General features: G+C 33.9%; 48 protein-coding genes and 3 tRNA genes (2 of these 51 only partly in view). 23 read left to right on the top strand and 28 right to left on the bottom strand.

Annotation, left to right across the window (positions count from 1 at the left end; all coding sequences use genetic code 11):
- Positions 1-57: the beginning of a hypothetical protein gene (locus PC_RS01900; protein WP_011174938.1), read on the bottom strand. It extends 426 nt beyond the left edge of the window; only the first 57 of its 483 coding nucleotides appear in the window; it begins with the start codon at positions 55-57; its stop codon lies off the left edge, out of view.
- 1219 nt (positions 58-1276) lie between these two features.
- The gene (gene pgtP / locus PC_RS01895; protein ID WP_011174937.1) at positions 1277-2659 is read right to left on the bottom strand and encodes an MFS transporter; all 1383 of its coding nucleotides are present in this window, start codon (positions 2657-2659) and stop codon (positions 1277-1279) included.
- 855 nt (positions 2660-3514) lie between these two features.
- Here pgtP and PC_RS01890 point away from each other — a divergent pair.
- The 5 genes from PC_RS01890 (at position 3515) to PC_RS01870 (ending at position 10931) form a co-directional block, all read left to right on the top strand.
- Positions 3515-5986, top strand: coding sequence for an FHA domain-containing protein (locus tag PC_RS01890; protein WP_011174936.1), 2472 nt, complete (start codon positions 3515-3517; stop codon positions 5984-5986).
- Positions 5987-6244: 258 nt separating this feature from the next.
- The gene (gene hisS, locus PC_RS01885) at positions 6245-7519 is read left to right on the top strand and encodes a histidine--tRNA ligase (protein ID WP_011174935.1); all 1275 of its coding nucleotides are present in this window, start codon (positions 6245-6247) and stop codon (positions 7517-7519) included.
- Positions 7520-7684: 165 nt separating this feature from the next.
- Positions 7685-9484, top strand: coding sequence for an aspartate--tRNA ligase (gene aspS / locus PC_RS01880; RefSeq protein WP_011174934.1), 1800 nt, complete (start codon positions 7685-7687; stop codon positions 9482-9484).
- Positions 9485-9531: 47 nt separating this feature from the next.
- On the top strand, positions 9532-10404 hold the full coding sequence (locus PC_RS01875) for an FKBP-type peptidyl-prolyl cis-trans isomerase (RefSeq protein ID WP_011174933.1): 873 nt from the start codon (positions 9532-9534) through the stop codon (positions 10402-10404).
- Positions 10405-10484: 80 nt separating this feature from the next.
- Complete coding sequence (locus tag PC_RS01870) at positions 10485-10931, top strand: tRNA (cytidine(34)-2'-O)-methyltransferase (RefSeq protein ID WP_011174932.1); 447 nt, start codon at positions 10485-10487, stop codon at positions 10929-10931.
- Between the two features lie 30 nt (positions 10932-10961).
- Here the strand turns inward: PC_RS01870 and PC_RS10850 are convergent, their stop codons facing one another.
- Together PC_RS10850 and trxA are read right to left on the bottom strand one after the other, a co-directional pair.
- Positions 10962-12629 (bottom strand): cation:proton antiporter, encoded by a 1668-nt coding sequence (locus tag PC_RS10850; protein ID WP_044044743.1) that lies wholly within the window; start codon positions 12627-12629, stop codon positions 10962-10964.
- Positions 12630-13101: 472 nt separating this feature from the next.
- Positions 13102-13422, bottom strand: a complete 321-nt coding sequence (gene trxA, locus PC_RS01860) for a thioredoxin (RefSeq protein ID WP_011174929.1) — start codon at positions 13420-13422, stop codon at positions 13102-13104.
- Positions 13423-13747: 325 nt separating this feature from the next.
- Here trxA and trhO point away from each other — a divergent pair, with 325 nt between their 5' ends.
- Entirely contained in the window at positions 13748-14710 is a 963-nt protein-coding gene (trhO, locus tag PC_RS01855; RefSeq protein ID WP_011174928.1) for an oxygen-dependent tRNA uridine(34) hydroxylase TrhO, read from the top strand.
- A 431-nt stretch (positions 14711-15141) separates the two neighbouring features.
- Here the strand turns inward: trhO and PC_RS01850 are convergent, their stop codons facing one another.
- A complete protein-coding gene (locus PC_RS01850; RefSeq protein WP_011174926.1) occupies positions 15142-15960 on the bottom strand; it encodes a hypothetical protein in 819 nt (272 codons plus the stop codon).
- Positions 15961-16061: 101 nt separating this feature from the next.
- On the opposite strand from PC_RS01850, the gene PC_RS01845 reads away from it, so the two are divergent.
- Entirely contained in the window at positions 16062-18797 is a 2736-nt protein-coding gene (locus tag PC_RS01845) for a DEAD/DEAH box helicase (protein WP_181679017.1), read from the top strand.
- Positions 18798-18825: 28 nt separating this feature from the next.
- Here the strand turns inward: PC_RS01845 and PC_RS01840 are convergent, their stop codons facing one another.
- Together PC_RS01840 and PC_RS01835 are read right to left on the bottom strand one after the other, a co-directional pair.
- A complete protein-coding gene (locus tag PC_RS01840; protein ID WP_039356673.1) occupies positions 18826-19017 on the bottom strand; it encodes a hypothetical protein in 192 nt (63 codons plus the stop codon).
- Between the two features lie 608 nt (positions 19018-19625).
- On the bottom strand, positions 19626-19820 hold the full coding sequence (locus PC_RS01835; protein WP_042281110.1) for a hypothetical protein: 195 nt from the start codon (positions 19818-19820) through the stop codon (positions 19626-19628).
- A 273-nt stretch (positions 19821-20093) separates the two neighbouring features.
- Here PC_RS01835 and PC_RS01830 point away from each other — a divergent pair, with 273 nt between their 5' ends.
- Together PC_RS01830 and PC_RS01825 are read left to right on the top strand one after the other, a co-directional pair.
- On the top strand, positions 20094-20633 hold the full coding sequence (locus PC_RS01830) for a hypothetical protein (RefSeq protein ID WP_044044740.1): 540 nt from the start codon (positions 20094-20096) through the stop codon (positions 20631-20633).
- 12 nt (positions 20634-20645) lie between these two features.
- Complete coding sequence (locus PC_RS01825) at positions 20646-20921, top strand: 2Fe-2S iron-sulfur cluster-binding protein (protein WP_011174921.1); 276 nt, start codon at positions 20646-20648, stop codon at positions 20919-20921.
- A 20-nt stretch (positions 20922-20941) separates the two neighbouring features.
- Here the strand turns inward: PC_RS01825 and PC_RS01820 are convergent, their stop codons facing one another.
- Together PC_RS01820 and pheT are read right to left on the bottom strand one after the other, a co-directional pair.
- Positions 20942-21895: a toxin-antitoxin system YwqK family antitoxin gene (locus tag PC_RS01820; RefSeq protein ID WP_052278628.1), complete on the bottom strand. Its 954-nt coding sequence runs from the start codon at positions 21893-21895 to the stop codon at positions 20942-20944.
- 33 nt (positions 21896-21928) lie between these two features.
- Positions 21929-24328, bottom strand: a complete 2400-nt coding sequence (gene pheT / locus PC_RS01815; protein ID WP_044044738.1) for a phenylalanine--tRNA ligase subunit beta — start codon at positions 24326-24328, stop codon at positions 21929-21931.
- A 757-nt stretch (positions 24329-25085) separates the two neighbouring features.
- Here pheT and ndk (PC_RS01810) point away from each other — a divergent pair.
- The 3 genes from ndk (PC_RS01810) to ndk (PC_RS01800) all read left to right on the top strand — a co-directional run bounded on the left by ndk (PC_RS01810) (position 25086) and on the right by ndk (PC_RS01800) (position 26866).
- Complete coding sequence (gene ndk, locus PC_RS01810; RefSeq protein WP_011174918.1) at positions 25086-25517, top strand: nucleoside-diphosphate kinase; 432 nt, start codon at positions 25086-25088, stop codon at positions 25515-25517.
- A gap of 12 nt (positions 25518-25529) precedes the next feature.
- Positions 25530-26108 (top strand): anthranilate synthase component II, encoded by a 579-nt coding sequence (locus tag PC_RS01805; RefSeq protein ID WP_011174917.1) that lies wholly within the window; start codon positions 25530-25532, stop codon positions 26106-26108.
- A gap of 287 nt (positions 26109-26395) precedes the next feature.
- On the top strand, positions 26396-26866 hold the full coding sequence (ndk, locus tag PC_RS01800; protein WP_042281164.1) for a nucleoside-diphosphate kinase: 471 nt from the start codon (positions 26396-26398) through the stop codon (positions 26864-26866).
- A gap of 71 nt (positions 26867-26937) precedes the next feature.
- Here ndk (PC_RS01800) and lptB read toward each other — a convergent pair whose 3' ends face one another.
- Genes lptB through folK form a run of 5 tightly spaced genes read right to left on the bottom strand, consistent with a single transcriptional unit; the run spans position 26938 to position 31209 of the window.
- Complete coding sequence (lptB, locus tag PC_RS01795) at positions 26938-27678, bottom strand: LPS export ABC transporter ATP-binding protein (RefSeq protein WP_011174915.1); 741 nt, start codon at positions 27676-27678, stop codon at positions 26938-26940.
- Positions 27678-29201, bottom strand: coding sequence for a hypothetical protein (locus PC_RS01790; RefSeq protein WP_011174914.1), 1524 nt, complete (start codon positions 29199-29201; stop codon positions 27678-27680). The genes lptB and PC_RS01790 overlap by 1 nt, the downstream gene beginning before the upstream one ends.
- Positions 29198-29830: a hypothetical protein gene (locus PC_RS01785; protein WP_011174913.1), complete on the bottom strand. Its 633-nt coding sequence runs from the start codon at positions 29828-29830 to the stop codon at positions 29198-29200. The genes PC_RS01790 and PC_RS01785 overlap by 4 nt, the downstream gene beginning before the upstream one ends.
- A gap of 9 nt (positions 29831-29839) precedes the next feature.
- On the bottom strand, positions 29840-30667 hold the full coding sequence (gene kdsA, locus PC_RS01780; protein ID WP_011174912.1) for a 3-deoxy-8-phosphooctulonate synthase: 828 nt from the start codon (positions 30665-30667) through the stop codon (positions 29840-29842).
- Positions 30668-30696: 29 nt separating this feature from the next.
- Positions 30697-31209: a 2-amino-4-hydroxy-6-hydroxymethyldihydropteridine diphosphokinase gene (folK, locus tag PC_RS01775; protein ID WP_052278627.1), complete on the bottom strand. Its 513-nt coding sequence runs from the start codon at positions 31207-31209 to the stop codon at positions 30697-30699.
- A 451-nt stretch (positions 31210-31660) separates the two neighbouring features.
- Here folK and PC_RS01770 point away from each other — a divergent pair, with 451 nt between their 5' ends.
- The 3 genes from PC_RS01770 (at position 31661) to PC_RS10245 (ending at position 34953) form a co-directional block, all read left to right on the top strand.
- Entirely contained in the window at positions 31661-32065 is a 405-nt protein-coding gene (locus PC_RS01770; protein WP_011174909.1) for a hypothetical protein, read from the top strand.
- Between the two features lie 134 nt (positions 32066-32199).
- A tRNA-Arg gene (locus PC_RS01765) sits at positions 32200-32272 on the top strand.
- A 23-nt stretch (positions 32273-32295) separates the two neighbouring features.
- Entirely contained in the window at positions 32296-34953 is a 2658-nt protein-coding gene (locus PC_RS10245; protein WP_011174908.1) for a hypothetical protein, read from the top strand.
- Positions 34954-35245: 292 nt separating this feature from the next.
- Here PC_RS10245 and PC_RS01755 read toward each other — a convergent pair whose 3' ends face one another.
- From PC_RS01755 to PC_RS01720, 8 genes are all read right to left on the bottom strand, one after another.
- Complete coding sequence (locus PC_RS01755) at positions 35246-35494, bottom strand: KH domain-containing protein (RefSeq protein WP_011174907.1); 249 nt, start codon at positions 35492-35494, stop codon at positions 35246-35248.
- Positions 35495-35717: 223 nt separating this feature from the next.
- On the bottom strand, positions 35718-36173 hold the full coding sequence (dtd, locus tag PC_RS01750) for a D-aminoacyl-tRNA deacylase (protein ID WP_011174906.1): 456 nt from the start codon (positions 36171-36173) through the stop codon (positions 35718-35720).
- A gap of 16 nt (positions 36174-36189) precedes the next feature.
- Positions 36190-37146 (bottom strand): RluA family pseudouridine synthase, encoded by a 957-nt coding sequence (locus PC_RS01745; RefSeq protein WP_011174905.1) that lies wholly within the window; start codon positions 37144-37146, stop codon positions 36190-36192.
- Between the two features lie 15 nt (positions 37147-37161).
- Positions 37162-37467: a hypothetical protein gene (locus PC_RS01740; protein WP_011174904.1), complete on the bottom strand. Its 306-nt coding sequence runs from the start codon at positions 37465-37467 to the stop codon at positions 37162-37164.
- Positions 37468-37724: 257 nt separating this feature from the next.
- On the bottom strand, positions 37725-37991 hold the full coding sequence (locus PC_RS01735; protein WP_011174903.1) for a hypothetical protein: 267 nt from the start codon (positions 37989-37991) through the stop codon (positions 37725-37727).
- 107 nt (positions 37992-38098) lie between these two features.
- The gene (locus PC_RS01730) at positions 38099-38722 is read right to left on the bottom strand and encodes a regulatory protein RecX (protein WP_011174902.1); all 624 of its coding nucleotides are present in this window, start codon (positions 38720-38722) and stop codon (positions 38099-38101) included.
- A 113-nt stretch (positions 38723-38835) separates the two neighbouring features.
- Positions 38836-40737: a DNA topoisomerase IV subunit A gene (locus PC_RS01725; protein ID WP_011174901.1), complete on the bottom strand. Its 1902-nt coding sequence runs from the start codon at positions 40735-40737 to the stop codon at positions 38836-38838.
- 80 nt (positions 40738-40817) lie between these two features.
- Positions 40818-42638 (bottom strand): DNA topoisomerase IV subunit B, encoded by a 1821-nt coding sequence (locus PC_RS01720; protein WP_011174900.1) that lies wholly within the window; start codon positions 42636-42638, stop codon positions 40818-40820.
- Between the two features lie 222 nt (positions 42639-42860).
- On the opposite strand from PC_RS01720, the gene pseB reads away from it, so the two are divergent.
- Positions 42861-43889, top strand: a complete 1029-nt coding sequence (gene pseB, locus PC_RS01715) for a UDP-N-acetylglucosamine 4,6-dehydratase (inverting) (RefSeq protein WP_011174899.1) — start codon at positions 42861-42863, stop codon at positions 43887-43889.
- 91 nt (positions 43890-43980) lie between these two features.
- Here the strand turns inward: pseB and PC_RS01710 are convergent, their stop codons facing one another.
- On the bottom strand, positions 43981-45486 hold the full coding sequence (locus PC_RS01710) for a hypothetical protein (RefSeq protein WP_181679016.1): 1506 nt from the start codon (positions 45484-45486) through the stop codon (positions 43981-43983).
- A gap of 768 nt (positions 45487-46254) precedes the next feature.
- On the opposite strand from PC_RS01710, the gene PC_RS01705 reads away from it, so the two are divergent.
- Entirely contained in the window at positions 46255-47277 is a 1023-nt protein-coding gene (locus PC_RS01705; protein ID WP_011174897.1) for a glutamyl-tRNA reductase, read from the top strand.
- Between the two features lie 113 nt (positions 47278-47390).
- Here PC_RS01705 and asnS read toward each other — a convergent pair whose 3' ends face one another.
- Together asnS and PC_RS01695 are read right to left on the bottom strand one after the other, a co-directional pair.
- A complete protein-coding gene (gene asnS / locus PC_RS01700) occupies positions 47391-48794 on the bottom strand; it encodes an asparagine--tRNA ligase (protein ID WP_011174896.1) in 1404 nt (467 codons plus the stop codon).
- A gap of 134 nt (positions 48795-48928) precedes the next feature.
- Complete coding sequence (locus PC_RS01695; RefSeq protein WP_011174895.1) at positions 48929-49777, bottom strand: deoxyribonuclease IV; 849 nt, start codon at positions 49775-49777, stop codon at positions 48929-48931.
- A 289-nt stretch (positions 49778-50066) separates the two neighbouring features.
- Here PC_RS01695 and murJ point away from each other — a divergent pair, with 289 nt between their 5' ends.
- Together murJ and PC_RS01685 are read left to right on the top strand one after the other, a co-directional pair.
- Positions 50067-51674, top strand: a complete 1608-nt coding sequence (gene murJ / locus PC_RS01690; RefSeq protein ID WP_011174894.1) for a murein biosynthesis integral membrane protein MurJ — start codon at positions 50067-50069, stop codon at positions 51672-51674.
- Positions 51675-51812: 138 nt separating this feature from the next.
- Positions 51813-52790 (top strand): hypothetical protein, encoded by a 978-nt coding sequence (locus PC_RS01685; protein ID WP_011174893.1) that lies wholly within the window; start codon positions 51813-51815, stop codon positions 52788-52790.
- An 840-nt stretch (positions 52791-53630) separates the two neighbouring features.
- Here PC_RS01685 and PC_RS01680 read toward each other — a convergent pair.
- From PC_RS01680 to recO, 3 genes are all read right to left on the bottom strand, one after another.
- Positions 53631-54431 carry an RMD1 family protein gene (locus PC_RS01680; RefSeq protein ID WP_011174891.1) on the bottom strand — a complete coding sequence of 267 codons (801 nt, stop codon included), beginning with the start codon at positions 54429-54431 and terminating at the stop codon, positions 53631-53633.
- A 126-nt stretch (positions 54432-54557) separates the two neighbouring features.
- Positions 54558-54641, bottom strand: a tRNA-Leu gene (locus PC_RS01675).
- Positions 54642-54692: 51 nt separating this feature from the next.
- Positions 54693-55388 (bottom strand): DNA repair protein RecO, encoded by a 696-nt coding sequence (gene recO / locus PC_RS01670; protein WP_011174890.1) that lies wholly within the window; start codon positions 55386-55388, stop codon positions 54693-54695.
- Between the two features lie 80 nt (positions 55389-55468).
- On the opposite strand from recO, the gene PC_RS01665 reads away from it, so the two are divergent.
- The 4 genes from PC_RS01665 to PC_RS01650 form a co-directional block, all read left to right on the top strand.
- Positions 55469-55541, top strand: a tRNA-Arg gene (locus PC_RS01665).
- Positions 55542-55555: 14 nt separating this feature from the next.
- On the top strand, positions 55556-56632 hold the full coding sequence (gene rlmN / locus PC_RS01660; RefSeq protein ID WP_011174889.1) for a dual-specificity RNA methyltransferase RlmN: 1077 nt from the start codon (positions 55556-55558) through the stop codon (positions 56630-56632).
- A gap of 238 nt (positions 56633-56870) precedes the next feature.
- Positions 56871-57506 (top strand): ribosome hibernation-promoting factor, HPF/YfiA family, encoded by a 636-nt coding sequence (hpf, locus tag PC_RS01655; RefSeq protein WP_011174888.1) that lies wholly within the window; start codon positions 56871-56873, stop codon positions 57504-57506.
- Positions 57507-57514: 8 nt separating this feature from the next.
- Positions 57515-57671: the start of a type I restriction enzyme HsdR N-terminal domain-containing protein gene (locus PC_RS01650; RefSeq protein WP_052278626.1), read on the top strand. Its footprint extends 359 nt past the window's final position; 157 of the gene's 516 nt are visible here — the first part of the coding sequence; the start codon lies at positions 57515-57517; its stop codon lies off the right edge, out of view.

Below are 57671 nucleotides of genomic sequence, written 5' to 3'. Positions count from 1 at the left end.
CACATTTGTTCGACAGTCCATTGCCGTCAAAGTCGCCATTGCTTGATTAATAAACATTATAAACCTCTAATTAATTTTTTGTTATTTCTTATTCAAATAGATTTAAGGTTATAAATAATTCAATTTCTTATGAATTAATTTAAATCTAATTCTTTAAATTAGCATACAATAGAAACAAATAGAACGCTATGATTAAATTTTACCTATGATTGATTAAAATTCTAACCAGTTGTCAGAATATTTACTCATACAACGGGGCTGCATCCATACTAAATAAAGCTCATCTTATTGTAATCCAAATTATTTGATATAGAATTAGATCCTGTTGAGCACAATTAAGTAAAGCGAAAATTATAAGGGCAACGCCTATTGTACAAGAGTTACCAAATCCAAGCCTTCCTATGTTTCTATAAGTAATTTCTGCTATTTTGCCCCTTGTTTGAGCTTCACAAGCAAAAAGAATAACCGCTTTTGAAATTAAAGGCTGGCTGTTATTCTATAGTCGTTGCTAATGCTAGTTGATGCTACTACGACTTTAAAGAGTTTGGAACTTAATTTGCTACATTAAAAATGCTTGATGATATAAGCAAATCACAATTATCGAATTATGTAACTCGACAACATGCTGATGTCATAGTAATCGCCATTACTTGGCTGATCAACATCATAAAATTTTATACAATAAATATTTCTATTAATTTCTGTAAGAGGATCTAAAATTAAGATGCTTAAACTCGTTAATAAGAGAGAATCTTAAATCGAAAAATTCTCATTAATTTAATGTGTGAGAATCCAAAACAAGCGTTCTTGTCACAAAAAACAATATATCCAAAGATAGTGTATCTACATTTTTCTTCGTTTTGATAAATAGCTTTTAATTTTCAATTCTATTCGACTGGCAGCCACTATTCGAATTAATCATTATCAAATAAGCAATATCTTACAAAATTACAAAAAATGTTCTCAATCTCATTTCCATCTTTACCATATTGAATAGCTAAAGTTAAAATTTTTGGATAAAATTAGTCGTTTTAGGCGTTTAATTTAAATACAATGATTAAAATGAGATAAGAAAATTATATATATAAATAAAACATTTACAATTCAAAAATAAATTAAACTTATTACATTTAATTTGAATTATAAACTAAAGAGAAAGAATGACATATAATGAAAAAGTAGATTTTATTGTCAAAAAAAAATAAACTGCAAAATGGAATCAACTATTAAAGAAGTTCCAAATTGCAAATTTATTTTACTGTAGTTTTTTATCTTCTTATTTAGAAGCTAACGCAGGCGAACTAACAGGAGAACTCGATTTATTTTTAGGCTTTAAAGTGGTGGCAGAAACTGACCAAAGTGGAATAAGTAGAAATAGTGCAATAATACAACATCCCATTAAAGCCCAATAAAAACCTTGCCATCCCCATTGCTGAGTGATATATCCCAAGGGATAGCCTGCAAAAGCAGCTCCGATATAAGCAAAAAAACCAACAAATCCAGTTGAAGTTGCCACCGCTTTTTTATGAGACAGTTCTGCAGCCGCTAAACCAATCATCATTTGTGGGCCAAAAATAGAAAAACCTATACAAAACATGAGGACAGAATCAAATAACAAATAGCCAGAGGGTATCATCCAAAAAATGGCAATAAAAGCAAACATTCCTAGTGTAAATAGAACATTAATAGGTCCTCTTTTTGCGCCGAAAAGTTTATCTGATGACCAACCAGCAGCTAGACTTCCAAAAAATCCGCCAACTTCAAATAAAGAAACACATCCATTTGCTCCAATGCTACTATATCCTTTGGATTCAACTAAAAATAAAGCTGTCCAATCATTGATTCCTGTTCGCACGGCATAAACAAAAAAATAGGCGAGCGCTAATATCCAAATATAGGAATTTTTAAGAACAAAATTGACTAATAGTTGTTTTGTTGTTAATTGTTCAGCCTCTTTGTCTGCCTCAGCTTTATCCACATAATCATTACGGTATTTTTCAATAGGAGGTAATCCAAGAGACTGCGGAGTATCTCTTAAACGATTGATTAAGAAAAAACTGATGAGGATGCATAAAATTCCAGGAATATACATGGCATAACGCCAGCCAAAATATTGAAGAGTAATTCCTGCTATCCAGGGGATTAAAAAACCGCCTACATTATGTGAAACATTCCATGTGGACCACCACGAACCTCTCTCTGAATGTGAATACCATTGAGTTAAAAAGCGCGCACAAGGAGGCCAACCAAATCCCTGAAACCATCCATTAAGACCCCAAAATAGGGCAAAAAAGAAAATAGAAGAAGAAAGCCCAAAACAAATATTACAAATGCCCGTTAACATTAACCCAATGGCCATCATATAACGAGAGTTAGTACGATCTCCAATGATCCCACTTGCAAATTTACTCACTCCATACGTAATTGAAAGAATACTTCCTAAAATTCCTAACTGGCTTTTATCAAAGCCCAAATCTTGAATAAGACCAGGCATCGCAAAAGTAAAACTTTTTCGAGTAAAATAATAGAAAGCATATCCTATGAACATCGAATAAAGAATGCGAATACGCCAATATTTATATTGATCTTTGACAAGCTCTTGGTCTTTTAATTCAGGAATATGGGGAGCTGGTTGCAGCAAATTGAGCAATTTATTCACAAGGTCTCCTTAAAGTTCATCCTAAGGCTATAGCAAACCGAATTTAATTAACGTTTGAACAGGCTGCAATTGCCGCATTCAGCTTAGGTTCAGGTTGGTTTTCAATATTCTGATATCTATAAATCTATTATTGCTTTACTACATCCGACTCAATATTCGAAAGCTTTTTTTATTCATTCAAGGCTATTTTTAATATTTTCCCTGCAAAATCACTTCAAGCATCCAAATTTACACAAATTTTTTCTTAAAAAAATCAACATCGATTAAGTAAGAACTTTAACTTTAAAGATAGATCTGTGTCTAAAAAACGTTAAATTTTTCAATACCATCTATTTTTGCCATGAGCTTTCTAAAAGTCAAGAAATAAGACTATTTATGAATATAAATTGAAAAATTCATATTATATAAAGCTCATAAAATTATTAAATAGTAAATAAATATTTAAATTAATTAAGAATTTAATTCTGAATTTATTTTTCATTAAAACAAATAAATTAAAAATAGGAGGAGAATTCCTGAAGAGGTTAAGACTTGCTCAGGAAAATTTCATTCAATTTTTTTAATTAATTTAGTAATAAAAACTTCTTTAGCTAAAAAATGTTTAGAATGTAAATAGATAGACCAAATCATTAGAAGATAGACTCTAATTAACAATTGCTATAGAATGATTGCCTCTATCACGTACTTTACTTTACCCAGAATATATCAAAAAAAGAATAATCGACTTTAATCGCCGTCTGAAAATAGGATAGAGAATAAAAAACCTATTTTTTAACAGCTAAATTTACATTGACGCTTCTTTTTAAATATGTTAAAAATTTTTAAAAATGTAATTAGCAAGGTATTTAGCTTCTTATGATTCGGCTTACAATAAACGCCTCATCGGATTCAGAAATACATCTATTTGATCAATCCACAATTCTGATAGGGGCAGATGCGAAACAAGCAGACCTTGTTTTGCCAGGAAATTCCATCCAACCCATTCACCTAAAAATTATTGATCAAAATGGTTTTTTAATTCTGATTAATCAAGCTAAAGACCCTTTTGTTTCTATTAATGGACATCCTTTTGGAAAAAAATTATTAAATTCGGGAGATGTCATTACTGTTCATCAAAATCAACTCTTATTTGAAAATCTCGCTCATACAAGCCTTGAAAACTCGAGTGATACACCTTTATTTTCTAATCATGCTCTTGATCAAAAAACGTCCGGAGAAGACCCGAATCAATCAGGCAAAATTGCATCTTCATACTCACTAAACATATCTCTGCCTTTTGAAAACGAAGTCGAAGCGTTAAGCGATAATGAATGGAATCAAACAAATTTAGATCAATACTTAAACCTCTCCAATGATAGTACACATTCAATTAGTCCAATTTCTTCGAACAATTCTAAAAATAAAGAGCCAGGTGAAAAGAAGAGTCAAAGCCTCAAAGATGATTATCTACGAGATTTAGATGATGAAAATCAAACTAAAAAAGATACCGTATTTAATTACACACTTACTGAATCTGGACATTTGATAAGAGCTTGGAAATGGCTTATTTTGTTCATCTTATTAATTTTGACTATCACTGGATTTGTAGGAACCATTATTTACTTTAGATTCAGCGATAAGGCCGAAATTCAAGAAACAATTGCTTCTCAAGGAGTCGCAGATGTGGCAATGGCATTAACATACGCGAAACTATACAGACTTAAACCCCATAATCAAAATTGGGCAGATCTCGATTTCTTAAAAAACAATTTTCAAGCTATTCTAGCTGATACGCCCTCATATGGCAATCAGATCGATGCTCAAGGTCAGTTTATTTGCTGTCCTTACACATTAAGAATTTATACAAATAGCGATTTATCTCATTTCCTGTTAATTGCTCAGCCTGCACCAAGTATTTATTATTGGTTAATTCCAAAATCAACCATCGTTGTTGATTCCAATGCAATGGAATTGCGCACATTAAAAGACCTACGCACTTTAAATCGACTGCTCGCTAATCCAGAACCTTTAGAAGGGACCAATGGTAAAGATATTTCCGCTTTGATTAAACAAGGAACTCTCACTCGACTAGCTACTCTTTCAACCGATCCTAATCAACAAGATTTTTCTCCACCAAAAAATTTAGGATGGATCAAACCTGGAGCAGAAAATTTTATCTATAATTCCCCCCGGTATTTTCGTTTAGGCCATCCTTTAATACAAAAAGCAATCAATCTTGCAACCGCAAAAGGAACTAGCCAAGAAGTTTCTGCATTAAAACAAGATGTGGAAAATTTTTCTAAACTTCCTCATGCAGTGCTTTACTCAGAGCAAGGAAAAAAAACAGCTTTACAAACAAAACAAGGAATTGCCACCTTCGCTCCATCCAATAAAATTCTTTTGGGATATCTTTTATTTAATAAACAGGGAAAAATTCAACAAGCTCATTTACTTAAAGATGAAGAAGAGATCAAAGATCATATTTTTTTGAAAGAAAAAGAACAGATTGCATTGATTGGATCAGAAATAAATGAGAAAAATATTAAAGAAGAAAACGAACCACTTCATATGGACCATACCACCCACGTCGATTTTAACCATCCTATCTATATCCAACTACAAGCTTTAACGCTGGCGAGAGAAAATGAACTTACTCCTCTTTCTACCGCTTTAAACCATTTAATCAATCGAGAATTACACCATCCTAGTGGACATTTTCAAACCGATTTTCAAACCCTTTCTCACTCTTATTTGATGACTGACGCCAAGCATCGACAATTACTTAAAGAAGCAATTGAAATGCTTTATCAGCAATATGAAGATATGCCGATTAATCAATTTATTGTTTTTGTTAAACAGCTTCATTTAGAGCATTTAATTATACAAAATGATAAATCCATCGGCTTTGTTGATGAAAATTGTATTCAAAATTTAGAAACAATGTTAACGCAAATAGAAAAAGCTAAATCATTAATAGAATTGGATAATCTAATTCATATTTGCAATTCATGGTTAAATTTTGATTACATCAAAGATTCTGAAGAATTGATCAAATATCAAAACCTGGTCAGAAATAGCGTGTTAAGTCAATTAGAGAAACATCTTTTATCTCAAACAAAACATGTTAGTGTTAAAGAGCAAGATAAAGAAATTTTAAAAAAGATTTTAAGTCACAAGCGTCTGATTAAATCAGAAGAAAAAGACTTTTTTTTAGAAGAATTTGAAGCATTGTTAACAAATAAATCTACTTTTCAAGAAGAAAATGCGGAGGCTTCAGTTTCTACTTCTACAGAAGAAAAAATAGAAATACAGCCAGACCGAACTGTTTCTGGCAATATCGAACTTTAATTTTTAATTAAATGCCAAAGTTTATGACAACATGCAAAATTGATCAATAAAAATCCAAAGTTTGGACATTGCTGTAAAGTTAACTTGTCTATTATTTTATCTCATTTAAATTTTAATACCGTCGTTATACAAGCTAGTTTCAAACGCGAGCTCTTGTTAATCCTAGCGTTACGTTAGTTATTTTTCACCATTGCACTTTTTATATTTTTCCAAGTATCCTATTTTTTTCTTATTTTACGTTTGACTAAAAGGGCATTCATGAAATTTTCAATTCCCCCAGGAGTTTTTGATATCATTCCAACAAATACCCAAGAAATTTGGAAGAGTTCTTATTTATGGGATTTTGTTGAACGAACCATTAGAAAAACAGTACGAGATTATGGTTATCAAGAAATTCGAACTCCTTTATTTGAACGAACAGAGCTTTTTCAAAGAAGTGTGGGAGAAACATCTGATATTATTTCTAAAGAAATGTATACGTTTGAAGATAAAGGTGGGCGTTCTATGTCGCTTCGCCCAGAAGGAACAGCGCCTGTCATGCGTTCTTTCATTGAAAATCAATTGCATACAATCGCTCCGTTACAAAAACTTTTTTATATTGCTCCTATGTTTCGCTACGAAAGAGCTCAAGCCGGACGATATCGACAACATCATCAATTTGGAGCCGAGGCTATTGGTAATAGTTCGCCCGAACAAGATGCTGAATTGATTGATTTACTTTATACGCTTTATAAACGCCTAGGACTTCAAAACTTGAGTTTGAATATTAACTCTATTGGAACTATTTCTTGCAGACATACATTTAGACAAGCTTTAAAAGATTATTTAAAGCCTCATTTAAATAATCTTTCCTCTGATAGTCAAAATCGCTTTGAAACTAATCCCTTGAGAATTTTAGATTCAAAAAATGCTCAAGACAAACAAATTGTTGCTGACGCTCCCTCAATTCTAGATTTTCTCGACGAAGATTCTCAAATTCATTTCGAACAGCTTAAAAAACTTCTTAAACAATTAAAAATTCCTTATCAAGTTAATCCCCTTCTCGTCCGAGGATTAGATTACTATAATAAAACTGTTTTTGAAGTAGTTGTGGGGGAACTGGGAGCTCAAAATAGTATTGGTGGAGGTGGAAGATATGATGGTCTTCTTCGAGAATTAGGTGGTCCTGACCTTCCGTCCATTGGCTTTGGAACCGGGATTGAACGTATCATTCAAACGATGATTAATCAAGGCATTCCCCTCCCTTCTCCTTGTCACCCCAGTTTATTTTTAATTCCAATGGGTGATGAAGCTAAACAACTTTGCTTTACTCTAACACATGAACTTAGACAACAAGGTATCCCGACTCAAATGGATTTCAGCGGAAAAAAGTTAGGAAAAGTTCTACAATATGCTGATCAAATTGAATCTACCTATGTCGTTGTGATTGGAGAAAATGAACTCCAAACCCAAGAGATTGAACTTAAAGAATTGGCAAGTGGAAAAAAATACAAATTAACCATTGATGAATTAGCTCCTACATTAAAAAATTGATCTTCATGGACAATTTTATTTGAAGTTGTGGAAAGAATTATCTATTCCTTTTAAACGGAAAAATAAACGCAATTTTTCGTTGAAAAGCTACATAAGTCTCTCTACGAAGCACAAAATTTAAAAAACGAGCCATGAATAATGCCGAAAAAATGAAAAACCTAGTGGATGAATCTTATGATGTTTGATTACCGTAGATCCCATACGTGTGGACAATTACGTAAAGAAAAAGTGAATTCTCAAGTGACCTTATCTGGATGGGTTAATCGCCGACGAGATCACGGAGGTCTTATTTTTATTGATTTAAGGGATCGTTTTGGCTTAACCCAGCTTGTTTTCGATCCAATTAAAAGTCCAACTGCCCATTTAGCGGCTGAGAAATTACGCTCTGAATGGGTTATTTCCGTTAAAGGAACAGTGATTCCTAGACAAGAAGGAATGACAAATCCGAAGCTTCCCACTGGAGAAATCGAGATTATGGTCCATGAAATGGACATTCTCTCAAAATCGAAAACACCCCCATTTTCGGTTTCTGATGACCTTATTGAGGTTAACGAAGAGCTAAGATTAAAATATCGTTATCTAGATATTCGGCGAGGAGATGTAGCAAAGAAATTAATCACTCGCCATCAAGCTATGCTTGCAGTTAGAAATTATTTAAATAACCAAGGATTCTTAGAAATTTCTACTCCAATTTTAGGTAAATCTACACCTGAAGGAGCACGCGATTATCTTGTTCCTTCCCGTGTCTATCCAGGAAATTTTTACGCACTACCGCAATCTCCACAGATTTTTAAACAATTGTTGATGATTTCTGGAATGGATCGTTATTTCCAAATAGCGCAATGTTTTAGAGATGAAGATTTGCGAGCTGATAGACAACCAGAATTCACGCAAATCGATATGGAAATGAGTTTTGGTACGCCTGAAGATCTAATGAATATTGTAGAAGATTTGATAAAAACAGTTTTTAAAACCTGTTCTAACATCGATGTACCAACACCATTTAAACGCTTGTCACATGCAATTTGTATGGAAGAATATGGATGTGATCGTCCCGATCTTCGCTTTGGTATGAAACTGCACAATTTAAATCATCTTGCTGCCCAAACAACATTTTCGGTCTTTTTAGATCAAATCAGAGAAAATGGTCTTGTGAAAGGATTTTGTATCAAAGGTGGGGCCGATTTTTCACGAAAAACAATCGATGAATATACTGAGTTTGTAGGACGCCTAGGGGTAAAAGGATTGGCTTGGATTAAAAGACAAGAAAATGGTCTTAATTCAAGTATTGTCAAATTCTTTCCTGAGTCTATTCATCAACAGTTAATTGAAGAAATGGAAATGGAAGTAGGAGATATCATCTTTATGATTGCTAATACTCCTTCTAAAACAAATCAAGCACTTGATCATTTAAGGCGTAAAATCGCAAGAGATCGCAATCTTGTCGATCCGCATCATTATGAATTTTTATGGGTAACCGATTTCCCTCTATTTAGCTGGAATGAAGAAGAAAAAAGACTTCAGAGCGAACATCATCCATTCACTTCTCCACATTTAGAAGACCTTCATTTAATGGAAACTAACCCCTTGAAAATGCGTTCCTCAGGTTATGACATTGTTCTCAATGGTTATGAAATTGGGGGAGGTTCGCAACGTATTCACAATAGTGATCTCCAACAAAAGATTTTTGAACGGTTAAAATTTTCTCCAGAAGAACTCGAAACAAAATTTGGATTTTTCTTAGAAGCCCTTAATTATGGTACCCCCCCTCATTTGGGAATTGCTTTAGGATTGGATCGTATTATCATGATTTTAACCCAAACAGAAAATATTCGTGATGTTATTGCATTTCCTAAAACCCAGAAAGCAAGTGATCTAATGATAGAATGCCCTTCCCCGGTAGCTAATGAACAACTTAAAGAATTAGAAATACGTGTACCTGACTCTCAATTTTCTTGGACTTAATTCGTGAGATTGCCTACAGTAATATTCTTTCAAATGGAGGTCTATTTATGTTCAAACAGACAAAATTATTAGCTCTAGCTAGCTTTGGAATGTTTATCGGATGTGGTGTCTTGCATGCTAATGATGCCAATATAGCAACAAATCAGACTAATAAAAGTGTTCAAGCTTCGACTGAAACACCAAAATCTGATCAAATTGACATGCAAAAACTTTCTGAAGCTTTCGGCCATTTTATCGGCCGAAATTTACAAGCCCCTGGCTTGCAATTTGACTTAGAAGCTATTATCAAAGGGATTCGTGAAGGTGCAGCTGGAAAACCTGCCCCTCTTTCAGAAAAAGAATATGAAGAAATGATGGCAGCAGTTCAAGAAAGAGCATTTAAAGAAATGTCAACAAAGAACTTAAAAAATGCCAATGATTTTATGATAAAAAATAGCCAAAGTACAGATGTCACTGAGATCGTTCCGGGCAAACTGCAGTATTCAGTAGAAAAAGAAGGAACAGGGCCAGTCGTTGAACCTCACTCTTCTCCAAAAATTCATTATACAGGAAAATACCAAGATGGAACTGTGTTTGGAACTTCTGAAGAAATGGACGGTCCTATTACCATTCCTCTTGATCAAACAATCCCTGGCTTTAGCAAAGGAATTGTAGGAATGAAAGAAGGAGAAAAAAGACGTCTTTACGTTCATCCTGATCTCGGATACGGAACGACCGGACAACTTCCTCCAAACGAACTTTTAATTTTTGACATTGAAGTGATAAAAGCCAACTCAGACGATGCGAAAACTAAAACAGGTAAATCTGCTGATGATGCGGATGAAGAAGATCTTTTTATCGATGAAGAAGAATATGAACTTGAGCCCGCTCAAAAAAATGCAAAAACACCAGAAGCTTCAAATACTTCTGCTAAAAATTAATAAATTGCATTAACTCCGATCTCATTGAAAATTTGCAAGACTTTAGGCTTGCAAATTTTCATTAAATTTCCTTTTCCTCTATGAAAATTATTTTATTCCAACCTCAAATTCCCCAAAATGCTGGTAATATTGTAAGAACTTGTGCCGTTACTGGAACAGATTTAATGATGGTTCACCCTTTGGGATTCAGTACGCATGATCGATGGCTAAAGCGAGCAGGTCTAGATTATTGGGAAGGTGTCAGCGTCTCATTTATTGAAAATTTAGAAAATTACCTAGAAAATCAACAAGCTTCTTTTTACTTTTTCTCTAGCAAAGCGACAACTCTTTATACTGAAGTTTCTTATGCTGCAGATTCTTTTCTGATATTTGGCTCAGAAACTAGCGGTCTCCCTTCCATTTTTCAAGAAAAATGGGGAAATCGATTTGTTAAAATCCCTATGAAGCCAAAAGTACGTTGTTTAAATCTTGCTACTTCTGCCGGTATCGCCTTGTATGAAGCGTGGCGTCAACAAGGATTTATGTAACAATAATATTAAGCCTTTATTAACTTAGTTTTAAGCCTCAAGTTCTTCTTTTACAATCCGGTCGACCATTTTGATAAACGCTTGCTTTGTTTCTTCTTCACTACATACTGATTGAATATTTAAGTTCTGTAACTTTTGTTGGTCTGTTAAATAATTAGCTCGAGCCAAAATTTTCATTTCTGAATTGAGAGGTTGTGCGACTTGAATAATTTTTAAAGTTATATTCAAATTCGGAACAGTAATCAGTAGCAAATCAGCATCTTTAATATGAGCATCTTCTAAAATGGTAGGAAGTGTAGCATCTCCAAAAACAGCTCGTTGATGGCTATCACTTAAGAAAGCAATTGTATCTACATTTTGGTCAATCACAGTCACATCAAAATTTTGCTGTTCTAAAGTCTGCGCAATAGCTCGACCTAAAGGCCCAAATCCAATAACAATTGCGTGAAGAGAATGAAAAACTGGAGGAATATCATTGGGAACTAAAGGATTATAGGTATTTTGCACAGATTCGATAGAATTCTGTAAAAAGTTAATACCTTTAAATAAGAGAGGGTTGATAGAGATAGAGATAAGAGCACAAGCAACAATAATATCATAGCCTTCATCAGGTAAAAGATGAAATTTAATTGCTTCTTCACCCAAGATAAAAGAAAACTCTCCAATTTGAGCAAGTGCCAAGGCAACTGTCAAAGCAACTTTGACAGGATAACGCATGACCACTACAATTAAAAATGCTGCAAGTGGTTTAATAACAACAACAATCGCTAAAATCCCTATAAAAAGTGTAAAATTCTCCATAATCGCCATGGGATTAAAAATCATCCCTACAGTTAAAAAGAAAATAACTGCAAATGCATCTTTCATCGGAAGAGCGTTGGCTGCTGCTTGATGTTTTACGTGGGTTTGCCCGATCACCATCCCCGCGATAAATGCACCCAATGCAATCGATGTTCCAAAAACTAGTGCTGAAGCGACTGCTATCATGAATGTTAATGCTAACAAAGCGAGTGTAAAAAGCTCATGTGATCTAAGCCTAGCAATATGCATAAGAATAAAAGTCACAATTTTTTTTCCAAATGTGAACATGACTAGAGCTAAAAGGAGAAATTTAAAAACTGTCCAACCTAAAGTCTCTAATAATTCAATTAAAGGAAGATTTCCTTCTTTAGCAAAGGTAGAAATAACAGGTAATAAAATCAAAACTATAACAGTCAAAATATCTTCAACGATTAACCAACCTATGGAAACATGACCTTCTAACGTATCTAAAAGATGATTATCAGATAAAACTCTGACAAGAACAACTGTACTAGCCACGCCAATAGCCAAACCAACAATAATTCCCACTTCAATAGGCCAACCAATTGCATAAACGATCCAAGCCCCACATGCGGCAGCGACTAAAGTTTGTCCTATCGCACCCGGTATTGCAATATTTTTTACGTTGACTAAATCTTCCCATTTTAGATGTAAACCCACTCCAAAGAGCATTAAAACAACGCCAATTTCAGCTAGTTGTTCAGAGACATTGACATCTGCAACAAAGCCCGGGGAATAAGGACCTATAATATATCCAGCAAGTAAGTAGCCCAAAATCGGTGAGAGCTTTAAACGGTGAGTAATATAACCCAAAATTCCTGCTAAAGAAAAACCAAAGGCTAAAATGAGTACAATCTTCAGATTATGAGAGTCCATGCTGTTAACCATCCATTATTGCTTTCCCGAAACTTAGCACGTCTAGCATTTATCAGAAACAGTGGATATTAAATCATAAAATTTTTTTTGATTTAGGTTAAAATTGAAATGTAAAAACTCTTTTAATAGGAATGACTTAGATTTAAATGCATTAAATTCACATTCTACCCTAACAAAGGGTAAAAATGACCTTTTGAGAGTTTTAGTCGTTTTAATCCTGTATTTCCAAACTTTTGAACCGGTCATCGCTGAAAAATTTAACAAGGTAACAAAAATAGTAAGGTTTGTGTGTTCAAGGAAAAAAGGAAATAGTCTAAAAGGATAAACTATTATTGAATTCGAATTTGCATTCGCTTCTATCTTGGGAAAAAAATTACCATAACAAAAAAAATTCTACTTAACTTAAATAGTTAAGAGATAAAAAAAAGAACTTGACTCAAGAAAATTTCTCTTGAGTCAAGTATTGTAAATATTAAGTAAAAGATTGAACGAGATTTAAGAGATAATCTAAATCTTTTACTCCAACCACTCTTTTCACTTCTTTTCCATCTTTAAAAACGATCAACGTCGGTACAGAGGTAATTTGCAAATCTGCCGTTGTGCTTTGCGCTTGATCAATATCAAGTTTAGCAACTTTTGCTTTCCCCTGTAGCGTAGTAGATAATTGTTCAACAATTGGAGCTATCATTCTGCAAGGCCCACACCAAGTGGCATAAAAATCAACCAAAGTGACACCTTGAGAAATTGTTTGTTGAAAATTATCATCATTTAAATGAACAAGCTTGTCTGACATAAATACTCCTTATTAAAATAAACAAAATTTAGTCTATACCAGAGGGTATAAAGATTGTCATTCTTTAAAAACAGTGTTACTTGAAATAAACGGCTAAATGCGTTATAATTATTGTTTATAGTTTGAATTTTTTCTTGATAAACGCAAGGTTTTCTAGCTATTTATTAATCTTTCTTGTGCTTCTAGAAAAGGCTATTTATTTTCGCTAAATGGATGAGCGAAAATCAACAAGATTTCGGTTTACAATAAATTTGCAACTGCAGTTGTGATGCAAAGTTCAAACAAATAATCAAATATTATTCAATGTTTTTAAAGAGTGAATTGCATGGCTCAAGAACCTTCTTTTTTCGTTTTAGCTTATTATCATTTTACTGCAATTGCAGATCCGCATCAAGAAGTAAAGGCCCACAAAGAATTTTTTAAAGACCGAAATATTACTTCTCGAATTTATTTATCCGAACAAGGCATTAACGGTCAAATGAGTGGAAAACGAGAGGATGCAGAAGCTTATATGAAGTGGCTTCATGCAAATCCTCTTTTTGAAACAATGCCATTTAAAATTCATTCTCATCACGAAAATGTATTTCCAAGACAAACCGTTAAGTATCGCAAACAACTTGTCGCTCTCGATGAAGATGTAGATATGAATCAAACAGGTCAACATATCTCCCCTCTCGAATGGAAAGAATTATTAGAAAAAGAAAAACGTCCGCTTCTTTTAGACGTGCGAAATGAATATGAATGGCAGGTAGGTCGGTTTGATGGAGCCGAATGTCCTCCTTGTGACACATTCCGTGAATTCAAAGAATACGCAGAAAATCTTAAAACGCAAGTCAACCCTGAACAAACTCCTATTATGATGTATTGTACAGGGGGCATTCGATGTGAACTATATTCCTCTTTGCTCAAAAAAGAAGGATTTAAAGAGGTTTATCAATTAGAGGGAGGAATCATTAACTATGGCTTGAAACAAGGAAGTGAACACTGGCTCGGAAAATTATTTGTCTTTGATGATCGTTTAACCATTCCGATTAGTCAAGAACCAGCCCCTGTCATTGGATCTTGCCATCATTGCCAAACGTCCAATGAAACTTATTACAACTGCGCAAATATGGACTGCAACCACCTGTATCTGTGTTGCCAAACTTGCGTAGAGAAATTTTTAGGTTGTTGCTGTACGGATTGCCAAAATGCTCCCCGCGTCAGGCCTTATCATCATCAAGATGTTCACAAGCCATTTCGAAAACGGCATCACTATTTTAAAGATGATTTGACAAGTAAACAATAAAGTTTATGGCCTAACAGTCATTCATGATTTTCTGTATCAGCTGAAAATTTTCAGACAAATTCAGCCTCCCTATTCCAAAACACACTAAAAATTTGTTTGCTTAACTAATCAAACCATTTTCAAGAGTAAAAATGACAATGATAAAAAAACTTTCAAAATTAAGTTTTATCAGCGCTCTCTTATCTCTGTTTGTTTCAACGTTAGTAAGCGCTTATTTGTCTTCTTCTTTCTCTGTATATCTCTCACACAGCTGCTTTTGCTTTGCCCAACTACTTTTATGTTCCCCTTTACTTTGAAAGCAATGAAGTCCAAAATGGTGTCAATGTCCGCACTATCTGACAAAAGGAACAGGAGATAAATAACTTTTATTCGCTGAAAAAAAATTTCATAACACGTGTCAAAAAAAATTCGAATTTTTATTTTCAAAACATCTAGGTAGGCATTGAGAGATTACGGTGTTTGAGAAGTGATAAAATTTTCTTTTGTGTTTCATCTAAAATAACAGTCAAACCTGGTTTGACCCCTCTTTCAGATAATTCAAAGGCTTTCATGGTATTGCAAATGCGGCCGTCCAATCGGATGCCGAGTCCCTTAAGGTTAACCATGTTTCCCCAGTCTCCAAACATTTCTAAAGTCATTTCACAAGCCGTAATGATAAATATGACAGGTTTATCAGGATTTTGATGAACAATTTCAAAGATTTTTCCTCCAATATAATGAATTGTTGGAATGAATAAAGGAATGGTTTGTTTTGAAGTGATGGCATTGACTGATTTACCAATAAAGCATTGTTGGCAAACAGAATGAGAGGCATCTCGCATACAATCGGGTGTAAAGCGACCAGACGGACATTCAAAAGGTTTATGACAATAAGAAAATCCTAAAACAAAAATAGCCGACGGATTTTCTAAAAGAGTTTGAAATTGGTCAACAGAATCTACTCCATAGAGAAAAAAATCCCCTTCTCTCTTATAGGGTTTTGTCTGCCAACAAGATTTCAAAAAAGCCCACCCATATTTAAAAGGGTGCTTCAAAAATCCTTTCAGAATAGTTCTTTCATGATCTTTTGTTAGCATCCATTTTAAACTTTTCCACTTTAAATACTTAGCTGTTTCTTCAGTCATACCAACCATATCGGGTAAAACTGTCAATTTTTTTATGGGCCTTTTTTCAGCTGCTAGTTGAGCTTTTTGGTCCCATTCTTTTTCAGCTTCATCCCAATGCTTTTGCCACATGGTTAATTTTGTCATAAAATGTTCCTTTAAAAAGATCGTCCGAAGGTTGAAAATTTGAAAAGAAAACAGTATCTTTGTTTGTTTTTCTAACACTATAACAAATCAGGGCTTTATTCATGAATGAAATCGGTTACACTTTAGACATTGAAGAGATGAATAAAACCGGATTTTTGACTCTTAAATTAACAGAAGTGATAAAAGAAGGTTATCATCATCGCCTGCATTATCCCTTAGCCAAAAATTTAGCCAAATGGAAAGCGTCTATTCAACAAGATCGCGAAAAAGAAATTTTTACATCCCTTTTTAAAGAAGAGGTTAACTATCAAACCAAACTCATAGGACGTTCCCCTTCTCTAGAAACTACGACCTCTCCTTTTTTCCATATTTCTTCAAATCAAGCGGTTAATCTCTTAAATCTTCTAGGGTCTTTGCAAAAAATTTATTTAAACAATAAGCAACTGGTTGTCGATTTTGTTGGGAAAGTTGAATTTTATTATGAAGTATTTCCTTTAAATACCAGCCAAATAGAAATAAAAGGGCATTTGAAATGGCGTGATCAAGATATTGACATCGCCAGTTGTGATTGCATCGGACCTGGTAAACCTGTCTGGTTTGTACGAGGGATTTCTTTAAAAGGAATTACAACCTTTATCTCATGGAAAGAGCTTCAACGTGCTTATCAAACACGGCCTTGGATCTTGGAAGGTTCACAAAAAGCTGCTTTTTTAGAAGAGTTTGAAGAAAATGATTCTAATTCTCCGCAATTGATGATAAAAGGTCATTCCATTGAAAATCTCTATAAACAAACTGAACCTCTCCCTTTTCTCATTTTAAAAGATCGCTCTGGTGGCTTTGCAGATCTTTGGTTAAATTATGGAAATGGGTTAAAAATTGCTTTTCATGAATTAAAAAAAACTTCTTTTAAACGTCAAGAAGAAGTCGAAAAAAATTTTGAAAAAGATCTATTAGAAACGGATTTCATTAAGAAAAATGTGGGGACCTCTCACTATTATTGCCCTCTTGATAAGGTTGCCAAAAGTCTCACTTTCTTATTAGAAATTGGTTGGGTGATTTTAGACTGGAAAGAAAACCGGGTCATTAAACAAGATCATATTGATTTAAAATTGGAAGATGCCCCTCAAATGATAAAAATTAAAGGCTCCGTTCGCTATGAAACTCATGAAGCCGACGTCAGTTCCGTATTAGGAGCTTTTAATCGACGAGAGCGATTTATACAACTGAACCCAGGCACAGTCGGCCTTCTTCCAGAGTTACATTCTGTGCAAGAATTAAAAGAACTTGCGGAAGAAGGAAAAATCATTGGACAAGAAGTACATATCAAAAAAAGTCATATTGGTGCACTTTCTTCGTTATTTGATCGAACAGAACTTCCTTCTACACTATCCATTTTTAAACAAAAGTGGGAAAACTTTAAAGGAGTAGAAACTGCTTTACCTGCCCCTTCTTTTGAAGGACATTTAAGGCCTTATCAACAAGAGGGATTAAACTGGCTTTCTTTTTTATTTAACTATGGATTCCATGGAATTTTAGCAGACGAAATGGGACTTGGAAAAACAGTCCAAGTACTGGCCTTTATTTCTCGGTTCGCTTCCGAATCTAAACATTTGATTGTTGTTCCTACATCCTTACTTTTTAATTGGAAAAATGAAATTTGTCGCTTTTTACCTTCATGTTCATGCTATATTCACCAAGGCTCTCAGCGTGCAAATTCTATAGAGATTTTGCAAAACTATTCGATTATCTTGACTTCTTATACTACGTTAAGATTAGATCTTTCTCTCTTACAAAAATTAGATCTAAATACACTCATTTTAGATGAAGCTCAACAAATTAAAAATGCTCATACACAGACATTTCAAGCAGCTTGTTCATTATCCTCTCACTTTAGGTTGTGTATCACCGGCACACCTATTGAAAATCATCTTGGAGAACTTTGGTCTCATTTTCATTTTCTAATTCCTGATCTTTTTGGTGCAGAAGAAAGTTTTAATGCAGATATTCAAGCAGCAAGTGCTGATCGACGTTATCTCGATCGTATTAAGAAAAAAGTGGCTCCTTTTATTCTCAGAAGACAGAAACAAGAAGTGGCTAAAGACCTGCCTGCCCGTATTGATCAAATTGTTTGGATCGAAATGAGTGAGTCTCAAAGGCAGCATTATGAACAGTTTTTAGCTAATTTTAAGAGAAATTTATTTAAGAAAATTGAAGCTGAAGGGATTACTAAGCATCGTTTAGAAGTTCTAGAAGCTATTCTCCGTCTCCGTCAGATTTGCTGCCATCCCCTTCTTGTTTCATCGATAATAGAGGAAAAAGAAGATTTAATAACTAGTGCCAAATTTGATCTTTTAATGCAAGATTTACAAACAATCAGAGAGGAAGGACGAAAAGTTCTTGTTTATAGTCAATTCACTTCGATGTTAAAATTAATGACACGCTATGCTAATCAGCAAGGTTGGACGTACGCTTATTTAGATGGAAGTACTCAAAATAGAGAAAAAGTCGTAACTGAATTTCAAGAAAACCTGGAACAATCTATTTTCTTCATCAGTTTAAAAGCTGGGGGTGTCGGATTAAATTTAACTGCTGCAGACTATGTAATACTTTACGATCCGTGGTGGAATGAAGCCGTCGAAGAACAAGCTATTAATCGAGCCCACCGCATTGGACGCCAGGAGCAAGTGATCGCCAAGCGTTTCGTTGTTATTGAGAGTATTGAAGAAAAAATGATGAAGTTGAAAGCCGCTAAAAGAACACTGGTTGATGACATTTTTGATTTCGAAGCGGCTCCCACTCAATTAACCATTGAAGATTTGCGCTATTTAATTAGTTAATTTTGGATGATAATTTTCTACCCTCTTATTAACCATTAAAATCTGCATTATTTTCTTGCTCTGATTCATAAAGCTCGCGAGCTGTAACTTTGACTGTTTCAAGACCACCTGCGAAGCCAACTAATCTCATTAAATGATCTACATAACCTAATTCAGTTAGTAAATGATCATTAAGAGATTCCAAATAAGCTACTTTTTTAAGAAGATCTGTCTTTTTCATATTCACCTCCAAGGTGTACATGATTATTTATGCATGTGGTATGCCATCTTCGACTGATTCATCAAAAAAAACCAAACCCCGAGCTTAGGGTTATTATATATTATAAAAGCTCAGGGCTACTATGACCTATTATGAATCTATTAAACTATAATGGCATTGATAAAACTTTATTACACACACAATATATTAATTATTGATTAAGAGGCTGCTAAATTTTTATTAATCTACTTAATATTTTACTTTTTTATCAGAATCATAAACCCTGGTATCAGTTATTATTAGTAGCGAGTCTTACTGACTTGCCAGGGTGTTATTATTAGTTTATTAGCCATATTAATAATTTAGCATTGATGAAAGGCCTATAAAACCGTAATTATATTAACAATTGATAAAGATCTAATCAAAATCAGGTAAAACTTACGAAATTTTACTTTAATCTACTTATTTTTAGAAATTAAGATTATTTTTAAAAATCTATTCGTGTTGAAAACATTTATTTTTTTGAATAATTTTTAAAAGTTTTCTTTTTTTATATTTTCTTCCCATTCTTATGGGTTTCAAATACTAAAACCCCTTCTAGCAATACCTAAACATAAAAAAGAAAAAGTTTAAATTTCATGCCCTTTTTCATTTTCAGCCTCAGCATTTTGTAATAACTCCAAAGCAACTTCTTTAGCAGATGCGAGACCGTGAGGAAATCCAACAGATTTAAGCAAGCTATCAACGTAAACTAACTCTGTTTCTAATTGGTCATGAACAAATTCAAGGTAAGCTATTTTTTTTTCTAACTGTGCCTTATTCATGGGATTCCTCCTTTTTCTGGAATACCAAATCAATGCAAATCCTATGCCAAATAAAATTGTAGAGCTACTTCATGATTTATTAAATTGAGTTTGTTCGCGATTTAACAAGAAGTTATTTTGAAGAAAGTGACAAATTAAACTAGATGTGGGGTGGAAACATCGAAGCATGAACTTTATTTAAACCAACCTCAAATTTCACAATTTGAATTGCATTTAAAAGAGTTACTCCCTTAAGTTACCCTTCATCTTACAGATAAAGCGTTGGTGATCAGCTTGCATAAAAATTATCAAAATTATTATTGGAAAGGAGGAAGACCAAAAAGTCTAAACTTTTTGAATGAAGTAAGCTCTTACAGCTATAAAATAGTTACTGAGTCTTATGGAAAATGGTATTTCATAGAAAAATACAATTCTGGTGCCTTTGAAAAGTTCATTTTTGACTCCCTACTGTTGCTAGATTTTCGCTATCTAAACCCTATTCATCAAAATGCTTGGCAAAGGAAACAACTTAACAAAGGATCCACACAAATTCAGTGTTTATTACGTAATCAAGAAGGCCGCGCTATTTTTTTCAAAACCTACTGTTTTCAAAACCAAAACTGCACATTTTGTGAAATTCGCTCTATTCATGGCCTTCTCTTAGCTTTTCAAAAATTGTATTATCAAAACAAACAAGATGCCTTTAATAGATTTGTTCTATTCAATCTAGAAAATCGTCCTGTCATGATAAAAACATATCAAACAACCCAGAAACGGGAAAGTTCACTTCTCTTTTATCGGAAGAGTGGGATATGCAAACACCTTTGCTTGTAATCGGGTAAAATTATGCCATCTTTAATCAGTCTACGAAATAAAAAAATATATCATATTAAACAAGGATTAGAGTTATTAAAAGCTTATCAATTGAATTGTTCTCTTCCTTTCCGTTTTGGTTGTACCAAAGGGCTATGTGCTGTTTGCGCCATTAAAGTAGTTAAAGGAATGGAAAATCTTTCGAAAAAGACTCAAGAAGAAACAGCCACTTTAACAACTAAACGGTTGGACGCCAACTATCGTTTAGCTTGTCAATGTGCAATTTTTGGAGAGGTTGTCATTGATTAATGACAACCTTAAGGAATCTGCTATTGATTGGATAACATATCATAAGTAGGTTTATTCACTGGACGGTCTTTAAAATACCAATCTGTTTGAGTCGTTGTTCCTACATAATTATAACAAGGGCCATGTTTTCTTCCGTTAACCCAGGTTCTTTTTTGAACAACTTGATTCCCATTGCGATATCGATATTCAATACCATGTGGACGCCCTTCCACATAAGGAAGATCTGCATATTTTTCTCCATTTTCAAAAACAATGGTATTTCCATGTTGGCAATTATTTTTCCATTGTTCAATCGAAATTGGTTCCCCAGACATGGTATAAGTCTTTCTTTCTCCTTGAATGACACCATTTACATAAGGAGTATAAGCTGCAGGAGCTCCGTTGGGATGATAGGTTGTTCGCATTGTCATTTGCCCATCTTGGATTTGGTCCACTGAGTGAAGGAGTCCATAGCTATCCCGCACTATTCGCTTACCAAACCCATCTTGCACAGAAGATTCTATTTGGTTGGCTAAGTTATAATAATCGGCCTTAACTAATCCTTGCTCGTTAAACTCCTCTTTGGACTGAGGCGCTCCTCCTTCATACCAAGAAATGACAGAATATTGATCGGCTGATCGATAATCTATTTGTTGTTTTGGCATTCCACTCGCATAATAGTAAGTTTCTTGAATTAAATTCCCCTGATCATAAACTTCTTTTTTTTCAATGCATTCACGATGAGGGAATGTATAAGTTACTTCTCCATGCAATATCCCTGATTCATAGGTTTTTGTAACGACCACACCATCACGTCGTGTAGATAAGACTTGGCCATGTTGTCCACGAGAAGACCAGTCTTCAGCCGGCAATTCTACTCCGTAGCGATGAACATATGTTTCATAAACGACATCTTCAGGATGACGATGAGTTTGACAAGAGGTAGAAACTAATAGACATAACAAAGTAGAAGATAAGAAAAATGAATTCTTCATATAACACTCCAATTGAATGAGAATTTTCTCAAATTATTGTTTAAGATCATTAGCAAACTTTTGAGAAACTGCTGTTTTTAATCGTTGATGCTCATTTTCTACAACTTCTTGTGCAATTGTTTTAGAAAAATCCCGATAAATAAATCGCAGAGTCATATTTTGATGACCAACTGTCAGTTTTTCACTTCGGTAAATATCTAATAACAATACATTTTCTAATAGATCAGATTTTTGCTCATGAATAGCCTTGATAATTTCAGCAAAAGGTACAGACGTCTTGATTGTGAAAGTCCAATCGCGTTCAGAACCAGGATAAATAGCTAAAGGTTTGACTTTTTCAAGTTTAGTTGCCACTTGCATTAAGTCATGTAAATTAAACTCTCCAAATAAGATACGCTGAGAAACATCTAAACGCCTTTGAATACTAGGATGAACTTCTCCAAAAGAACCTACCTCAAGTTCATCTACAAACAAAGAAGCCTGCCGCCCAGAATGAAAAGTTTTAAGATCTAAATTTTTAAATTGCGGTTTTTCAATTCCTAGTTCTTTCAAAAGGTTTTCTATAATTCCTTTCAAATCATAAAAATCATACTCTCGTTTTTTCTCTTCAAAATGGTAGGGTTGAGAAAAGCCTGATAAAAGAATTCCAACAACAGATTGTTCTTGATATTGATCGCCGTCTTTAAAATGGATCCGCCCAATTTCGAATCCATTGATTTGATGGTTTTGATGATCCAAATTGTATTTGACAACTTGTAAAAGTCCGGGTAATAAAGATGTTCTCAAAATCGATTGTTCTATCGACGTAGGATTTAGAACTTTGACAATTGCTTCTGCAGGCATAGAAAGGTTTTGCACAACATTGACCAAAGTTGGCCCAATCAAATCACATGTGATAAATTCCTGTAACCCTTCTGCAATCAAATATGATTGAATTTCTTTTTCGAATAGATAAATCGGTGCATCAGGTAATTTGGACGTTTGATAACGACCACCATTTCTTGGAATGTGATCGTAGCCATAGATGCGAGCAACTTCTTCAATGAGGTCAATTTCTTCTTTAACGTCAGTCCGGTAAGTAGGCACGCATACCATAAAACTATCTTGTCCATCCCATTGATAATGGAATCCTAAACTTTGAAAAATAGTTTCAACTTCTCCTCGACTAAGCGTTGTCCCCAATATCTGATTTATTCGAGATAGTCTGCATCGAATTGTCAATTCTAGAAAGTCTTTCGTTTGCTCATCTAAAATAGAATCTTCAATTATCCCTCCAGCCACCATTTGAATTAACATAGCTGCGCGATTAAGAACCGAAATCAGTTGGTTTGGGTCAGTGCCCCTTTCAAATCGCTTAGAAGCATCTGTTTGCAATCCTAATTGTTTGCTTGTTTTTCGCACAAAAATAGGATCAAAAAAAGCAGATTCTAAAATAATATTGGTTGTTTTCTCGCTCACTTCGCTATTGCGCCCTCCCATCACGCCAGCAATAGCTATGGGCTTTTCTGAATCAGCAATCACTAGGTGAGAATCTTTTAAAATTCGCTCTTTCCCATCCAAAGTCTCAAAAATTTCTCCTTCTTGAGCCATTCTAACAACAATTTTTTTTCCTTTGACAAGATCGTAATCAAAGGCATGCAAAGGATGCCCCATTTCTAACAATACATAATTAGTTACATCAACAATATTATTTACACTGCGAAGACCACTCTTTTCGATTTTTGCTTTTAACCAATCTGGAGAAGCACCTACTTTCACATTTTTAATCACCCGGCAAGTGTACCTTGAACAAGCTTCTTTCGCTTCAATATCAAGTGTAAGACTGTTATTAATAAGATTTCCCTCTTCTTTAAAAACCAAATGAGGATAACGAAGAGGATGGCTTGTCGCTGCAGATAACTCCCGAGCTACACCAACAATACTTGCACAATGCCCCAAATTAGGCGTTAAAGAAATTTCAAAAATGGTATCCGAATAAAGCGTATTTAATGCTGTTCCTGCTTGTAGATGTTCTGAAAGTTCCATAATTCCATCATCTTCATTTGATATCTGCAGTTCTTTGGCCGAGCAAAGCATGCCGTTTGATTCAATTCCTCTTAACTTTCCTTTTTTTATTTTAAACTCTTTCCCTTCATCAATCAGAGAAGCTCCAACAGGTGCAAATGCTGTTTTTAATCCTTTTCGACAATTAGAAGCTCCACAAACCACTTGATGAATTTCTTTTCCATCACTTACCAAAGCAATAAGGAGTTTATCAGCATTAGGATGTTTTTCTACTTCCAAAACATCTCCCACAATAACTCCCGAAAATCCCTTTCCTATCTCTTCATAGCCATCTACTTCTAGACCAGCCATTGTCAAAATTTTAGCTATTTCAACAGGTTCAAGATTCAAATCAATATATTCTTTAAGCCAAGATAAAGGTATACGCATAATGACCAAACATAGATTTAGATTTTAAGGATTAAATGATTTTCATTCTGAATAGATTCTTTTAATTGAGAAGCTCGAGGAGATATTAAGAATATTTTATCATAAAATTGAATTGGTTATTACGATAAAATATTATTTATTAGGTCTTAAAAGTAAGTCTATTCGAGTGATTTCTCAAGGTAACATACCATACTCTATAGATTGGGAAAAAGAAAAAAGATAGGGATTAGGAGTTCTTTTGAATCACTACTTGATTGTACACTTTCACTAAATCCACTTGCTAGTGATAATATCAAGTACTGGAAATAAAATAAAAATCTTAGATCGACCGTCAAATTTTAAGAAAAATGGCTATTATTAAAGTGGGATAAAAATTCTTATTTGTTTCTATCAACAAAAGTTGATTGGTAATAATGCTTCTTTGGAATTAAAAAAATCTGATTAAAATCTCTTAGATTTGATTAGATTACATATCAACGTTATTATCTAAAATTTTAATTTGATTTAAACAATCAACAATCAAAGCAATATATATGCTTATTATTTATAAGGCATATACGTTTTGATGTATCCCTACTATTGGTATCAGCCGCATTATTCAAATGATTTTTCAAATTATTAAATCCAAAATTTAGATTTTTACTATTCTCGCACGTGATTTTTTTGTAAGCTTTAGATATAGTTATTGGCATTCAAATAAAGATGGTCAAAACATAGAGTTGACTATGAGTTACACAGAATCATTTAAGGAGATCTCATGACGTTAGAACGTACTCTTTCTATCATTAAGCCTGACGCAGTAGGTAACAATCACATTGGCGAAATCATTGCTCGCTTTGAAAAAGCTGGTTTACGTATTGTTGCTGCAAAAATGAAACAATTAGATAGAAAAGATGCTGAAGGATTTTATGCTGTTCATAAAGGGCGCCCTTTCTTCGAAGATTTAGTTGGTTTTATGACAACGGGGCCTGTGATGATCATGGTCCTTGAAGGTGAAAATGCCATCAATAAAAACCGTGAAATTATGGGAGCAACAGATCCTAAAAAAGCTGCTCCTGGAACAATTCGTGCAGATTTTGCACAAACAATCGATGAAAATGCTGTTCACGGTTCTGATGCTGCGGAAACAGCAAAAACAGAAATTGAATACTTTTTTAAATCTCAAGACGTTTGCGCAAGAAAACGTTAAATCAGTATTGATGTGCTCCTTTTTATCGATAATTTTGATTCTTTTACTTATAATTTGGTCCAATACTTCCAAATGCTTGGATCTGATGTCAAAGTATTAAGAAATCAAGGTTTATCTCTTTCTGATTGCCTCACTCTGCGCCCCACTCACTTAGTGATTGGGCCAGGGCCAGGCACACCTTCAGAAGCCGGCATTTCTCAGCATTTAATTCGAAAAATGGCAGGCCATTTACCTATTTTAGGCATCTGTCTAGGACACCAAGTATTGGCAGAAGCTTACGGTGGAAAAGTTGTCAAAGCCGCTTATCCTATGCATGGTAAAAGTAGTTTCATCTACCATGACTCGCAAGGGATTTTTAGAAACATCCCTCAATCTTTTAAAGCCATACGTTATCATTCCTTAATTGTTAAACATGACAATTTACCACATTGTTTAGATATCTCAGCAACAACGAAAGAGGGGGAAATCATGGGTCTTCGACATCATTTTTATGATATTGAAAGCGTTCAATTTCATCCAGAATCTATCATGACAGAACATGGATTTTCTCTTTTAAGAAATTTTCTTGACAAGCCATTATTGACGTTATAACCTCGAATTAAACGATTTTTAAATTTCTAATGGGGATTCAAATGAATATTTACCGCTTAATAACTTTATTTATTTTTACTTTTGCCTTACCTGGACTATCAGCAGAGGCCACAAATCCGCAATATACTCTAGCTGAAGATAATCAACATAAAAATCAAGACGATGAAGATGATGAAGACTGGTATGATGACGATGAAGATGACGATAATCAATATCAAGCTCATTCTCCAACACCTAAAGAAGAGTCTCAAATAAATACTCCAAAAACTTCTCAAGTATATCCTAAGATTACCGAAACTACTCACCCAACTTTAACTCAACAAAAACCAACGTTTGCTTCGGAACAAACACTTTCTATTATCAAACCTGATGCGGTTCAAAATAACTATATTGGAGAAATTATTTCTCGTTTCGAACAAGCCGGATTAAAAATTGCTGCCATCAAAATGACTACGTTGACAAAAGATCAAGCAAGTAAATTCTACGCTATTCATAAGGATCGACCTTTCTACAATGATTTAGTTAATTTTATGTCCTCCGGTCCTGTTGTAGTGATGGTGCTCGAAGGCAACCAAGCAATCGCCAAAAATAGAGAACTCATGGGCGCTACAGATCCTAAAAAAGCTGAAAAAGGAACCCTGCGTGCTGATTTTGCAGAGTCTATGTCACGCAATGCTGTACATGGATCAGATAGCTCAGAAACTGCCGAAGAAGAAGTTTTATTTTTCTTTAAACCAGATGAAATAACTCACCGTTGATTTTCAGTTCTGTAAATAAAAAATACTTGAGGTTTTACAAATTTGCCATTTTTAATACTCAAGTATTTTGACTACATCCTAAAGTCTGATCCTAAATAAGTTTTTTTGGCAACTTCATTTTGGATGAGATCATCTACCACACCTTCTAAAATAACTTTTCCTTCTTGAACTAAATAACTTTTATGCACGACAGAAAAAATTTCCCGCGCATTATGGTCAGTGATTAGAATACTAATTCCTTTTTGAGAAAGAATTTGAACTAAATGTTTAACTTCTTGAATAGATAAAGGATCGATATTTGCAAATGGTTCGTCTAACATTAATAAAGAAGGATTCGTCACCAAAGCTCTTGTAATCTCCACTCGACGTCTTTCTCCTCCTGATAAAGTAGCAGCATTTTTTTTTGCTAAATGTTCAAGATGTAGTTCACCCAAAAGCTCTTCTAATTTATTTTTTCTTTCTTGCTTTGACAAAGGTAAACTTTCTAAAATGCATAAAATATTTTGCTCTACAGTTAGACTTCGAAAGACAGAAGGTTCTTGAGCCAAATACCCCATACCCATTCTTGCACGTTGATGCATAGGATAATGAGTAACATCAACTTCTTGAAAATAAACCTTTCCGTGATCAGGACGAATCAACCCAACTGTCATGTAAAAGGCTGTTGTTTTACCTGCTCCATTGGGTCCTAATAATCCAACAATTTCCCCTCGAAGAACTTGAAATGAAAGTTCATTAACAACCCTTTTTCCATTGTATTTTTTAACAATATTCCGAACGTCTAAACAAATGGAATAAGCATTAAGGCTCATCATTCCTCCTGTTTTGTATGATCATCTAAGCTAAAACGCTGTTTAAATTGACTTAGCTCTTTTTCAATAAAAGTAAAACGCACATCTCCAATGCCTTGAAATGAATTTTTGTGATTTTTCTTATTATTTCGAATTCTCAAGGCAGGGGCACTTATTTGAACATTATTCACTTTATCAAAAAAAAGAACACGATGCCCATTTTTTCCAAAAAGAGTCATTTCATGTGAATCTGGAAAATATTCTACCTGATCTGCCATCGCATACTGAAGAATAGAACTTGTTCCCTGAGATAAACCATCGTAGCGATTCATTAGTTTAATATTACCCGTTAAAATTATTTTTGATGGGATTAGTCGCTGATTTTTCCATTCGTAGGAAATATAAACTTGATCTGCATATATATCCCCAAAAGAATTTTCAAAATAGACTTGTTCGCCTATGACTAAATTTCCCTCTTTATCTTTTAAACCTTCTATTGTTGTCACAAAATTTTCGTGATCAATAACTAATTTTCCTGGACTTATAATTTTATACGAAAGCTCTTTTTGCGAATCATAGTCATATATCAAAGTCGTCTGTTTGGGAGAGATCATCGAACGAAGGGTTTTTTGCCCATTTAAAATTTGCTGTTCAATAATTAATTCTTGTTTCGTATCAAGTTGAAAAACTTGATCTTGATAAACTTTTACATTTCCTTTTAAAATCAAACGTTGCGAAGATTGATCCCACACTAATTCATCAGCACTAAAATCAAGCTTCTGTCTCAATGAGTTTTTTCCTTGATGGTGAAGACTTCCTTTCGGTTTATTTAAAAACAATTTTTTTTGAAATGTCACCATCTTGATTTTTTCTGCTTGAATATGATCGCCACTTCTATTGGTCAATAAGCAATAAGGTTGCTGCTCTTTTGCAAATAAGGTAAGAATTCCTTCAGACCTATTTGTTTGTAAACATTCAAAAAAAGCCCGATCAGCTATTAAAGTATAATCATCTAAATAGTGAGCACGAACGTGATGCTTAGCTTCTAGACTTTTAACAACAGTTTTTAAAACTTGATTTTCTGATATTGGAATCCTAGCTAAAGCAACTTCCATTTCCAAGCTTTTAATAATAAGAGAGTCTCTTTCATGATCTTTCACCCCATGATTTTTATAAATAACGTCAGGATAGATTGTGTTGCCTTTAAAATGTCCCTTTAATTGAGAATAATCAATTTCTGCTTCCTGGCAAACAATCTCTCCTCCATCCTGAAGTTCAATTAACACATTGTCACGAATATGAAAGAATGAAAAGTGTTTCTTAAGATCTGATTGAGAAGGAGATATAGACAAAATTTGAGCAGAAATTTTTCCAAGCCCGTGCTGAATCGTGACTTGTCCTATTAAATGAATATCTTTTCCATTATATTTAGCCTCGCCTGAATGAATAACGATTTGCTCGTCAAAGCCTTGATGAATTTGACTTATCATAGGGAAATGAAAGATCAAAATAGAATATAGAGCTGTACACAAAAAAAGTCTCACAATAGTTCGCCCCAATCCTGGAAGGCTGCTTGCAAATCTTGGGCAGTAAATGAACGATCATTCTGAGAAAAAGAAAGTTGAATTCTTTTAGCACTTCCTTTCATCCAAGGATGAAACGCTTGTAAATCGTTAATCCATTGATGACCCCTAATTTTGTAACGTGCTAATTGCACATCATCAGCTGTCAATTGTTCTGTTTGATAGTGATAAGTCGCTTTTTTAGCTCTTAAATAACGTAATAATTGACTAGGATGACAAGAAAGATCTGTATTTGAACAAGCATCCAATTGTTCTTGACATTGGCAAGTTACTTCCGTAAAAAATTCAACAAGTTCTATTGCATTTTCAATTTGAGATAATTTAAGTTCAGATTTTTCACTCATTAAACGCCACTGCAAACGCACTTGGTCTTTCATAAAAAGTATTTGCTTTGTCACTTGTGTACGATTTTGTTGTGTTTCAAAGGCTTTATTGTGCTTTTCATTTTTTTTGGAAGATCTATCACTATACTCCATTAACTTTCGATAATTGCGAACATCATCCGCAGAAGGAGTGCTATAAAACCAAATTCCCCCTAAAATCAAATTTATTAGAATGCCTATTAGAGCAATTTTTCTTTTTTTAAACATTGCTTTAACCTACTTGCCTTGCTTCTGAATAAGTTCATAGAGTTCTTTAAATTGAGGCAATAATTGATCTAGATCTTTGAAATCCATTACAGAAGCAGCATCACTTTTAGCCTCAGAAGGATTTGGATGAGATTCAATAAATAAACAATTGGCTCCCGCAGCCAATGCTGCTTTTGCTAGAATCGGAATAAATTCTCGATCCCCACCAGACTTAGAACCTAAACCTCCAGGTTTTTGCACTGAATGCGTAGCATCAAAGCACACAGGATAACCCAATTCTTGCATAATTGGAATCCCTCGCATATCACTGATAAGATTATTATAACCAAAAGTTGTTCCGCGATCGACTAAGATAATATTAGAATTTCCACCGGATTCCATTTTTCTGATGACATTTTCCATATCCCAAGGAGCTAAAAATTGCCCTTTTTTAATACTAACAATCGCTCCTGTTTGGGCTGCAGCTAAAATAAGATCTGTTTGTCTACACAAAAAAGCTGGAATTTGAATTATTTCACAAACTGAACCAGCAGTAGTTGCTTCTTGAGGGGAATGAACATCTGTAACGACTGCTAAACCGAACTCTTTTTGTATACGTTCTAAAATACGAAGACCTTCTTCTAGACCGGGTCCTCTAAAAGAATCATACGCAGATCGATTAGCCTTATCGTAGCTAGATTTAAAAATTAGAGAAACGTTATATTTTTCAAACATATTTTTCAGCGTTTCTGCAGCTTTTAAGCAGTGCGTTTCGCTTTCGATTACACAAGGACCAGACATGATAACGAGAGGTTCTTTAGGACCTATCGCAAAATCTTTAACAACAATTCGACGCATATTCAACCTTTAATAGAGATAAAAAATCTTTAAGTATTAGAATCGTTTAATGGAATTACCCAATCTGAGGTATCAAATGTGAGATTTTGTATCATTACTCTCAAATCGTAATTTTTCGATTGTTCACCTTCACGAATAGAAATTGTTGGAGTTAAATCCAGCAGAGGAATCAAAACAAATAATCTTTCTTGCCAATGTGGATGAGGAATTTGCAATGCTTCATCAGAATAAATGATATTTCCATAAAAAAGGATATCGATATCAATGAGGCGGGAAGCCCACTTCGGTTTAGGTGTTTTACCTATTTTCTTTTCAAGCAATTCAATTTTTTTTAGTAAAAGCTTCGGATCAAATGAAGTGTGCAATCGGCAAACTAAATTAGTGAAATTGTTTTGATTTTTATCTCCAACGGGTGAGGTTTTATATAATTTCGAAATTTCAAGGGCTTCTTCTGAAAATAGAGCAAGTTCATTAAGAGCTTTTTCTATGGCTTTTAAAGTTTCCTCTTGATTGCCCCCAATTCCTAAATAAACGATTTGCAACAATAGTCCCTGCTTTTCTAAGTTTCAAATTATTCTCTAGCTGATATCCCTCAACTAAAATCTCCTGGATTAAACTTAGGTCAATCAATTCACATAATATTGTTTTTGTGAAAAACACAATTTTAGAGAGACATCAAATAAAAAAAAACCTTTTTAACAAAAAATTGTTTCGAAGTGATAAATTTTAAATCAATAAATCTTTAAACAAGCATCATTCATTTTAGTTGTTTAATTATTTTTACATTTATATAGTTCAGTGTAATTACAACATAAAAATTTTGTTTTTGAATTTTTTGAATTTAAATTTTATACTACTTGCTAAAGTTGATTTTAACTATGAAAGTTTAGGGAATAGCCGGCGAATGAAAAGCTGTGCTAGTACAAACCAAACACCCTGGCAATTCAAAGAGAAAACTAAATCAAGCTTAACCGTTAAGAATTGGAGTTTTTTATGCTAAAAGCACTGCCACAACTCTCTACATTACCTATTAGTCTAACTATTGACACGTTAACTGGTTTTATTTACGGTAAATTATTCCATATCAATGCAGAATTGACAGCCACCATCTTTGGAGTTTATTGCTTAGCCGACAAATTGTTATTTCACTCGATAAATACTTTAATGCGTAATCAAGATGATTTGCGTTCTCATCACATATACATTCTTACTCATTCACTGTGTTTTCCCACTTTAACACTTGTCCTTTCCCAATTAAATCTTATTGGGAAAAAAGGAAATTTCCTCATGAGTTCAATTGGTTTACTTCACATAGGAAAACACTGTTGGCAGATTTATAAAAATTCACCCGAACTTCAAAGGCAAATTCAAAGACTTCAACAGCTCATTAAATTTTAAATGCAAACAAATCGTCAACAATTTACAAAAAGAAATTACTGAGCAGTCGAAAATTCTTGAAAATAACAAGCCTTCAAGCTAACATTTTAGGTTTTATTGCAATTGGCTAGAATAAGCCTTCGATAAACCTTTCTGGACTGATAGCTCAGTGGATAGAGCACCCGCCTTCTAAGCGGGTGGTCGTAGGTTCGAATCCTACTCGGTCCGATTTGACTCAAAAGAAAATTACAATGACTAAATCATTAGAAAGTCTCCCATCTACCGCCTCAGCCTTCCCAAGCTCACCTTGTTTTTCTTTATGTCATATCTCACAGGCGCAAACTTTTCCTGATATTCAAGCTTTGATTGACTCCTTTCGCTCAACTGAGTTTCTCAATTTGAGCTTTAGGCACCGCTTCAGAATGATCAACAAAACCCTTTGTGATTTGATTAATCAAGCGCCTACGCAATCTTTCCTTCTTAGTGCTATTCTAGATTTTATGGAGCGTGTTAATCGAGAAAAAATTCTCAGCGAATCATTAACAATGAATACCTTCGAATTTTGGCTCAATAACTTCTCTGAGTTAAGCGATGAAGAAAACTATGCAATTCGTGCTAAGATCGTTGGAAAATGGATTCCTAGGAGCGATTACCAAGCCTTTTTTCCCATAGGAATGGATAAAAGCTATAATGGAACACATTTCATAGCTGCTCATTTGTCCCCTGACGTAGATACCATGATAGCCTCTTTTTGGGGTTGGGTTGATGCTTTTGCCTCTAGAGTTACTAGAGGGCTCCATCAATGGTGCTTACCTGGAGGCCCTCCTGATTCCCCTATTTCATCGATTGTTAGTGAAATGTTTGGAGAAGGTTTATTTAATTGTCTGGCTCGTACCGCTCAAACAATCACTTTGACAGCCATAGATCTCGTATCCCAAAAAGACTTTATTAAAGAAGCAAAAGAAACTTTAACGGGTTATATTGATCATGAAACTAATGAAAAAGCAATTATCTTAATTGATGAAAACGGACATTATTTAGGTGATTGGCAAAGCTCTGATGTAGAAACTGTTCGCCAAATTATTATTCTATTTAAATCTTGTTTGAGATGGTTTAAAAATAATCTACACACTAAACTCATTTCCCTCTTTGCTAAAACAAACCTTTCGGTTATCGATTTTCCGCTATTTAATTCTTCAGTTTTTGATGTGAAAATTAAAGATTGTGAACCTGTCCAGGAATTTAACGAAAAACAAAAAAATGATTTGCATGATTTTTTTTACAAAATTTTACATGTCAAAAAAGGACTTAGCGGAACTTTTGATGATTTAATTCAAGCACTTAATTTTTTATCTGTCTCAGAGCTCTTGTATTTTCAGCATAGTATCAAATCTCTTCCAAAAAGCTCTATTTTCGATGAACAAGGCAAGCTTAAAGAAGATTGCCCTAAAATTTTCCTTAAATTAGAAAAAATTATTAATCAGCTTGATGCGGCTATTCAAAATGTACGCAATTATGTAGAACGTCTTGATATCGTCTTAGGTGTCAAGCATAAAGTATTAGGATCTTCTCTCCTTTATGTTAATCTAAGAAGCGACATCGATGAAATACGTCACAAAATGCAGAGCCATGACTTTATCACTGTCGTTATTCCCGAAAAAGATGGGTCTTTGTTTCCCGTTGGTGTTATTAGAGCGACAGATTTACGAATGAACGGCCTTGGGACTATTACTTTAAGAGATTTTTGTAATTTGGAAGAAGTCAAAATGGCTTCCTATCTAGAAGTAATCAGTGTTGTTGATCACCACAAAAGCTCGCTAAAAACTTTATCCGTTCCTACAGCATTAATTGGAGATACTCAGTCTTGTAACGTTTTGATTGCTGAACAAGCCTTTCTTATTAATGATCGCTATAGTTTAGGTGGAATGACAGCGCAAGCCATTGATAACCGGATTCAAAAACTTGCTCTTTCAACAGGTAATTCTAGCCAAATTCGCATTCTGCAACGCCTTCTGCAACGACGGTTAGTCACTTACCAAACCAATCAATTTTTTGTTCATCCTCAACGAGAATTTCAAGAATATTTATGCTACCTTCACGCAATTTTAGATGATACAGATCTTTTGACAAAAGTTTCAAACCGGGATTTGTTTTGCATTGCCCAACTTCTCAACCGTTTAAAATCTTTATCCATGGGCTATGAAACAGAGATTATACATTTTGATGACATTCCCCTTGATAAAAAATTCACAAAAATAGCCGCGCAACGAATTCTCCAACAACAAGATATGTATCAATTTTATAAGAAGATTTATGACCTCAGAGAATCTTCTGTTCAAAAAAACTTACAGCTCTGTGTGGAAGGGTGCTATTCTAACATCTTTTTAGATGCTAAAGAACAAAATGGTTGTGCACGGGTTGGACAAACAAAAATGTTTGCGTTTAATTTTCCTTTCTTCCTTGAACATGCTCAAAGTATCCGCTCAACTTGGTTGAATAAATCTAGGGAAATTAATCGGGATAAACCAGAGATTGATTTACATCTGCACATGATCAGTACTATTGCGAGTTCCGAAGAAGTTTATCGCAATCAAATTGGCCCGTATTCTCATCAAGATGAACTTTGGTTTTGGATTCCAAATACGCTACAAGCAAGTGATCATTTAAATTCTTTTCTAACAGGCTTTCAAACAGTCGCTAAAAGCTTTGTAGAAAACATGTCAGTAGAATTCTTAGGACCTAATGCCCAAAATTATCAAATCATTTTTTCCTCTCATTTCCCTCATATTCCTCAGAAAATTGTGAACGAATCTCAGAAAGGAATGTCATTAGCGATTCTAAGATTTAAAGCAGGAGCGCTAAATTCTCGAAAATCGATGGTTACACCCTTTTTACCTCGTTTAACCTAATTCTTCTTTTAACCAAAAATTAAAATGTTATTTCCTAATTTCAAAACAGATTTTTTAGTCGTTTATAGGGAGCTAAAATAAAATTTAGTGAAAAATTAGGAATAGTGTACTAAGATGAAAACTCTCTAGGAAAAACTAATCATCTTCAAATTTAGTTTAGATTATGTGAAAATTGAGCGAGATAAGTGAATACTATTTGTCAGAAATATAGCTGTAATTAATACAGTAAGACTATTTCTGACAAATAGCATAAGAAATAAGCAAACTTATTTCTTACATCCTTAAATAGAAATTATTCGGGTCTAGAATTTTCTTCTAAGATTTCCAAATTAACGCGAATACCATTGCGACTTGCAACAGACATCAATAGAGTACGGATCGCATTAATGGTCTTACCTTTTTTCCCTATAATTTTTCCAATATCAGACTTTTCGACTGATAATTCGATAATCAGTGTTTGTGTACCGCCGATTTCATTAATCTTTACCTTGTCTGGATGATCGACCAAATTCTTAACTATATATGCTACAAATTCTTTCATAATTCGATCCTTTGCAAATATGAAACGTTGATAACATTCGACGTCGTATGCAATAAAACATAATTGTCTCTTAATTTGACAATAGCGAATTATTCTATAATTTTCTAGAAAAAACCATCAAAAGTTTTTTTTTATTTTACTTTCTCTATATAAAATATTTTATAAGCATTTATTCACTTGTTAAACAAGTGAAATGGTAGATAAAAAGCAAAAAATTTTTAAATTATGCTTTCCGTCGATCCAATGACTCTAGGATAAAAGTAACAGGACCATCGTTTGTTAATGAAACTTGCATCTGAGCCCCAAACTGTCCTGTTTTGACATGGGGAGCTTCTTTTTTTAATTCATCAATAAATTGTCTGTAAAGAGAAAGAGCTATTGGAGGAGAAGCAGCTTGGATAAAGTCGGGTCTTCGACCATTTAAACAATTTCCGTATAAAGTAAATTGACTGACTACTAATATTTCTCCTTCACATTCTTTTACATTTCTATTCATCTTTCCATTTTCATCGTTAAAAATGCGTAAATGAACTAGCTTATCCACAGACCATAAAATCTGCTCTAAGTTATCTTGATGGTGAATTCCTAGCAATAACATTAAGCCAGGGCCAATTGCACTAAACAGGTTATCATCAATATAAACTTGCGCTTGTAACACACGTTGAATAACTAACTTCATCTCATATCTATCTCTCCTATTCAACATCTCGAATATATGGAGATTTAGGGTCTATTTTTTTAATCAATCGAACCATTTCCGGAGGAGGTGGAGTACAAAATTCTAGATTTTCTAGCGAAATGGGGTGTTGAAAACGCAATACCGCTGCATGAAGAAGTTGATGTGGAACAGAGTAATATTGATTTAAAGAAATTTGACCATACAAGGGATCTCCTAGAATAGGAGACCCTCTATACTTCATATGCACACGAATTTGATGGGTGCGACCCGTGGCAATCTCAATTTGCACAAAGCTCAATTTATCACTCCATCCAAGTGTTTTGCAAAAACTAATGGCAGGTTTACCAGTCGGAATAACAGCCATTTGTTTACGATGTATAGGATGCCTACCAATAGGTGCTTGTATTTCTCCATCTGCTGGTCGTCCAATACAAATAGCTAGGTAAGCTTTATAGACTTTTCTAGAGGCAAACAATTCAATGAGTTTTTGCTGCGTCTCAAGCGTTTTAGCTGCCACTAATAGTCCTGAAGTGCCTTTATCTAACCGATGAACAATGCCAGGACGTATAGTGTCTGGTAAAAGCGGTAACTTCTGACAATAATAAAGTAGAGCGTTCACAAAAGTACCTGACCAATTACCAGGTGCTGGATGAACGACCATTCCGGCTGGTTTGTTAATGACAAGAAGATGTTCATCCTCGTAAAGAATAGATAAAGGAATATTTTCTGGCATTAAATTTGATTCAGGAGATGCGAGGAATTGCACTTCAACTTCATCCCCTTCTTGCAATAATGTCCTTTTTTTGACAGCAATCCCATTGACTAATATCAAATGCTTATCAATCAAAAATTGAAAATAGGTACGAGAGTATTTAGCATTAAAACGTCTAGCTAAAACTTTATCTAAGCGTTCTCCCACCTCATCTTCAGATATGATTAAGAGATCAACTTCTTCTCCATAAGAATTTGCCATAAAAATACTTTTTCTTTAAGAAGAACATTCATTCTGAGGAATAGCTAAAACTACTAGGGACTGCTCGTGATAGGGATAATCGCTCACTAATCGTTTAAGTAAACTGAAAATATGATTTTGTATAAATTCTAATTTTTCCAATTCAACCGAATGCCCGACATTTTTGCCTAAATAAATCTTTTTTTGATAGGTGATTTGTTGCAAATATTCCCCTTCAATTTCTTGAATGAATAAGTTGCGAACTGGTTCTGAAATCTGGAGCAATTGATAAAAGTAAGCTTCTGAAATAGGAAATGCTAAAAATAATTGGTAATCAAACATAAGCTTATTCTAAAGAAGAATTGACTTTAGCTAAAGTTAAAATTCATTTTTGTCCGCTAAGATTTAGCTACTATGTAGGTCAAAAAGGAATTTATTTGAAATTGAAAATATTTGCATATTCCATGTGATTGATTGTCAAAAATTATTTTAACTAAAAAGTAAATCGCTATTATGTGAACTTATAGCCATCACTAGCGATTCAACAAAGCAATGTAGAATAGTTTGATTTCATCATGATAGAATATAAAATAAGAAAGCTATCCCCCTTTTGCACGTTCAGTTGCCTCTCGCCACATCTGTTTCAATTTTTCTTGGTGTGCTTTCATTTTATTACAAATCTCAGTTGCTATTGACAACATCATTTTATCATAAACTTCAGGAGCCATTTCTTTGAAGGCAGCCAAACTTTTGACTTCCGAACTAGACTTTAATGTTCCATTTGGAGAATTTGTTGCTGCTGGATCTTGCACATTTACGCTCGCTGAATCAACAGCTCCAACTGAACTAACATTTTCTTGAGACATACAGACCTACTTTGATAATTGGCCAGAAATCCCTGGTCTTTACTTTTATAATATCAAAATAATTTATATTACACAATATGGCAAATAAATTAATTAAAAAAATAAAACTAATCCACAATAAATTCGCGTATCGTTGTTTCTATTAAATCAAATGAATATCCTTTACGCATCAAAGCTGTCACAACTTTTTGTTTTATCACAAAATCCCTTAAATTTTGATGCTGATAGCGAGTTCGAAGTAATGTGAGAATTCCATTTTTTTCTTGATCTGATTGATTCCATTCTTGTTTAATTTGTTCTAAACTCTCTCTCGTTAACCCTTTTGTTTGAAGTTTAACAAGAATGGATCGCAAACTATGTTTTTTTTGATGACTACGCATAAATGAAGAAATCCAATCCTCATCATTCAAATACCCTGCTATTTTACATTCTTGAATTACTTTTTGTATGGTTACAGGTTGAACAAGTTTATCTTTAAGTAATTTTTGTAGTTGTTCTGAGTGATAAGATTGATTAGATAGACGCCAAATAACGTAATTTCTAGTTCGTTTGTATTCCCATCGATCAAACATTTCTTTCCAATCAGAGAGCTGTAAACAAGTAGGTAAAATGGGTTTTTTCCCGAAAATAGATGAATGGATATCTCGCTCTCGCTCTTCATTAATATAAAGAGTAAAAAGTTCTTTACGCCATTCATGAGGTTTAACTTCAATCTTTAAAGGCAATTGCAAAACTAAATACCTCGTTTCTTAATTTTCTTTCTCGTATTTATCCAAGCACAATAAACTAAAGGGTCGTAACTCCTTCAAAGAGCTTTATAAAGATCAAAACACATTGCAATGGCTTATTTGGCAATAATAACTTTTTTGACTTCCCGGTTTGATATGCGAATACCTTTGGCTGTCACCCCTTTTACCGCTATATTATCGATTTGAAATTGCATTTTTGAAATAGTTTGACGAGGTTTTGGAATAAATTGTAATTCTAAAGAAACTCCAGGTTGTGTAGAAATAAATTCCAAAGTTGTTCCTTCTTCCAAATAGCGGTAATATTTATCTAAAATGAATTTTTCGACAATAAAACGTTTTGCATAAACATAGTGAGTTTCGGGATCTCGATAAACGACGTTAATAATTGTCTTTTTATCTGCTATACCTACATAAACAACTTTATTCCCCTTATGATGGACATATTGTTTTTCAGGAATATTGATGATTTGATAAGTTCCGTCCTTGAATATTACAAGTAATTTATCAAAATTTGTACACTCAATTGTATAGTTGCTAGTGACTTTAGTTCCTATAAATCCAGTTGTAGGATCAAAACAGACAGTAATTTGCCTTGTTTCCATCGCACGAGTATCGACTTGCTGAATTACTTGAATTTCTGTTTTTCGCTTATGTTCGCTTGCAAATTTTTTAATCAAACTATTGAGATAACGAATGGCTACTTTAATGATATTTTTCAGATCTTTTTCAACACGCGTCAATTGCTCCTGGTGAGATAAAATTTCCTCTTGATTTTTCGCTAAGTCAAATCGCGTAATACGACGAATGGGAATACTGAGTAAACGTTCTCTATCTTGTTCTGTAGGAATTCTTAAAAGTTGAGAATGAAAAGGGATTAAACTTGCAGCAATCGTTACATGAACTTCTTCGTAAGAAGTTAAATCTTCAATTCGCTTATAAAGCCGATTTTCAATAAATATTTGCTCCAAAGTTTTTTCGAAGATTTTTTCGTTTAAATGATCGCGTTCTAATTCTAGTTCTCTTTGTAAATATTCCTGAAGTTTTTCTGTATGCAACCGTAAGATAGAATCGACATCTGTTTCCCAGGGATAATTGTCTTTGATCACCACAATTTGTGAATGTAGAGTAACTTGGCATTCAGTATATGCATATAAAGCTTCTAATAAATCTTGAGCATATTGCCCACGTGGAAGCTTAATTTCAATTTCAACTTTTTCTGCTGTATAATCATTGATGGCATCAATTTTAATTTTACCTTTTTTAGCGGCTTCATCAATTGATCGAATTAGAGATTCTGTTGTGGTTCCATAACAAATTTCAGTAATAACCAAAGACTTAGCATCCCTTACCTCAATTTTTGCTCGCAAACGAACTTTTCCTTTTCCTTTATTGTAGTCAGAAGCATCCATAATGCCGCCGGTTGGAAAATCAGGGAGAATAGAAAAAGGTTTGCCTTCTAATATGGCAATTTCTGCTTCTAAAAGTTCTAAAAAATTGTGAGGGAAAATATGAGTGGACATACCTACAGCAATTCCATCAGCGCCTTGTAATAGGACAACGGGAATTTTGGCTGGAAGACAAGTAGGTTCTTGATGTCTGCCATCATATGAGGGAATTGTAGAGGTCAAATCAGCATTAAATAAAGTTTCTTTTGCTAAAGGTGTTAAACGAGTTTCAATATAACGAGCTGCTGCGGCAGGATCTCCTGTAAATAAATTACCAAAATTTCCTTGCTGATCTAACAAATAGCCTTTATTAGCAATATTAATAAGTGCCTCGGTAATTGGCGCATCTCCATGAGGATGTAGAGCCATTGTCTGACCTGCTACATTTGCTACCTTATGAAGCTTGCCATCATGCATGAGCCAAAGAGTATAGAGAATACGTCGCTGTACGGGCTTTAGCCCATCAATAACATTAGGAATTGCCCTATCCAAAATGACATAAGAGGCATATTTAATATAATGACGTTGCATCAATTGCTTAATATCTTCCATGCGCTATTCCTAATATCTTGATAACTTGATCAAAGAGTTCATCTCATGCTTAATTTACATATTTTTTAAAAATTCGCTTGCTATACAGGAGCTATTTCATCTTCGTTAATAAGGTTTTGCATGATAAATTGTTTCCGCTCTGGGGTATTTTTCCCCATATAAAACTGCAAAGTAGATTTAATATCAGAAAAAGAATGAATTGTAACAGGGATTAAGCGAATATCCTTTCCTATAAATTGCTTAAATTCTGAGGGGGAAATTTCTCCGAGACCTTTAAAACGAGTAACTTCTACTTGTTTTTTTAATTTAACAACCGCTTTATTTTTTTCTTCTTCATTATAGCAATAAATTGTTTGCACTTTATTACGTACTTTAAATAAAGGAGTTTCTAAAATATATAAGTGCCCGTTTAAAACAAGTCCTTCAAAATAGGTTAAAAAGAAAGTTATCATTAGGTTACGAATATGCATTCCGTCGACATCTGCATCTGTTGCCAAAATGACTTTATTATAACGAAGTTTTTCAATCTCATCTTCAATATTCAGAGCATTCATTAAATTGAACATTTCTTCATTTTTATAGAGTTGATCGAGCTTCATGCCAAATACATTTAAAGGTTTACCTCTTAAAGAATAAACTGCCTGTATTAATGGATCTCGAGAAGCCACAACCGAAGCACTAGCCGAATCCCCTTCTGTTAGAAAAATCATTGTGTTTTCACTATGTACCGATCGATCTTGATAATGATACTTTGAATCTCTCAATTTGGGAATTTTGAACGAAATTTTCTTTTGCTTTTCCTTTGCTTCTTTTTTAACGGAAGCCAGTTCTTTGCGGAGCTTCTCATTAAAAACAATTCGTTCAACTAAGCGATTCGCAACATCGGGGTGTTTATGCAATAAATTTACAACGGCTTCTTTAACTTCTTGGACAATAGGAGCGCGTAATTCGTTATTACCTAGCTTATTTTTAGTCTGCGATTCAAAGATTGGATCTTTCACTTTTACAAGTATGGTTCCCACAATTCCTTCTCGTACATCTACTCCTTGGAAATTTTTCTTAGTAAACTCATTTACTCCCTTTAAAATGCCTTCTCGAAAAGCTGAAAGATGAGTTCCTCCATCAGACGTATATTGTCCATTGACAAATGAAAAATAACTTTCTCCATAACTGTGGGTGTGTAAAAAAGCCAATTCTAAAAATTTACCACGATAATGAATAGGCTCATATAACCTATCTTCTGTGACTTCCGCATTTAAAAGGTCTAGCAATCCATATTTAGATTGAATCTCTTCCCCATTAAATTGAAGAATTAGACCCGTATTCAAATAGGCATAATGCCAAATACGTTTTAAAATATATTCTTTTTGAAAACGATATTTTTTGAAAATTTCTGGATCAGGAATAAATTCCACATAGGTGCCATTTTCTTCCTTTGTCTTTCCTTTCTTCTCTTGTTTCAACAATCCTTGAGAAAAATGTGCTTCAACAAATTCTCCATCTCGATAACTTTTAACAACAAAATGACTAGAAAGGGCATTAACGGCTTTAGTTCCCACTCCATTAAGCCCTACAGAAAACTGAAAAACATCGTCATTATATTTAGCACCCGTATTAATCTGGCTGACACATTCTACTACTTTGCCAAGTGGAATTCCTCTTCCAAAGTCTCGAACAGAGACGCGACTGAGATCTTCATCTAACTCAATAATGATTTTTTTTCCGTGCTTCATAATAAATTCGTCGACGCTATTATCAACGACTTCTTTAAGCATAATATAAATTCCGTCGTCGGGGTTAGTTCCATCACCTAACCGACCAATATACATGCCAGAGCGCAAGCGGATGTGAGCTAGCGCATCTAACGTTTTGACTGTACTTTCATCATAGTTTTTTGCCATATATAATCATCTTTTAGTTTGTGAACAAAAAATTTAGACGATTCAACAATTGAAAATCTAGTTTTTTAGCAATTAATTTTAAGGGTTGCCAAATTTATAACGTGAGTTTATAGAGAGGTTTGTTAATTTTGGCTTAGAAACCTTTGAGCTTTCACATTGCCCAAAAACTCATTTTTCAGGTTTACTTAGCCATTACAAAATAATACCGTAGGATATAGCTTTATGCATTCAGTATTTACAGATCAAACAATTTTAATCACGGGTGGATCAGGTAGTTTTGGTCGAGCTTTAACTAAGAAAATTTTAAAAGAAAACAGTTGCCGCAAAGTCATTATCTTTAGTCGAGATGAATGGAAACAGTGGGAGATGCGACGAAGTGATCCTCTTTTTGACCATCCTAAAATTCGCTATTTTTTAGGAGATGTTCGTGATTCTCAAAGGCTTGCACGTGCTTTTAGAGATGTTACAATGATTGTCCATGCAGCGGCACTAAAACAGGTTCCTGCTGCTGAATATAATCCTTCAGAATTTATTAAAACTAATGTCATAGGAGCCATGAATGTCATTGACGCAGCGATCAATTGTGGCATTCAAAAAGTAATTGCTCTTTCCACAGATAAAGCTGTTAATCCAATCAATTTATACGGAGCAACTAAACTCTGTTCAGATAAACTATTTCTAGCTGGTAATTCTTATGTTGGTGCACAAGGTTATCCCATTTTTTCAGTGGTTCGGTATGGTAATGTCGCCGCCAGTCGAGGTAGTATTCTTCCTTTTTGGCAAAAGTTAATCGAACAAGGAGCCAAATCCTTACCTATAACAGATGAGCGAATGACTCGTTTCTGGATCACCTTGGAACAATCAGTCGACTTTGTCACTAACTGCTTTTATAAAATGAGAGGAGGGGAAATTTTCGTTCCTAAAATTCCAAGCGTTAAAATTGTCGATCTAGCTGAAGCTTTAGCTCCTGGCTTAACCAAAGAAATTTGCGGTATTCGGCCAGGAGAAAAGCTCCATGAATTGATGGTCAGTTCTGATGATGTACGCCATACAGTAGAATTTGAACGTTATTACTTAATCGCACCGGAACCCATTTCTGAAACAGATGAACGCATTCCTTCTAATCACAAAAGTTGCCCCATCAGGGGAAAACCAGTTCACCCTGATTTCATTTATGCATCACATACAAATTCTGAATGGCTAACAGTTGAACAAATCCAGCAATTCATTAAAAGCTCTCCACTTATATAAAAGCGAAAAATTTTTAACTCTAAATCATTTTAAGTAGAGAGTTTCATTGAATCATAATAAATGAAAAGAAGTTTCAAAATTAAAGTTTTGTCTAATCAAAATTCAATCTTCGGGCAATACCCCCTGAAATCGGCCCGCCACCGCCGCCATTGCAATTAAATCCTCCTTGACTAACCAAAGTTTTTAAAATTTTGATGGCGGTTTTTTCTGCTTCACCAATGGTTGAAACAATTGCATATTCATTTAATTCGTCAAGTTTCATTTCACTCAAATCATGTAATATAGGTAAAAATCCAAAACTAAACCCTTCAGGATTCTGTCCCATGGCTGGATGCAATGCTCCATCCTTCTCTTCAGGATCATATTGATCGCTAAAAGGAAAAAAGGTTTGAGCTTGATAACCATGTTGTCTAATACGGGTGTGTGGATTATTCCCTGTCGTGTAGCCAATATAACGTTTTTCAGTTCCTATTTCTTTAATGGAATATAAAATTCCTTGAACTTTATCAGCGATTGAAAGCATCTTTTTATAAATTTCTTGATCAATTTCAGGTCTAATAGAAGTGTCAATTACTCTAAAACGAAACCTTTTTTCTGGAGTTAAAAGAAGGGGATTTTTTGGAATTGCATAAATTGCTGATACTTCTTCCGAATGAGTTAAACCACCCCCTCCTCCGTTTCGCTGATTATAGAGAGGTTTTTTACTTTTAATAAAACCTGTTTCAAACGTATCTAAATTTTCCCCTTCTTTTAAAACATATAAAATAGCCACTTCAAAATGAGTAGGATTGTTTTGAACTGCAGTAATAAATTTCTTTTTACTTTGATTGGATGGTTTAACACTTTTATTAAATTTAGTTTTGTAATGATTCATCCGAGCAGAAAAAGAAGTTCCTGTTTTCCCTATTAAAGCAATTTCGTCAGTTGTATGATTTCTAAATATGTAAATCAATTGTTTGATTTTTTTAGCATTTGCATTAATCGAAAAACTTATTTTATTATTCCCATCGATTTTAATGGGAAACCATTCTTTTGGTTTTTGCTGTTCAAAAAAATCGCTATCTAAACTTACAGGTTCAAATTCTTGCAAGGCTGCAGAAATTGAATAATCAATAGTTGATTCATTACCTTCTGACGAATAATCAATTGAAGCTTCATCAAATTTAGATTCTACGAACATCCTTTCAGTCGATTCTAATTCCTCACTTTCAAAAAACCTAATCGGTGAATAATCAACAGTTGATTCATTAACTTCTGACGAATAATCAATTGAAGCTTCATCAAGTTTAAATTCAGTGGACATCCTTTCATTCGATTCTGATTCCCTACTTTCAGAAAATCTAATCGGTGAATAAGCAATAGTTGATTCATTACCTTCTGAAGAATAATCAATTGAAGCTTCATCAAATTTAAATTCAGTGGACATCCTTTCGTTCGATTCTGATTCCTTACTTTCAGAAAATCTAATCGGTGAATAATTAATAGTTAATTGACTGTCTAGAAAACAAACATTTAAAACTTGGCTATTCTTTCCATCAAATTTGTTATCGATATGTTCCTTTGTCGTATCTTCGCACAAATGGGGAATCCTTGCCATTTTTGATAAACTTGTAAGGTTCAAAGAAGATTTTCTTATAATTACAGGTTTTTTCTTTCTTTTAGATAGAAAATCTGTCGGAATACTTCTTTCATTAAAAACCCTTCTTTTAAATATTTGTGTTTTAGATGAAATACCTTTTTCTCTTACTTTTTTAATTTTACGAAAGGAAGAATAATTTCGTTTATCTTCCTTGCTAATAAAATTATTTAAACTATTTTCGCAACTTTTTGGGAAATTAAAAATATCAAATGTAAAATCTAATTCACTAAAAAAATTATTTGTAAAAAAACAATTATTATACATAAAAACCATTAAAATTTTAAAAATTAATTTAACAACCAATTAATTATATAAAATATGCCGTTTTAATTAGTATAAAAATTAAAATCTATATAGTTTAATAATAATTAAAAATTGAATTTACTAATTGTATTCGTTTAAATAAAATTTTAATTTTATTTATAAAAAATAGTTTAAATATTTAAATTTATTTTTATAATCTAAAGTTAAAATTTGAAAATAAAATTTATTAAAAATAAATAAAATTAATAAGAAATACGGATTAGATTGATTTTCAAAGCATCAAATTATTTTTAAAATCTCGAAAATAATTAAACAGTGAGAGATAAAATTAGACAGAAAACACTTTGGATAAATTCCAATGAAAAGTGTATTTGCAATAATTAACGTTTTTCTTATAAAGATGCGCAACGATATTTGACTTCCCTAGAATGTAAAATTGAAACTGGGAAAAGGAGCAAAAGAATGCGTATTGGCGTTATTGGCATTAATCACAAACTAGCAGATTTAAAATTAAGAGACGCACTTGCCAAAGCTTGTCAAAAGCGATTTGGAGCTAATCAATCTGTTCATGATCAACACCACTTTATCTTACTTTCTACCTGTAATCGCACCGAAGTTTATTTTAGTTCCCATGATCTTACAGCTACCCATTCCTATTTATTAAGTATTTTACGACAAGATGTAAAAGAAGACTTTGATCATAAACTTTACTCTTTTTTTGGTATGGATTGTTTTAGCCATCTTACACGTGTGACGTCCGGACTTGATAGCGCTATCGTCGCCGAAACAGAAATTCAAGGCCAAGTAAAAAATGCGTACAATCTGGCAACAACCTTTCTTTGTCTGCCAAAAGAACTTCATTTTCTCTTTCAAAAATCAATGGGAATTGCTAAAAGAATACGATCTGAGCTACACTTAGGAAGAGGGTTGCCTAATTTAGAACATGCAATCCTTCAAACTGGAAAATATTTTTTTAGGAATACTCAACAACCAAAAATTCTTTTTGTAGGTGCCTCAGAAATCAACCGAAAAATTCTACATTTTTTGAAATCCAAACAATATTCAGATATGACGATTTGCAATCGTTCAGAAATTCGCTCCAAAGAATTAGCTATTCTATATGGATTGCATCTTCTTCCGTGGTGCCAACTCGATTCATGGCATCAGTATGATTGGATTATATTTGGAACAAAGTCTTCCGAATATTTAATTAAACCTGAAAAGAACTTTATCCCAGCTGATAATGATAAACTGATTATGGATTTATGCGTTCCACGCAATGTAGAGCCAAAACTTGGCCAAAATGCCAAAATAACTTTATTAAATATTGATCAAATTAATCGCCTTCTTAAGATTCGTCATCGTGGCATGACACAAGCTCTCATTGAAGCTGAAAATCGCGTTAACTTGGCGACTTATGAACATACTAACCGATACAGGCAAAAAGAAGATTCTAAAATCACAATTTTTGCAGCATCTGCCTAAAAATACTTTCTTTTGGGAGGTAAAAAAACTGTCTAAACGATAAGCACGAATGGATTTATTTGTTAAAAATTTGCAAGTTTTTGATTTCTTGCAAATTTTCATAACTTATCTGATTAAAAATCAGCTTTTCCAGGGTGCCTTGGGAAAGGAATGACATCACGTATATTTTCCATTCCAGTTGTAAATTGAACTAAACGTTCAAAACCCGCACCAAAACCAGAGTGAGGAACACTCCCGAATTTACGAAGTTCTAAATACCACCAATATTCTTCTGCTGGTAAATTGAATTCTTTTAATTTTGACTCTAATACACTAAGCCTTTCTTCCCGTTGGCTACCTCCGATAATTTCTCCCACTTTTGGGACGAGAACATCCATCGCAGCCACGGTCTTATTATCTTCATTGGTACGCATATAAAATGCTTTAATGTCTTTTGGATAATCTGTCAAAATGACTGGCTTACCAAAAAATTCTTCTGCCAAAAAACGCTCATGCTCAGATTGCAAATCTAATCCCCACTTAACTGGATATTCAAATTTTTTATCCGCTTTCTCTAAAATTCTTACAGCATAAGTATAAGAAGCTCTCTCAAATGAAGTGTTAATGACATGCTCAAGTCTAGAAATTAAATCTGTCGCAACGTGCTTGTTGAAAAACTCCATATCTTCTTGGCAATTGTCTAAGACATATTTTAAAATATACTTAAGATAATCTTCCGCACAGTCCATATTATCGTTTAAATCTGCAAAAGCCATTTCGGGTTCAATCATCCAAAATTCTGCTAAATGACGGGAAGTATTGGAATTTTCTGCCCGAAATGTTGGACCAAATGTATAAACATCTGATAACGCACAAGCATAAATCTCTCCATTTAACTGCCCAGAAACTGTCAAATAAGTAGGCTTGCCAAAAAAATCTTGTGTATAATCAACTCTTCCTTCTGGTGTTCTAGCGGGATTGTTTTGATCTAACGTTGTCACTTGAAACATTTTACCCGCCCCCTCACAATCAGACCCTGTAATAATTGGAGTATGGATATATAGAAATCCGCGTTTTTGAAAAAACTGATGCGTTGCAAAGGCTAATGCATTACGAACTCGTGTAACAGCTCCAATCGTATTAGTGCGAGGTCTAAGATGCGCAATTGATCGCAAAAATTCAAAAGTATGCCGTTTTTTTTGCAAGAGATAAACTTCAGGGTCACATTTTCCAATAATGGTAATCGCTGTTGCTTGCATTTCTAAATTTTGCTCTTTACCTGGGCTTTCTACAATTGTACCTATTGCTGAAACAGAAACTCCTGTTGAAAGTTGATTAATTAGTTGATCATAACCCGCTATATCTGGAGTCGCTATAATTTGAAAATTAGAAAGAGTAGAACCATCATTGATTTCAATAAAAGTAAAGGTCTTTTGATTACGAACAGTTCTCACCCATCCTTTTAATGTTATATCGTGTCCGATCAAAGCACGAACCTCTGGAGTCGTACCTCTAAGGCTTTTAATTTTTGTACGCATGCAAATTTACCCCACTACATTTTATTCGATTATTAATTTGAATTTTTTTGCTGGTTTTTTTCTTCAAATTTGAAGAAGTTTTAAAAATATTTACCAATTGAATTTGGTAAAAAAGAAAAAAGCACAAAAGTTTATTAAGCAAATTCTTTCAATTTTTGAATTTCTTTTTCCCATAGATCTACACCCCCTGGGGTTTCGAGATATTTGGGCAAATGCCTTGTTCGAGAATCTTTCATTAAAAATTCGAAGCTTTCCCACCCAATTTTTCCTTCACCCAAAGGTTGGTGACGATCAACTCTTGAACCTAAATCTTTAGAAGAATCATTAATATGAAATGCATAAAGGTAAGGCAAACCAATGATTCGATCAAATCCCTTTAATGTAAAATCCCAAGCTGAAGACGTGCGTATATCATATCCTGCTACAAAAATATGACAGGTATCAATGCAAACTCCAATTGGAAGTTCATCTTTCACTCCATTAATGATATAAGCAAGCTGTTCAAACTTATGTCCGACAGAAGTACCTTGTCCCGCAGTAGCTTCAAGAAGTAAACGTAAATTGCCTTGAATAAAAGGGCGTACTAACAATAAACTTTCCACAATAGAATCTAAGCACTTCTGCACATCTTCTCCAAGTGAAGCACCTGGATGAAAATTTAAATAATTTATACCTAATTGTGTACATCTAATAACTTCTTCTTGAAAAGCTTGCCTACTTTTCAAAAGATTTTCTTGATTAGGGCACCCTAAATTGATCAAATAACTATCATGACTCATCAGATGAGTAAGATTTGTCTCTTTAAGAGTACTTTGCCATAATTCAATATCATTCGTTGTAAATTGCCGACCTTTCCACTGTTTTTGATTACTTGTAAAAAATTGAATAGTTGTTGCCCCAATTTTTTTTCCTTCTAATAAAGCACGGTAAACCCCGCCTGCTGCAGAAGTATGTGCGCCAAGCAGTAAATTCGAATGACTCATAAGATTCCTTATAATGGTAACATTGAAGGCTAATCTCCTATCAAAGGAGCTTGCTGTTTTTGAACCTGTAATACATAAAGCTGAGATCTTAACAAGGTAAAGTGTTCTTGACAAGAAAAGGAACCGCCTCTTTTTAACTCTTACTTGAATTCTAATAATTAAAGATTGCAGTCCACTTTATTTCATGATAATTTACACTGTTCTCAACATGAAGATCTTCAACTTAAATAATTTATACTCATTTCTAACCCATTTTCTATGAAATATAAAAAATTTATAAAGAACACTAATGACTGATTCTACTCATACAATTTTTCAATCAGCTAAACGTTTTTTTTCAGGAACTTTATTAAGTCGTTTATCTGGTATGGTACGCGATATCAGTATGGCTTATGCCTTTGGAACAGAAGCTTCTATTGCATCATTCATGGTAGCTTACCGTTTGGCTCATTTATGTCGTCGCCTATTTGGAGAAGGCTCTTTACAATCTGCTTTTATTCCCGAATTTGAATCAATTCGTCATAGTGATACGGAACGTGCATTTCGCTTTTTTAGAGATTTAGTAATTTCTTTAACGCTTTTTTTAGTTTTTTTTGTTTTGTCTCTTTCTTTAGGAATAGGGGCTTTTTTAACATGGGGAAATCCAACAAATGACACAAAAGAAATTCTGAGCCTGACATTATTAATGCTTCCTAGTCTATTATTCATTTGTTTATTTGGATTAAATGCATCTTTGCTACAATGCGAAAAAATCTACTTTACCCCTGCTGTTGCACCTTTAGCTTTTAATTGTGCGTGGATTGCAGCTGTGTGGATTTTAAAATCCTACAAAATTCCAGAAGCTATTTCTTGGCTAGCTCTTGCAGTCATTATAGCCTGCCTTTCTCAGTGGCTTGTCACAATTCCCCAAACATTTTCTATTCTCAAAAAAAATTTATCAACACCTCTTTGGGCAGAACTTAGAAAAAGTTTTTTTTCTACAGATGTTATCAAACTTGGAAAACCTTTTTTACTTGGAATGGTTGGAGTAATGGCTTCTCAAATCAATGCAGCAATCGACGCCATATTTGGAAGGTACGCTGAATTAGAAGGGCCCGCCTTCCTTTGGTATGCAATTAGAATTCAGCAACTTCCCTTAGCACTTTTTGGTATCGCTATCGCAGGAGCTCTTTTACCCCCTTTGACACGTGCACTAAAAGCACAAAATTGGGCTCTTTATTATCAATTTTTAAATGATGCAGTTCTTTATACATGTACAATTATGATTCCCTTTACTGCTGCACTTTTCGTGCTAGGGTATTCAAGTGTGAATCTTATTTTTGGTCACGGCAATTTCCATGCTTCTTCTGTGATTGGCACGACAAAATGTTTGTGGGGCTATGGAATAGGTTTATTACCAAGCACCTTAATTCTATTACTTGCGCCCGCATGTTACGCGCAAAATAATTATCGACTCCCAGCTATCGCCTCCATTTTAAATATGATTTTAAATTTTTCTTTGAACTATATGTTTATTATTTTTTTTGGATGGGGAGCAACGAGCGTTGCCGTTGCTACGAGTTTAAGTGCATGGGTGAATGTATTTTTTCTTGGAATTTTTCTTAACAACAAAGAAAAAAGTTGGCTGATTTTTAAAACTAATCCAATTTTTCTAAAAATATTTTTCATAACCTTCATTGCCTTTATAGGAACAGAAGCGAGTAAATATTTTTTTCATCAATCTACAATTTTAAATGTTTTGAATTCAAATATTTTCCTAATTTCGTTTAGCCAACAACTCATCGAATTAATTATTCAACTAAGTATTTTTATTTTTTTTTGGATATCTAGTTGCTGTTTATTCGGTGTTTCTTTAAAATTTCACTCGTCGGGGCCTAATTTTATGTTAAAAACTTAAGAATTGAAGCTATAAATACATTTAATTTGACAACAGGTGTTGTTTGTAATTAGGAAATTAAATTAATTGTTTTTTTAAAATTTTGACTTTATGTTTTTTGAAACATAAAATGTCTTTTAATTAATATAGGAAATAGTTATGCAAATTATTCACGATGCTTTAAATGGCTTTTATAGTTGGTACACTGAAAGTGAATATGAAAAAATTAAACGCCAAGACGAAAAAATTAAACACCAAGCTACTTTTTTAAGTGAACAACTATTGTCAGTAATACATCAAATTGTCAAGGCTTGGTTAGAAAAATATAACAACAGTATGATTACTGGATCGACGATAGATGTACTAGATCATAGCCGGCACAATTTTTCTGCCTTAGTTTATGTACGCGAGGCAAAATCGTGGCAACGTCACCTAACTGCAATCGGACGTTTAGACCTTAAAAAACTTTCAAAAGAAGAAGTTTTTTTTGTTGAAAAAACTACGAATAATGTAAAAAAAGTTTATAACATGGCTCAAAAACGTCTGTCATTAATTGCAACCCAAGAACTTACAGCGGAAATTTTTCCAGGCAAGTTTGAAGAAGAATTGGATAAAAAAATAGATCAAGTTCGATTTGATTATATGACTTTCGCTGACGAGTGGCAAGAAGAATTAAAACAAGACCATGCAAACATCGTTAGAAACCAACAATTAGCTAATGTTGTCAACGAACTTTGGAAGGACTGGAAACATTTGTGGGTTTTCGCTGAATTTCCAGACGCAACCCCTACGACCGAAGGCTGTTTGCTCCAGGTAGTAGGCAGAAGCACTACAAATCCTAAGGATGAAGTGACCGAGACAATATTTAAAGTTAACCATGTTACCAAAGGTGTATATGAAATTATTTGCACCATAGAAGAAAGTATTAATGTGATTGATTCGTACTTAAAGGTTAGAGTTAGTGAAGTAAAAGTTGGTAATAAACTTTTAGGTTATTCTCAAATCGGATCATCAGGCGAAAAAGTTCCAACTTCTAAAGAAAGCTTCATGAATCGAATTATCGCAGAAGCAATTAGACGGGTTGATAGCAAAAAAGAAGTTTTAAATCTTATTATGGATGTAGAATTCCCAGAATAAAATGGGATATTAGTAACTACGCCTGTACAAGAGACAGAGCGTAAGTAAGTCCTTTAAATAGTTGTCCAACCTATAAGATTACAATTAAATCGCTATATAAATTTTAATCTAAAATGCTTAGACAACTCTTTATTAAATTTAGAATTTTAAGAACAAAGTCAATTGTTGATTAAGTTTTATCCCTATTCTGGTAGTCCTAACTTATAATGCTCAACGCCGATTGTAGTCGCAAATAAAATAGTTGATTATACTAATAGGGTTAATTAACTTCTTCAAAAAAGAAAATATTTTCTCACTGCTTGAGAAAGCATTTTTGTCTAAAGATATAATTGAATCTTTCAATAGAGCTTACTTTTCCCGCTTCTTTTCCAATTAAGTCGGTACTGCGTCTAAAGAATGACTTCGCCACATTGAGAATTCATGTGTATAAAAGACAGTTTTTTGAGTTTTCTGGCAATTTTCTCATCAGACATTCCCGCAGCTTTTCGCGTTTACTTCTCGTTGCGCATGCCTAAAACTTGCCTCATAGCAGATTGAAAACAAACCACAGCCATTGTTGATTATCCTTATTCCCCCATAGCTCCCCATTGCTCATCTAACTTGATAGCAGCGTCTTGAATCACCTACCTCTGTACTTGTTACAATTGCACTCAAACTTTTTAGGAATTTTCTCAATGATTTCATGAATAAATTGTAGAAACTACGGCATGCTAACATTGAAATGCGGCAAACACATTCTAGTGTTACCCGTTCGAGGAGTATTTGACGAATTAAGGATCGCCTCTCTTCATTAATTAATTTTTATAGTCGTATTTTTCTCACTTTTTCTGCGAAAATGCCCTAAATAAAATGAAATACATCTCGCCATATAGATAGAAAAACTTCAATCACAATTAAACAAATAATTGTCCATTCTAATCGGCTAGAATGCTGATGATTAAGTTCGTTTCCGAGCATTTCAAACAATTCATGCATGACATCTAATCTTTGATTTAAGACTTCCACTCTTGTATCAATATCTAGATAATTATTTGTCATTGCGTAAAGCGGTTCTAACTCAGAATATTCCCAAAAAAATTCTGGTGTATCCAAAATATCTAGATGTAAGTTGATGGAGTTACGCTCTATAAATAATGCCCCCATCTTCTTTCTAATTTCTTTTCTTGAAAGAGGAATTTTTCCCTGCTTCGCCAAATCTTGAGGAATTCGCTTAGTGAATTGAAATGTGCGACGAATTGCATGCTCGAAAGTCCCTAACTTAACAGATTGGGCTAATCCGTGAGAAATGGCCAAGCGATTTAAAACATCTCGATTAGGAAGAATAATTTCATCTTCAATAATTTTTGGAACGTCTCCAAATGTAAAAGTAAATTCATCAATATCCATTTCCTCCGGAATTAATGGCTGCTCTTCATAAGCTTTAGCTTGATCTAAAAATTGTTGACATTGATCTGGAGTTACCCCCCAACAAACAGTAGCCCCATAAGAAAAATAAAATATATCCCCGATCGAAATTCCTGGTATGGGAAGATGAACTACATCACGATAAAGAGTAGCTCCTTGGTGTTTTAAACTTTCAAATAAGGGTTTAATTTGATAGGAAGATGCTGTGCAATAAGCGAGACAATCCATATATGCCATTAGTTATTTATATTTTATGCCATTTAGCAAAAGCTTTCATAATTGATCGATAAACATCTTAATGATGCAGTACCAAAGACTAATTGCTTTGAATGAATAAAAAAAACAGAGTTTTAGTTGAAAAGTTGCGAAAGAGGGGACTTGAACCCCTACGAGGAAACCCTCACTACCACCTCAAAGTAGCGCGTATACCAATTCCGCCACCTTCGCATAGATAAGAAAAAAATTTTAACACTTTTAAGCTATAGAGGCAAATAGATTTTACTGTTTTTGCATAGTTTCTTTGCAATATCTCTCAATTTTGTTTTTTGTTTGAGAAAAAAGAGTAATTTCAGTTAATTCTTGATAATTTTTACAATTCAATAATTGATATAATACATTTATTTCGTTTTCACGTAAATGGCTGGCTCCCATAGGATAGTGTAAACGACAAAATACTTCCCCTCGAAAAAAAAAAGCTTCTTGATGAAGTGGTTGTAGGCAAACACTGCAGACCAAAGGATGGGCTAAAATTCCTTCATGCTTTAGTAGTTTTAAACGGAAGCTTGTGGTTAAAATATCCGGAAATTGGGTTTGGGGAATTTTTTTCAAATAAATTTCAGTCAAAGTAAAAAGTCGAGGAGCAGGCTTTCCTACTAATTGCGTCTGGTAAAGAAGCTGTATGATGTCACAAGCAGCATTTAAATGACTGAGTTCGGTCCGTAAATGACGGTAAAAATCTAAAATTGATATTTCATGACAATTAAAAATTTCACCTTTTTGTTCTTTATAAACCAATTCCACCTTTGTTAAAGGCGTGTAATGACTCTTTGCCCCTCCTTTTTTATTTCGACTCTTTTTGCATAAAACTTTGATTAAGCCAGCTTCCTTAGTAAAAATGGCTAAAATCTGATCATAATCACGAAAAGGAATGACTTTTAAAATAATACCTTCAGCCGTTTGAAATTCTGATAACATAATATCAATACTTTTTGACTTATAATCTTCAAAATTCTATAGTCTAATCTCTTAGCTGTTAAAATGCATTAATTCTTATCGCACCGATAGCTCAATGGATAGAGTACCCGGCTTCGAACCGGGTGGTTAGAGGTTCGAGCCCTCTTCGGTGCATAGTACATCATAACGTGAAGATTCCTCCTATATCAATTTTATCGCATACCTCTGAAAGCTATGCCAACGCGATTAGTCATGAACTTGGTAAAGGCTTTCAACACGCAAAACTCGTTTATCAAGAATGGTTTCGCAGAGGTAATATCAGTGGACTAAATCCAGCATTTAAAAATGCTCAAGCCCTTTTACAAAATATTCTTTCTCTAACCGATTTCTCTTTTTTACCCATTTCACAAAATTTGACAGATGGTCAAACAGGAAAATTTTTAATTAAAACTATAGATGACTTAGATATCAAGTCTGTATTAATTCCCATGCAAGCAGGTGGGACTCTATGCATTTCCTCACAAATTGGATGTCAAATGGGATGTGCATTTTGTGAAACAGGTCGAATGGGTCTTTTGAGAAATTTAACGACCCAAGAAATTCTCAGTCAACTTTTCATTGCGAAATTCCGTTTACATTTTTCAGTTAGAAATATTGTTTTCATGGGAATGGGAGAACCTTTTGATAATTATGATACTGTCATGCATGCATTTCGCATTTTAACAGATTCCCATGGATTTGGTTTGGGAAATAATCGTATTACTATTTCCACGAGTGGTTGTTTAGAAGGAATTTACCGATTATTGCAAGAAACAACCCCACTCCCTAATTTAGCGGTTTCTTTAAATGCTCCCAATGATGAGTTGCGTAACAAGCTCATGCCTATTAACAAAAAATATCCCTTAAAAGAGCTTTATCAAGCTATCTATGATTTTTGTAAACAAACTAGTAAACAAGTTTTAATTGCTTATGTTCTCATTAAGGAGCAAAATGATTCAATCGAGCACGCTAAACAATTAACCAATTTTTTATCCGGACTCAATGTTAAAATTAATTTGATTCCCTACAATCCCCAAAGTCGTGACCGATTTCAATCTCCTGAGCAATCCACTCTTGAAAATTTTACCAGTTATCTTCGAGAAAAAGGATTTTATACACTTCTAAGGCAAACTAAAGGACAAAAAATTATGGCAGCTTGTGGACAGTTAGGCAACCTTGAGCTGAAACGTAAAAAACCCTTTATTCTGCCGATACTAAAAGAATAAAAAAGTTAGATTGACTATCAATTCTTAAACTTTTTATCATAAAATCCAAAGAATAAACAGCTACCGTGTATGAATCAATTTCTCTTTGCAACGACAAATCAGAGTGTTATAATAAAATCATAAAGGCTGAGTATTCGTTGCCTTTTTAGTGAGACTTGGATAATAGGTAACTTTCTTTCCAAAACTTACTTTAGCTACTGCAAAACTAAAACGTCAAGGTTAACTCATTGAGGTACGTATGAATCGCAAAGCAAAAGCCTTAGAATTTGTAGATACTGAATATAATGTTAAAATTACAGGTCGGCATGTCGAAATTACAGATTCCATGAAAAGTTATGCCATGGAAAAAATTTCTAAGATTGAGCGATTCATGGATCGCATCATTGATGTGAATGTGATCATGGATATCCAAAAAATTGACCACAAAGTAGAAATTATCTTAAAAGCAGGGCATACAAAAATCCAAAGCCAAGCAGCAACACCTGATATGTATGCTTCAATTGATAAAGCGATTGCAAGACTTGAAGCTCAAATTCGTCGTTACAAATCAAAAATTCAAGACCATCACGCAAAAAGCTTAGCTATTATTGATATGAATGTAAATGTGCTTCGCAATCCTAGTGCTGAAGAGGAAATGGAAGAGGAAGAAAGTGAATTTTCTGCTTCTGTCACCAATGGCCACATTGTTGGCGGACATGAAATTGTCAAACGAGAAACACGCCCTCTTAAAACCTTGACATTTGATGAAGCTATTATGAAAATGGAGCTTTCTCAAGATGTGTTTTTGATCTTCAAAAATGAAGAAGATCAAAAATTGAAAGTGATTTACAGACGTAAAGATGGTCACTATGGAATTATTGATTTAAACAGCTAATGTGATCTATGCCTAATCAACTTTTCTGTTCTGTTCGAAAGAAATGGATTTTAGAAACACCTGAAGAGAAAGTTAGGCAATTGTTAATCAGTCATATGACGCAGAATTTGGGTTATCCGATAGGAAGTTTGGCTCTAGAAGTCACTTTAAGTCAAATGCCTCATC

The sequence above is a fragment of the Candidatus Protochlamydia amoebophila UWE25 genome, from assembly GCF_000011565.2.
GTDB lineage: Bacteria > Chlamydiota > Chlamydiia > Chlamydiales > Parachlamydiaceae > Protochlamydia > Protochlamydia amoebophila.
This window is presented reverse-complemented; position numbering and strand designations above follow the sequence as displayed.

Excerpts from the sequence above, each read along its gene's own strand:
- PC_RS01705 (WP_011174897.1), top strand. The coding sequence starts at position 46,255 with ATGCGTATTGGCGTTATTGGCATTAATCACAAACTAGCAGATTTAAAA.
- ndk (WP_011174918.1), top strand. The coding sequence starts at position 25,086 with ATGACGTTAGAACGTACTCTTTCTATCATTAAGCCTGACGCAGTAGGT.
- PC_RS01740 (WP_011174904.1), bottom strand. The coding sequence starts at position 37,467 with ATGTTTGATTACCAATTATTTTTAGCATTTCCTATTTCAGAAGCTTAC.
- PC_RS01875 (WP_011174933.1), top strand. The coding sequence starts at position 9,532 with ATGTTCAAACAGACAAAATTATTAGCTCTAGCTAGCTTTGGAATGTTT.
- asnS (WP_011174896.1), bottom strand. The coding sequence starts at position 48,794 with ATGCGTACAAAAATTAAAAGCCTTAGAGGTACGACTCCAGAGGTTCGT.
- PC_RS01890 (WP_011174936.1), top strand. The coding sequence starts at position 3,515 with ATGATTCGGCTTACAATAAACGCCTCATCGGATTCAGAAATACATCTA.
- PC_RS01755 (WP_011174907.1), bottom strand. The coding sequence starts at position 35,494 with ATGAAAGAATTTGTAGCATATATAGTTAAGAATTTGGTCGATCATCCA.
- dtd (WP_011174906.1), bottom strand. The coding sequence starts at position 36,173 with ATGAAGTTAGTTATTCAACGTGTGTTACAAGCGCAAGTTTATATTGAT.
- recO (WP_011174890.1), bottom strand. The coding sequence starts at position 55,388 with ATGTTATCAGAATTTCAAACGGCTGAAGGTATTATTTTAAAAGTCATT.
- trxA (WP_011174929.1), bottom strand. The coding sequence starts at position 13,422 with ATGTCAGACAAGCTTGTTCATTTAAATGATGATAATTTTCAACAAACA.
- lptB (WP_011174915.1), bottom strand. The coding sequence starts at position 27,678 with ATGAGCCTTAATGCTTATTCCATTTGTTTAGACGTTCGGAATATTGTT.
- PC_RS01785 (WP_011174913.1), bottom strand. The coding sequence starts at position 29,830 with ATGTTTAAAAAAAGAAAAATTGCTCTAATAGGCATTCTAATAAATTTG.
- PC_RS01685 (WP_011174893.1), top strand. The coding sequence starts at position 51,813 with ATGCAAATTATTCACGATGCTTTAAATGGCTTTTATAGTTGGTACACT.
- kdsA (WP_011174912.1), bottom strand. The coding sequence starts at position 30,667 with ATGCGTCGAATTGTTGTTAAAGATTTTGCGATAGGTCCTAAAGAACCT.
- PC_RS01850 (WP_011174926.1), bottom strand. The coding sequence starts at position 15,960 with ATGACAAAATTAACCATGTGGCAAAAGCATTGGGATGAAGCTGAAAAA.
- PC_RS01720 (WP_011174900.1), bottom strand. The coding sequence starts at position 42,638 with ATGGCAAAAAACTATGATGAAAGTACAGTCAAAACGTTAGATGCGCTA.
- murJ (WP_011174894.1), top strand. The coding sequence starts at position 50,067 with ATGACTGATTCTACTCATACAATTTTTCAATCAGCTAAACGTTTTTTT.
- aspS (WP_011174934.1), top strand. The coding sequence starts at position 7,685 with ATGAATCTTATGATGTTTGATTACCGTAGATCCCATACGTGTGGACAA.
- PC_RS01680 (WP_011174891.1), bottom strand. The coding sequence starts at position 54,431 with ATGGCATATATGGATTGTCTCGCTTATTGCACAGCATCTTCCTATCAA.
- PC_RS01695 (WP_011174895.1), bottom strand. The coding sequence starts at position 49,777 with ATGAGTCATTCGAATTTACTGCTTGGCGCACATACTTCTGCAGCAGGC.
- pseB (WP_011174899.1), top strand. The coding sequence starts at position 42,861 with ATGCATTCAGTATTTACAGATCAAACAATTTTAATCACGGGTGGATCA.
- PC_RS10850 (WP_044044743.1), bottom strand. The coding sequence starts at position 12,629 with ATGGACTCTCATAATCTGAAGATTGTACTCATTTTAGCCTTTGGTTTT.
- trhO (WP_011174928.1), top strand. The coding sequence starts at position 13,748 with ATGGCTCAAGAACCTTCTTTTTTCGTTTTAGCTTATTATCATTTTACT.
- PC_RS01820 (WP_052278628.1), bottom strand. The coding sequence starts at position 21,895 with ATGAAGAATTCATTTTTCTTATCTTCTACTTTGTTATGTCTATTAGTT.
- PC_RS01735 (WP_011174903.1), bottom strand. The coding sequence starts at position 37,991 with ATGTCTCAAGAAAATGTTAGTTCAGTTGGAGCTGTTGATTCAGCGAGC.
- PC_RS01725 (WP_011174901.1), bottom strand. The coding sequence starts at position 40,737 with ATGGAAGATATTAAGCAATTGATGCAACGTCATTATATTAAATATGCC.
- PC_RS01745 (WP_011174905.1), bottom strand. The coding sequence starts at position 37,146 with ATGGCAAATTCTTATGGAGAAGAAGTTGATCTCTTAATCATATCTGAA.
- PC_RS01845 (WP_181679017.1), top strand. The coding sequence starts at position 16,062 with ATGAATGAAATCGGTTACACTTTAGACATTGAAGAGATGAATAAAACC.
- PC_RS01825 (WP_011174921.1), top strand. The coding sequence starts at position 20,646 with ATGCCATCTTTAATCAGTCTACGAAATAAAAAAATATATCATATTAAA.
- hisS (WP_011174935.1), top strand. The coding sequence starts at position 6,245 with ATGAAATTTTCAATTCCCCCAGGAGTTTTTGATATCATTCCAACAAAT.
- PC_RS01870 (WP_011174932.1), top strand. The coding sequence starts at position 10,485 with ATGAAAATTATTTTATTCCAACCTCAAATTCCCCAAAATGCTGGTAAT.
- PC_RS01770 (WP_011174909.1), top strand. The coding sequence starts at position 31,661 with ATGCTAAAAGCACTGCCACAACTCTCTACATTACCTATTAGTCTAACT.
- hpf (WP_011174888.1), top strand. The coding sequence starts at position 56,871 with ATGAATCGCAAAGCAAAAGCCTTAGAATTTGTAGATACTGAATATAAT.
- PC_RS01710 (WP_181679016.1), bottom strand. The coding sequence starts at position 45,486 with ATGGCAAGGATTCCCCATTTGTGCGAAGATACGACAAAGGAACATATC.
- PC_RS10245 (WP_011174908.1), top strand. The coding sequence starts at position 32,296 with ATGACTAAATCATTAGAAAGTCTCCCATCTACCGCCTCAGCCTTCCCA.
- PC_RS01840 (WP_039356673.1), bottom strand. The coding sequence starts at position 19,017 with ATGAAAAAGACAGATCTTCTTAAAAAAGTAGCTTATTTGGAATCTCTT.
- PC_RS01835 (WP_042281110.1), bottom strand. The coding sequence starts at position 19,820 with ATGAATAAGGCACAGTTAGAAAAAAAAATAGCTTACCTTGAATTTGTT.
- pheT (WP_044044738.1), bottom strand. The coding sequence starts at position 24,328 with ATGCGTATACCTTTATCTTGGCTTAAAGAATATATTGATTTGAATCTT.